Here is a 57,671-nt window from a genome sequence, read left to right on the forward strand (position 1 = left end):
TTTCCGCTATAGTAGTCATCGAGTAGGGTTCCTTTCTTGGTGACTTTGACCATCCCGAGAATACCCTACTTTTTTGTTGCCTGGCTAGGCTCCAAATCTTGGTTACACACACTATTGTACGTCATCCGTTGGTGCCCCCTTTCGGTGAAATAGCCAATAAAACATGGCTTATTTCGAAGCCTGACGAGCCTGGCGGCACTTCAGGCTCCTTACGGCCCTCGATGGCTATTAAATCGAGGGCTGTTTGGTGTAAACTGGAGGTATATCCTGGGAGTAATGGAGCGTTGCCGATGGGGCGTTATTTTGGCGCGGATGATACCGATCTGATGTTTGTGATGTTGTCGAACGCGCATATTGCCGCGTTGGTTGCGGCCGTTGTGCTGCTGAGTCTGCTCGTGCTGGGCAGGCGTCGTCTGCGGCGGACGGCGAGCGGCGAACGCGTGCGTCATGGGCTGGCTGCGGGGCTTGTGCTGAGCGAGGTCGTGCTGCAGATTTGGCATGTCGCCAATGGGGAGTGGGCCGTCGATTACGGCTTGCCCTTGCAGTTGTGCAGCGTGACGTTGCTGCTGTCCGCCGTTATGCTATGGACGCGCAGCTACCGGTTGTTCGAGTGCTTGTACTTCGCCGGCATTGGCGGCGCGCTGCAGGCGTTGCTGACGCCGAACCTGGCGTATACGTTTCCCCATCTGATTTACTTTCACTTTTTCCTCGCGCACATCGGCATTATCGCCGCTTCGCTATATATGGTGCTTGTCTGCGGGTTTCGCCCGACGCTCGGTTCGATCGGCCGAACCATGCTTTATTTGAACGTCTATGCCGTCGTCGTTATTATCGTGAACCGTTTGACCGGCAGCAACTACATGTTCCTCGCGCGCAAACCGTCGACGGCGTCGCTGATCGACTACCTGGGCCCGTGGCCATGGTACATCGGCACGATGGAGTTGGTGGCGCTTGTTATTTTCGCGCTGCTCTACGTGCCGTTCGCGCGGAAGCGATCGGAAACCATGAAAGGTTGAGCTTATGTCAAACTCCCGTGAAAGCAACCACCCCTTATTCCGAGTCGAATGCATTAATCCGATCCTTCGTGTGAAGGAGATGTCGGTCAGCAGGCATTTTTATGTGGAGGTACTTGGCTTCCGGGAGGCGGAGTGGGGAGACGATCAGTTTACATGCGTAACCCGCGACTCCAGTTGCATCTACCTGTGCCAAGGCGCTCAGGGCCAGCCGGGAACGTGGCTGTGGCTTGGGTTTGACGGGGACATCCATGCCGTGTACAACGAACTGATCGCAAAAGGAGTCACCATCAGCCGGCCGCCCACCAACTATCCCTGGGCCTTGGAAATGCACGTCGAGGATCCCGACGGACATGTGCTGCGATTCGCCACCGAACCGGACAACAACCAGCCGTTTGCAGGCAGGGGGTAGGAGTGGGCCGATTGATAATGAAGCAGTGATCGTACCGTTGAATCGAAAGTGCTGCGTGCACTTTTCGCAGATAGTCCGATTTCATGAGAGCATCGATTGGTATCCTATCAAGATAGCCTTCGGCAGGAAAACAACAGATCAAATCGAATTGTATGATTAAGTGAAATGTTGATTGGGTATAACTGGTAACAAATTGTATGGGAAGGTGGTGTTGAACATGGATATGGTTATAAATATTAGTAATTTTAAGTCTTTATCAAATATTTCTCTAGAGCCAGGGCTAATAAATGTTTTTATAGGAGCGAATGGCACTGGGAAAAGTGCGTTGTTAGAGGCATTAGGAGTACTGAGTGCAGCAATTGCTGAAAAGGTTGATGATGCTATATTAAGCAACAAAGGAGTAAGATTAGGGACCCCCTCCTTGTATAAATCATCATTTAAAGACCAAGACAGACTACCTGTGACAATAGAGTTTAATGTTCATTGGGAGTATAAGAATGATAAGTGTGATTATACGGTTCACTTGAGTAATCCAATTGAAAAGCCTAAACCTGCTTGGGAATATTATTCTGAGTTGCTCAATGTTAATGGAAAAAAAGTGTTTGGAAGGTCTAGAGCTTCCAGATATAAACTTGAAAATTTTCCTGAACTTGAGATTGATGCATACAAAGGACTGCTATCCTTTTTACAAGGATTAAAACATGATGAGGTTAGAGGATATGCGAACGATCTATATGAACTGTTTAGAGACTATGCAATCTATACACCGAATACAACTACATTAAGAGGTATTCAAGCCGACCCTTTTCAAAGAGAGCCAGTGGGTTTGTTGGGAGGAAGGTTGCCAGAAGCTATTGATGATCTTCTAAATGTTAATGAAGAAATATTCGGTACAATGGATTTGTATGATTTAATTGATTTGCTACAATGGACAAAAACAATTGATATTGGAAAGACATCCAAAGATATAGTATCACCAAGTGTACCTATGACGCCTAAAACAATACGTTTTACTGACCGATTTATGCGAGAGGGTAGAAATGAATTAACGCCATATGATGCAAGCGAGGGTTCGTTATATGTACTCTTTTTATTATCGTTGGCAATGCATAAAAAGGCTCCCAAAATGTTTTCAATAGATAATTTTGACCAAGCATTAAATCCACGGTTAGCACGTTCACTCACAAAAGTATTTTGCGATCAGATGATTAAAAATAACAAAACAGCATTTATTACGACACACAATCCACTAGTTTTAGATGGTTTAAACCTAAATGATGACAGGATAAGATTATTTACTGTAGATAGAAATATATACGGACATACTCAAGTAAATCGAGTTGTAGTTAATGAGAGACTGCTTCAAACGGGTAATAGCTTATCGAAATTATGGGTAATGGGCATGCTAGGTGGAGTTCCAAACTTATGAGGCCATACACTTTTGGTATTGTATCAGAAGGACCGACTGATTTTGACGTTATTACCCACATAATAATGGAAGTAGTACCAGATAATCATACTTTCCTTCCTATTCAGCCGGATCTTTCAGAAACTGAGGGGCTAGGGTCAGGATCCAACACCAGGCATAGCAATGGTTGGAGAGGTGTATTATCATGGTGTGAGGCTTCGTCGGCGGACATGACTATCAATGATTTTTTAAATGCCGCTAGTATTGATATTCTGATAATCCAAGTCGATGCAGATATTTCAAGAGAGTCAGAAATTAACTGTGCTAAGCCTTGCCCACAAGCTGAGGATACCGTAATAGAAATCGAAAAACTAATCAAACAAAAGCTTAAAATTAATGATTTTGATGATAAGATTATTTGCTGCGTACCGTCAGATAGTACTGAATCTTGGATATTAACAGGTCTGGATGATTTAATGCATTATCACGGTGGAACAAAGTTTATTGAATGTACACAAAAGCCAGATGATATCCTTTCTAAGCTGCCATTTAGAGCAATTAGGAGGAAGGATGGAAAAGCAAAAAAGAATCAAGTAGAGTATAGGGAAAAATGCGTTCCTGTTGTCATTGAGAAGTGGGATTATATAAGAACATTTTGCTCCCAAGCAGAAAAGTTGCACCAAAGGCTTTTGCACTTAAATTAGCAGAATCAATGTGAGAGAAAGCTCCCACTGGGGCTATTTGAAGACATTCAGGCTGAGGGCCATCCGCAAAGGGTGCCCTTCTTTCGTTTCGGCGGGGGGAGCGGCTCTGCAGCGCGATTTATTTTCAATGAAATATTCATGGTATGATGGTGGCAATTGGCATGTCCGGTCTGCCGGCTCGATGGCGGGACGGGACAGGGGCGAGGGAGTGCGGAACGGAATGGCCACCATTTTGATCGCCGAGGACGAAGCGCATATCCGCGAACTGATCGGCTTGTATTTGCGAAATGAAGGATTTGCTATCGAAGAAGCGGCGAACGGGGTCGAAGCTCTGGCTGTCGTGGAGCGTACGGAGATCGATCTTGTGATTCTGGATATTATGATGCCGCGGATGGACGGCTGGGATTTATGCCGGCAGCTTCGCGGCGGAGAACGGGATATTCCGATCCTGATGGTAACGGCCAAGGGCGAGTCAGGGGATAAGGTGAAGGGCTTTCAGCTCGGGACGGACGATTATCTCACCAAGCCGTTCGATCCCGTGGAGCTGGTCCTGCGAGTCAAGGCGGTGCTGAAACGATACCGCATCGCCTCTTCCCAGGTCATCCGGCTCGGCAGCATTGTGCTTAACAGGCGGACGTTCAAGGTCGTGCGGGGAGAAGAGGAACTGACGCTGCCGCTGAAGGAATTCGAGCTGCTGTTTAAGCTGGCGAGCCATCCCGGACAAATTTTCACCCGCGAGCAGCTGATCGTACAAATCTGGGGGATGGACTACGAGGGCGACGATCGGACGGTCGATGTGCACATTCGCCGCTTGCGCGTGCGGTTTGCCGCCGAAAAGCTGCATTTTCGGATCGAAACGGCCCGTAGCCTCGGGTACCGGCTTGTGGCGAGCCGATGATCAAGACGCTGTATGTTCGTGTCGTCTTGACGTTTCTGGTTACGATTGTTATCGCCCTGCTGGGAGCGACACTGCTGGGGTTTGTCGTGTTCGAACGGGAGTTGAACGACTTGCAGCATAACGAGATGCGAGTCGCCGGAGAGAATATTGTTCGCGCCTACGAAGCGGCGGAGGTCAACGATCTGGACCGGTTTATGGGCAGTGTCGGGCCGCTCACGTCCTATCCCATTCGGGTCTACGACGATGCCGGCAACATGAAATCGTACCTGGGTGCGAATCGTCCCGACCAAGCGGCGATCCCTCCGGAAGCCGTCCGGCAAGTGCTGAACGGCGAGGTTTACCAGGCCGATGCGAAGAACGACGAGGTATTCATCGGGTTGCCGTTTCGCCACCAGGCGAGGCCGTATGCCTTGTTTCTGCTGTCTTCGTCGAAGAATGAAGGAACGATTGTTTCTTTGTTCCTGACGGTGCTGCTCTTCGCCTTGCTGATCGGCAGCTTGTGCATTCTGTTTGCCGCAGGCTACTTGGTGAAACCGCTCAAAGCGCTGACAAAAGCGACCAAACGGCTCGCCAAGGGCGACTTCGACGTGGCGGTGCGAGTGAAGCGCAAAGACGAGATCGGGGCGCTCGCGCAAAGCTTCAACGAAATGGCGTTCGAGCTGAAACAGGTGGAGACGATGCGGCGGGACTTTGTTTCGAACGTTTCGCACGAGCTCCAGTCGCCGCTCACCTCGATATCCGGTTTCGCCAAGGCGATCAAAGACGACAAGCTGGTGACAGAACCCAACCGCAATCGTTATCTCGACATTATTGTGGCGGAAAGCGAAAGATTGTCCCGTTTGAGCGATAATCTGCTCAAGCTGGCTTCGCTCGAATCGGAGCATCATCCTTTCGAACTCAGTACGTTCCATCTCGACGAGCAGCTTCGCCAAGTTGTCGTCGCTTGCGAGCCTCAATGGTCCGCCAAACGCATTCGAATGGACTTGCGGCTCCCTGCCGCGGTCAACATTACAGCGGATGCGGATCAGCTCCGCCAAGTATGGATGAACCTGATCGGCAACAGCATGAAATTCACGCCCGAGGGCGGACGGATCGCCGTTCGTCTCACGGAGGAGCGCGGCGTGTTGACCGTCGCCGTCAGCGACACCGGGCCGGGCATTGCTGCGGAAGAGCGGGATCGCATATTCGAGCGCTTCTACAAGACGGATCGTTCGCGCAGCGGCGGCGGCAGCGGTCTTGGTCTTGCCATCGTGAAGAAAATCGTCGTCCTCCACCATGGCGACATCGAGGTGCGCAGCGAGGCCGGTCAGGGCACGACGATGACGGTCACGCTTCCGGTCATGCCGCCGTCGCCATGATCCGCAGCCGCTGTTCATGCTCCGTTCATATTTCTCCCCCACACTCTCGAATGAACGCGCGATGCGGAATTCGGGAACGAGGGGAAGATGACGATGATGGATTCGCTTAAATGGTTGACCGTGTACGAAATGTTGCTTTGTGCGCTGAATGCGGCTTTGCTGGTTTGGTATGCCTTGCCTGTCGCCAGGCGGTACAGGTGGATTGATTTTATGCCCGGCATGGGGGTCGTCATCGCCGCGGTCAGTGCGCTGACCGGCGATACGACCTTGCTGGCGATAGCCATTGATGCGGTTACGGCCGTGCTGTTCCTGTGTACGCTGAGGCGTCTGTTCAAGCCCGGTGACGGCGTTGCGGCGCCACGGCGCCTGATTGCCGGCACGATTCGGGCCGTTTTTTGCGTATGCGGCATTGGGGTGATCGGCGTCGCCATTCAGTCGTCGGGAGAACTGCGATACAATCCGACCAGCGATTGGAGCCATCTGGGCTATGCGGAAGCTTTTGTCCGATTGAACGATCGTTTTGCCGTCGAATATCCTTTCGGGGAATGGAAGAAGATCGACTGGGAGGCCAAACGCCGCGAATACGAGCCGATCTTCGCGCAGGCGGACCAGGTTAATGACCGAACGCTGTATTACAAGACGCTGCGCGAATACCTCTTCTCGCTGCGGGACGGCCACGTTCGGATCGCGAACGAGAAGCTGTATGCGGGCAATCCGATTTTCAAAGCGGAGGTCGGCGGCGGATTCGGGTTAAGCACGCTCCAGTTGGATGATGGCCGGGTGCAGGTCACGCTTGTGCTTGACGATAGTCCGGCCGGCCGGAGCGGCATTCGGCTTGGCGCGGAAATTTTGCAGTGGGACGGACAGGCGGCGAAGGATGCCTATCGGCAGACCACGTGGACCGACTCCCCCAACACGAATCAGAACGAAACGATCAATCGCGGCCGGTTTATGGTCCGAGCCGAGGTTGGCCGGAAAGTCGAGGTGGAGTACCGAAACCCGGGCGCCGGACAAGCCGTGAAGACGACACTGCAGGCGTATGACGATCAGTTCGCGACGCTGAAGCAAACGAAAGCGAGCATCGTGAGGGGAGCGCCTCCCGTTGAAGGCAAGATGCTGAGCAATGGATATGGGTATGTGAAAATATCGAGCTTTCTTGCAAATACGGCGGAGGTGCCGAAAGCCGGTCTGACCAGTCTGTTCGCCGGCTCCTCTGCCCCCGATCCTGTCGACTTGCTTGCCGATTGCTTGCAATCGTTCGAAGCGCAGCATGCCAAAGGAGTGGTCATCGACTTGCGGGACAACCCCGGCGGGGAAGACAGCATCGTCACAAGGATGGCGGGACATTTAAGCAAGGAGAAGAAGCTGTACGGCTATGCGAGTTACTACAACCGGAATGTAAAAAAATTCTCTATCAACTACGGTGAGAAGTATGTCGTTCAACCGTCGAAGCCCAATTATGGAGGAAATATTGCCCTTCTGGTCAACGGGCGGACGGCAAGCTCGGGGGAAGGATTGCCGCTTGTTCTGAAAGGGCAGCCGAACGTCACGATTGTCGGTTTTACCGGGACGAACGGTTCGTTTGGGGTGCAAACCAGTCCCATCCAGGTGGTCATGCCGGAAGGGTATATCGTGGAATCGGCCGACGGGAGAAGCTTGAACCGGGACCATGTCATTCAAGGAGACGGCGATTACACGGGCCGCGGCGGAGCGGTGCCGGACGTGGTCGTTCCGCTAAACGAACAGACCTTCCGCGAGAAGTACGTCGAAGGGCTGGATGTGGAACTGCGCTACGCGATTGAGGCGATGGAAGGGCGCGTTTCTTCGCCTGCTGCAGCGAAAAGCCAGAGTTGACGTCGAAGATGCGTCCGACAAGAAAGTTTTTTCTCACTCCCCAACCTTTTTCGTTCGGGCCGCAGTATTTAGACGAGTGCCGCCCGGAAAGAAGGAGCCATTGTCATGGATAAACAACAAGCCGACCGTGTCATCAAGGATTACATCAAGCCGCTGTATGGGTTTGCTTTGAACCGAACGGGCAAGATCGCCGAAGCCGAGGAACTTGCGGGAAGAATAACGCTGGAGGTTTACCAGGCGCTGCTCAAAAAGACGGAGGTTCTCGACCTGAACAGCTACGTCTTTAAAATCGCGCATTACGTGTGGGCGAAATACGTCGGTGAAAAAGTCAAAGCGATCAACCAATTGCGGATCGATGACCACGAGGCGGTGTCCCGGGACGAGGGCTTCGACGCGATCCTCCGGCAAGAAGCAGCCGGGGCGTTGCGCCGGGAAATCGCTTTTTTATCCCATCAGCAGCGGGAAATTGTAGTCAAGTATTACTACGACGGAATGAAAATCAGCGAAATCGCGGCGGTTATGGGGCTTTCCGGCGGTACGGTCAAGTGGCACTTATTCGAGGCGAAAAAGGAGCTGAAGATCAAGATGAACACCATCCGATCGATGGGCAATCTCGGCATCAATCCGATCCGCTTGTCAGGTTTGGGACATAGCGGGTCCGCGGGCAACAAAGGCGATACCTCAGACTTTCTGGCGACGGCCATCCGGCAAAACATTGCGTTCTCCGCTTATCACAAGCCGCGTACGGTCAAAGAAATGGCGGAAGAGTTGGGCGTTTCGCCCGTATTTATCGAGGATGAAGTCGAGGTGCTGGAGGAATACGGTTTTCTGGACCAACTGCCAGGCGGTAAATATCGTACAAATATGTTCATTAAAGATCCGTCCCCGGCGGAAAGTGAGGCGCTGCACCGATTGTTCGAATCGTATGCCGGGATTGCCGTAGAGCATTATTTCAAGGCGTTGTTCTCGATGGCTGAAGTATTTCGGGAAACCGGTGTCTATATTCCAGGCGATGACATCAATCTGCTGTTGTGGAGTCTCATTCCGTATGCCGGCAAGCGGCTGAGCTTCAAAGAACTTGTCAAGGTGAGTCACCAAGAGGTTTCGGTCAGCCGTAAAGACGGCGGCCATTACGTCGCGTATGCTACGATCGACAAGGCATTCGACGTCAGTTTCGACCGCAACCTCTATTATGTTTGCGGCGATATGAGTCGGGATTCCGACGAGCCCGCAATGACGGCATGGCAAATCGACACGTGCTGGTGCGGCAGGCAGAACGGTTGGAGGGACAATTTGAGTTCCGATTTTATTAGCCTGATGCACGTCATCCAGGGAGATTTGCCGCAAAATCATCCGAACCTCGACGCCTACCGCCGTCTGTTCGACAAACAATACTTGCTGCGAACGGAAGCGGGTTTGGAAGTCAATATTGTTTACTGCAAGGATAAACAAACGGGAGAGCGGCTGCATGCGGCGATTCCCCAACCGTCCGAACGAATCAGAGAAGCCGCAGCGGCATTGGACCAGGAGGTCTATCGCTTGCATCTGGACGGCCAGCCCGAACATGCGCACAAATATGTGCGTTATTGGTCCCAGAACAGCATGGCGTCGGGCTTCATGCGCGCCTACGTACTCAAGCATCTGGTCGACCGCGGGATGTTAACCGTACCGGAACCGCACCGGCAAAAAGGTATTTCGACGATTATGTTCATGAACCGTACGATGGGGAATCCTCTTACAAGCAGCTAGACAAATAAGCTCAATGAAATGGTAAAATTGGAGGAGGCAATCGCAGTAAGCCATGCGAGTCCCGATTGCGTCCGATTGAATGGAGGGGTCTTCCCAATTATGCCGGAAAACGTTCAGCTTGTTCTGCATGTGTCGCCGCAAGGCAAGGATGACAATCCCGGAACGCGCGAGCAGCCGTTCCGGACGCCCGGACGGGCGAAGCAAGCCGTCAGAGAAACGAATCGCAACCAGACCGGCGATATCGTGGTGTATTTGCACGAAGGCGTTTATGAGATGACGGAGACATTGAGCTTTGATCAGCGGGATTCGGGAAGCAACGGACATCAGGTGATCTATCGGGCATATCCGGGCGAGAAGCCGATCATGTCGGGCGGAAGAAAGCTTGGCGGCTGGCGCAAGGTGAACCATCCCGTACTTGCCAACCTGTGGATGGCCGAAGTGCCCGGCAATGCGCATACGCGCCATCTGTACGTAAACGGCAGAAGGGCCGAATGGGCCAAAGGGCCGGTTGTGCAATCGGTTGCATGGGATTTGATTGTCGATCCCCATATGGAATTTTACAACCTGCTGGAGACGGTGACCGATTTCCAGGGCGAGAAGAAGGTATACGAAGGCTATCGGGCGACAGGCGCATATACCGCCATGGCCAACTGGGGCAATGTCGGCGACATTGAGTTCGTTTACGATGTCGGTTGGACGCATTGCATCCTCCCGGTGGATCGGGTCACGCCGCTTGACGACGGCAGCAGTGTATGGATCCGGATGAAACAGCCCGCATTCCGCGACGCGCAGATCAAGGGCGGCGTTCAAATCGGAGCCCCTAACTACATCCGGAATGCGTTCGAGCTGCTGAGCGAACCCGGGGAGTGGTACCAGGACCGGTCGAAACAGACGATTTATTATATCCCGCGGGACGACGAAGACATGGAATCGGCGGAAACGATCGTACCTGTGCTCGAAAGATTGCTTGAATTGAAGGGTACGCTGGATGAACCCGTCAGCGGCATCCGCTTTGAAGGAATATCGTTCCGGCATTCGACCTTTTTGCGGCCGAGTGTGATCGGGCATGCGGAAATACAAGCGAATTTCGTTAAAAATCCGGCCATCGACCTGCACCATACGTACGATCTCAAAACGCCTTCGGCCCTTGTATTGGATGCGGCCCGATCGGTTGTTTTTGAAGGATGCGAGTTTGAATGTTTGGGAAGCGGCGCGATCGACATTCAAAATGGTTCTTGTCACAATACAGTGCGGGGCTGTTGTTTTGTCGACATTGCGGCAAGCGCGGTCCAGATCGGCGATGTGAACCACAAGGACGCTCACCCGGAGGATGAAAGGACAACCGTCCGCCATAACACGGTCGCGAACAATGTATTTCGATCGATCGGAGTCGAATACAAGGGCAGTGTTGCGGTGCTGGCCGGGTATACCGATGGAACTGTCATTGCGCATAATGACATCGCCCATGTGGCCTATTCCGGCATATCCGTCGGTTGGGGATGGGGAGTGTGGGATCAAGGAGGCCGCGAGGATGAATGGGCCGGCGATTTGCCAAGGTACGATAAACCGACGGTAGCGCGCAATAACCGGATCGAGTACAACCGCATCAGCCAGGTAATGGAACGATTGAATGACGGCGCCGGCATCTATACGCTGTCGATGATGCCCGGCAGCGTCATCAAGGGCAATTTGATCCACGATAACGGCGAAGGCGGCGCGGCGGGCGATGAAACCGGCGATATTCCGGACCGATCCGTCCTGCACAAAAAAGGGTTTCCCGGCGGCATTTATTTGGATGAAGGAAGCGGCGGCATCGAAATAACCGCAAATATCGTGTACAACGTGGTGCAGGCGTATTTTTACCATGTCCAGAAAGGAATTCCCGGCCGCAAGGATACCGTCCGCGTACACGGCAATTATTTGAACGTTTCTCCCGCGGATCGCCACTACCCTCACGATGCCGCGGCACTGGCGGGATTGGAGGAACCGTATCGGCATTTGCTGGCGTGTGCGGCAGCGGCGGAGCGCCCCATTTCGACAGCAAAATCGCTGCCGCGCTGAAATTTACCAGCTTTTAAATCACCTCCAACTAGCATATAATAGTTGATAGAACGAATCGTTTGACAAGATTCGCTACGGACGGATTGGTTATAGAGGTCCTGACAAGGGGTGTGACTCGGTCCCACCCTGGCTTGCCATGAAGCTGCAAGCAGGTGGACCTGCCATGTCCGCCACTATCATCAAGTAAGGAAGGTTATTATGAGCAACAAACAAACAAGATCCGACGTAATTTTAATTGGTGCCGGAGTCATGAGCGCGACGTTGGGAACGCTGTTGAAGGAATTGGTGCCGAACTGGAAGATTACCGTGTTCGAGAAGCTGGCGAGCGCGGGCGAGGAAAGCTCGAACGAGTGGAACAACGCGGGAACGGGCCACGCGGCGCTGTGCGAGCTGAACTACACCGAGGAGAAGGCGGACGGCTCCATCGACATCGGCAAAGCGATCAAAATCAATGAACAGTTCCAGGTATCCCGGCAGTTCTGGTCGTACCTGGTCAACAAGAAGCAAATTCGGAACCCGCAGGATTTCATCATGCCGCTGCCCCATATGAGCATGGTGCAAGGCGAGAAGAATGTGGCGTTCCTTCGCAAACGGTTCGAGGCAATGGCGGCGAATCCGCTGTTTCAGGGAATGGAATTTTCCGACGATCCGGACAAGCTGATGGAATGGATTCCGTTAATCATGCAAGGCAGAACCTCGCAAGAACCGATCGCCGCGACCAAAATCGACTCCGGTACGGATGTCAACTTTGGCGCTTTAACGCGTCTCTTGTTCGATCATCTAAAGAGCAAAAAGGTTGAAATGAAGTTCAAGCACAGCGTGGACAATCTGAAACGGACGGACGACGGCTCGTGGGAGCTGAAGGTGCGCAATCTCGACACCGGCACCGTCGAACGTCATACGGCCAAGTTCGTCTTTATCGGCGGGGGCGGCGGAAGCTTGCCATTGCTGCAGAAGTCCGGCATCCCGGAAGGGAAAAATATCGGCGGCTTCCCGGTAAGCGGCCTGTTCATGGTGTGCAGAAATCCGGAAGTGGTCGAACAGCATCACGCCAAGGTGTACGGCAAAGCGCCGGTCGGCGCGCCGCCGATGTCCGTGCCGCATCTGGACACCCGCTTCATCGACAACAAGAAGTCGCTGCTCTTCGGACCGTTCGCCGGCTTCTCGCCGAAGTTTCTGAAGACCGGCTCGATGTTCGATCTGATCGGCTCCGTGAAGGCGAATAACCTGGGGACGATGCTGGCCGCGGGCGCCAAGAACATGTCCCTGACCAAATATTTGATCCAGCAGGTCATGCTGTCGAAAGAGAAGCGCATGGAAGAATTGCGGCAATTCATCCCGAACGCGAAAAGCGAGGACTGGGACCTGCTCGTGGCCGGCCAACGCGTGCAGGTCATCAAGGACACCGACGCCGGCGGCAAAGGCACGCTGCAATTCGGCACGGAAGTGGTAAGCGACGCCGAGGGCACGATCGCCGCCTTGCTTGGCGCCTCCCCGGGCGCATCGACCGCCGTATCGGTCATGCTGGAATTGATCAAAAAATGCTTCCCGCAGCACATGAAGGCATGGGAACCGAAATTGAAGGAAATGATTCCTTCCTACGGCGTACCGCTGCTGAAACATCCGGATCTGATTCGCCAAATTCATACTTCCACGTCGCAATCGCTCGGCTTGAACCGCGAATTGCACCCGGCCATGTAGGCCGGCGCTTCCGCGAATGAACACAGAAGCCTTCGCCCCGGTCACAGGGGCGAAGGCTTTTTGGTTCGCCGCGGCTTATTTCAAGGCGAGGTCTTCGTTGACCTCGATCGATTCCACCGATCGCTCCTCGCCGTACAGCTCGTTCAAGTGCTGCACATGGGCCACGCCCCAATCGTTCAGCGCCTGGATCAGCGGCGTGATCCCTTTGCCGTACTCGGTGATCGAGTATTCGACTTTCGGCGGAATTTGCCGATAAATTTGCCGGTGCACAATATCGTGATACTCCAGCTCGCGCAGCTGGGAGGTCAGCATTTTTTTCGTAATGTCCGGAATCGCCTTCTGCAGTTGGCTGAACCGCAACGTCCCGCTCGAGAACAGGTGAAACAAAATGACCGGCTTCCACTTCCCGACCAAAATCTCCAGCGCCGTTTCCATTTTGCAATTGTCCGCCATTGTTGCGCTCCCCCTTATCATCCGTATGGTATCGAAATGGATACCAGGTATCTTTCATGTGCCTACTTCCGGCAATGGACCGTTGGGATTATTATAGCGCTATACTTAGCCCCGCGACAACAAACAAGGCCGGTAACACATTTCGGGCAGATTATAGGGGAGACGCTGCACGATGAGCCGCTAAGGAGCGGAGCAGCAGCATCCAAAGGGGGCAACCGTCATGCTTTCACCCGTCTTTTTGGCGCATGGCTCGCCATTTACGATTTTTGAGCAGTCCGAGTTTACGGCATTTCTGCGGCGGTTCGGGCAATCGAGCCGGCCGAAGGCCATCGTCATCTTTTCGGCGCATTTCGAAAGCGAAGTGACGACCATTGCCGCCACCGACGATGTTCACGAGATGGTGTACGATTATTATGGGTTTCCCGCGCCCTTTTATCAGGTGCGGTATCCGGCGAGAGGGTCGACGATTGTCGCTTCTCTCGTGGAGGAACGGCTGCGGCGGCACAACATCCCCGTCCGGCAGCATTACCGCGGCCTGGACCACGGCGTATTTCCGATCCTGATGCACGCCTATCCGGAAGCGGATATTCCGGTCGTGCCGGTATCCGTCAACCCGTACCTCCCCGCCAGACAGCAAATCGCCATCGGCGAAGCGCTGCAAGGGTTGGAGCAGGACGGCATTCTTGTCATCGGCAGCGGCTTCCTGACCCACAACCTCCGCGAGTTCGACCGCGACAAGGATGCGCCGCCGCGCCCTTGGGCGGTGCAGTTCAAGGAGTGGATCACCGGCAAGGTGCTGGCCCGGGATATCGAGGCGTTAAGCCGCTACGACGAGCTCGCCCCGCATGCGGCGTTGGCCGTTCCGCGCGCGGAGCACTTCGTGCCGCTGCTGATCGCGCTCGGAAGCGGCACGCCCGGCCGCGACATCCGCGTGCTGTTCGATTCGCTGGAGCACGGCTCCGGCACGTCGCTCAGTTTTCAGTTTTAAGCTACATCTACTTGTCCCAAAAATAAGGAGGAATGTATCGTGAAACTTCTCGTAACCGGAGCAACAGGAAAGCTTGGCACCTTGGTCGTCGAAGCGCTGCTGCGGCAAGTGCCGGCGTCCGACATCGCCGTCAGCGTGCGCGATCCGCAGAAAGCCGGGCATTGGCGCGAGCTTGGGGTCGACGTGCGGTACGGCAATTTCAACGACGAGGCGTCGCTCGTATCCGCTTTTGCCGGAATCGATCGGCTGCTGTTCATTTCGACCGACGATCTGTTCAACCGCGTCAGCCAGCACAAGGCGGCCATTCGTGCGGCCCGGGCGGCGAATGTCGGGTTTATCGCTTATACGAGCGCGCCGAACGCCGCGGCGAGCAAGCTTGCGCTGGCCAAGGACCATCGAGAGACGGAAGCGGCAATCCGGGAGTCGGGAATACCGTACGCGATTCTGCGCAACAACTGGTATTTGGAAAATGAAGCAGGCACTTTCCACGCGGTCATGAACGGAGCGCCGTGGGTTTCCGCTTCGGGAACGGGCAAAGTCGGCTGGGCCACTCGCCGCGATTTTGCCGATGCGGCAGTCAGCGTGTTAACCGGCCAGGGGCACGAGAACAAGATTTATGAATTGTCGGGCCAGCCGCGTACACAGGAGGAATTGGCGGCGATTTTCGCCGAGGCGATGCAGCGGGACGTTCAAGTCGTGCCGATCGACGACGAAGCTTACGCCGGCGTGCTGAAGCAAGCCGGGCTGCCGGAGGCGGCAATCCCGATGTTCGTTTCGATCCAGCAAAACATCCGCGAGGGCGAGCTTGACATCGCCAGCGACGACCTGGAGCGGCTGCTCGGCCGTCCGGCGACGCCGCTTGGCGAGGCGATCCGGCAGTTGCTGGGCTGATGAATGCGGCTCAGGGAAAAGGCAGTCCGTAACCCCGACGGGGATACGGACTGCCTTTTTTTAATAGATAAGAATGCTGGGCAACCAAAATAGCCCATGAAAAATGGCCTATTTTCCTTCTATTGCCCAGTTCGCCTGAAATAGCCAGTGATTTCACTGGTTATTTTGAAGAGGCTGCCCGTTTTTGGCGAAATAGGCAAGAAAATAGGGCCTATTTGGCAAGGGGTTAGTTGGCGATTGGGGGAATGGCGCTCATGAAACTTGCCCATATGGCCGCGGGGCTAAAAAGCAGCCTCTTCCGCATGCCGATTGCTCAGGCGAAATACAGGAACGATCCCTCTCCGGCGATGTGCGTCATCAGCGCGTTGCGAATGGTCTCGAGGTCCCCCGCCTTCATGACGTCCAGCAGCTCCTGGTGATCTTGCTGGAACTTGCCGGCCTCGTAATGCGGCAGATTGAAATAGAAGTGCAGCGCCAGCTGATTGGAAATGCTTTTCCACGTCAAGGCTACGGTTCGTTCGGCTGCGAGGCTGACGATCTTTTCATGGAAGGCCATGTCCAGCTCCACCAGCCGGTCGGCATGCTCTTCCTTGGACGGCAAGCCGAATTGATCGACGATCAACTGCAGCTCGGCAAAATACGGCGAATCCGCGGGCATGGGCACAATATATTTTTTGATCACGTTCCATTCGAGATGGAAGCGGATCGGCAGCAGAATATCGCGCACTTCCTCGTAATTCATACTCGCGACCAGCGTTTCCTTGTACGGCTGCGACACCAGCAGTCCCTCGCGCTCGAGCTGCCGGATCGATTCGCGGACCGGGCCGCGGCTGACGCCCATCTGCTCGGCGATGTCGGCTTCCTTGATCCGGCTGCCGGGGCGCAGCTTGCCGGTCAGAATGGCCCGCCGAATTTCGTTGGTGACCCGTTCCCGCAGCGACACGTTGACTTGTTTGTCGAACAGCGGCTGTTGTTCCATGGCGATCTCCGTCCTTGTTTCCGACAATGGTATATAAATGACTGTATCCGATTCGCCGCGCCAATGTCAATTGACACAAAAATATTGTTGACAATATTCAAACTTCCTTTCTATACTCAATACAAAAGGCTATCCCCATACAATCAGGAGGTATAGACATGAAAATCACTGAAGTGGAAACGGTCTACTTGCGTCTGCCCGATCTGGATGCCGAGAAGTGCGACGGCACGCAGGACACGCTGCTGATCCGCATTCATACGGACGAGGGCATCACCGGCGTTGGCGAAATCGACTCCGCCCCGCTCGTCGTCAAGGCGGTTGTCGACGCTCCGGCGTCCCATTCCATCGCCACCGGCCTGCGCAGCCTGCTGATCGGCGAGAATCCGATGGAAATCGAACGGCTGTGGGATAAGATGTACAAGGGCACGATTTATTTTGGCCGCAGCGGTCCGGCGATCCATGCGATCAGCGGCGTCGACATCGCGCTGTGGGACATCGTCGGCCAAGTAACGAAGCGGCCTGTCTGTGAGATGATGGGCGGCATTTTCAACCGCCGGATCAAGGCGTACGCCAGCCTGCTGATGCCCGACACCCCGCGGGAAGCCGCGGCGGCGGCGGAGCGCTTCGCGCAGCAAGGGTATAAGGCGATCAAGTTCGGCTGGGGGCCGATCGGCAAAGATCCGAAGCTCGACGAACAGCTAATCAAGGAAATTCGCGGCGCCATCGGCTACGACATCGACGTGATGATCGACGCCGGTTTGGCGTGGGATCTGAAGGGCGCGCTGCGCATGGCCGCCGTCTATGAGCAGTACAAGGTGTACTGGCTCGAGGAGCCGCTCCATTCGAACGATATTGCCGGGTACCGCGAGCTGTCCGACCGGACGTCGCTGCTGATTGCGGGAGGCGAGCAGGAGAGCGGCCGGATGGCGTTTCAGCGCTTGCTGGACGAAGGGCATCTCGACATCATCCAGCCCGACCTGGCGCGTTGCGGCGGCTTGACCGAAGGGAAACGGATCGCGTACATGGCCTACGACCGCCACAAAAAAGTCGTGCCCCACGCCTTCAAAACCGGCGTTCTGGTGGCGGCGAGCACGCATTTTGCGGCGGCGATTCCGAACGGTTTCCTGATGGAGCATACGGTGTCCGATTCGCCGCTTGCGCGCGACCTGGTCGAGTATCCGATCGTGTTCAAGGACGGTTATGTGCATGTGCCCGAAACAAAAGCAGGACTTGGTGTCGCCATCGACGAAAAAGTGCTGGAGAAATACCGCGTCAATTAGGGCGTGTCTGAATACTCCGAGGGGAACAGATTGTGCCGAATTTTCGTTCCATGCAAGGAAGTTTTGTGCAGGCTTACCGGGGGTAAGTCAAGCAAAAGTGACGCAGCAGGGGGCGAAAAGGCGGTGCAAGATGACCTCGAGCGGGTTTTCAGACACGCACTAAGTGGACATGGACAGATTCCGGCACGAACCGGACCTGGAAGGAGCGGGATCAATGGAATTCGCAGGCAAAGTTGCGCTTGTTACCGGCGGCGCCACCGGCATCGGTTATGCGATCGCCGGGCGGTTCGCGCGTGCGGGAGCGAAGGTTGTGCTGGTCGGGCGACGCGAGGAGGTAGGCAAGCAGGCGGAAGCGAAGCTGCGCGAGGAAGGGCTGGAAGCCGCGTTCGTCCGCGGTGACGTTGCCGACGAGGCGAGCGTGCAGGCGTTCATCGGCGAAACGGTGCGGCGGTACGGCCGGCTCGACATTCTTGTCAACAACGCGGCGGTAGCGGATACGCGCCCGTTCCTGTCGCCGGACACGGCCAAATGGCGTCAGGTGTTCAACGTAACGGCAGACGGCACGTACCTGTGCTCGCGGATCGCCGCGCAGCAGATGATCGATGCCGGAATTAAGGGCAGCATCATCAACATTTCCTCGATCAACTCCTCCCGGGCGCTGCGCGATTCCAGCCACTACAACGCGGCCAAGGGCGCGATGGATCAGCTGACCCGCTGCATGGCGCTGGAGCTGGCGGATCACGGCATCCGCGTCAACGGGATCAATCCGGGCTTCATCGAAACCGAGCTGTCGATGGTCGACGGCGTCAACGAGCTGGAGACGGACTGGTTTACGTCTATCTACGTCGGCCATCAGAAAATCGCCCAACGCCGCGCCGGACAGCCGGACGAAATCGCCGGAGTTGCGGTATTCCTGGCTTCGGAGGCGGCAAGCTACATTTGCGGGGCGTCGATTCCGGTTGACGGCGGGTTGTCGATTACGTTCTGATCCTGTTTGCGGGAAAAAGAGGGGCTTGCGATGGCGCAGGCCTTTTTTTCTGCTTTTGGGGGCCCGGAAGGTGGATGAATTTTGCTATTGACATGAAACCAAAAGGTTTCCTATAATAAAAAGCGAAACCAATTGGTTTCGTATTGGACGATGAATGCAGCGGGATTAACCGCTCCGATTCGGCGCAAAATAACGCCGCTGGAAAAAGGACGGCCATCGCGGTTTTCAGCTATCTTTTCAGCCACTTGAAGGAGGACTCATTCATGGACAACTCATCTGCTCAAACGCTTCCGGCCATCCGCCGGACAGTGTCGCTTAACGCGCCGATCGACAAAGTATGGAAGGCGGTAGCTACCGCCGACGGCATCGCCGCCTGGTTCATGCCGAACGATTTTCAGCCGGTGCTGGGCTACGAATTTCATCTGAACGCCGGGCCGTTCGGCATGTCCCCGTGCAAGGTGACCGAGCTGGATCCGCCGAACCGGCTGACCTTCAACTGGGGCAAAGATTGGTCGCTCACATTTGAGCTGGTAGCCGAAGGGGACGCGACGACGACGTTTACGCTTATTCACGACGGCTGGGATCCGAACAAGGTCACCGAATTCGGCCAAACGCACGCCGAAGTCCGCGAACGCATGGCGGGCGGCTGGGCCGGCATCGGGACGAAGCTGGCCGAATATGTGGCCCAAAGCTGAATGACGGAGCCGGCGAAGAAGCATGACGTTTTTCAGGCGATCGCCGATCCGACGCGCCGCAGCTTGCTGCAATTGCTCGATCGCGGCGAAATGCCGGTGACGGAGTTGTCGAGCCATTTTGCCATGAGCCGGACGGCGGTGTCCAAGCATTTGCATATTTTGGCCGATGCGGGGCTCGTGAAGGAGCGCAAGGTCGGCCGCGAAACCCGGTACCGGCTTGAGCCGGAGCCGCTGCTCGAGCTGAAGCGCTGGCTGGCGTATTACGAGCGGTACTGGGACAACAAGATGGCCGCCCTCAAGCGGCTGGTCGAAGAAGCGGACGAAGCAACGGAGCGGCCGCTGCGGGATGACGAGCGGTGAGCGGGAATGTTCGGCGTGCTTTTATTCGCCGGGCGAGGTAAACTTTCCTTGTAGGCTGCCAAAAAGGAAACAGGCGAAGCAAGGGAGGAACATCGACCATGAAACTGGCTTTTACGACATTGGGATGTCCGCAGTGGGACATGGAGACGATTGTGGCCAAGGCGGCCGAATACGGCTATGACGGCATCGATATGCGCGGGTTGCAGGAGCAGATGAACGTATACGAGGCGCATCCGTTCGCCGCGGGCCTGAAGGAGACGAGAGACCGGCTGCAGGCGGGGGGATTGGCGCTATCCTGCTTCTCCAGCTCGATCAAGCTGGCCGCCCAAGTCAAGGACGAGGATTTGCGCGAGGAGCTGGAGCGTTACGCGGAGCTGTGCGGGACATTCGACACCCGGTACATCCGGGTGTTCGGCGGCGGCTTGTTCGGCCGCGAGCGGGCCGAAGCGCTGGCCGTCGCTCGCGAGCGGCTGGCGTGGATGGAGCCGATCGCCCGGCAGGCGAACGTGCGCCTGATGGTCGAAACGCACGACGACTGGATCCGGTGCGAGGATATGCTGGCGCTGGTCGACGGCACTTCGCCGGACGCGGTCGGCGTGCTGTGGGACGTTCATCATCCGAACCGGATGCTCGGCGAGCTGCCGGAGCATACGTGGGCGACGCTGGGCGACCGGATCGGCTACACGCACTGGAAGGATTCGCTTCCGACGGGGGAAGGCAAAGAGACGCACCGGTACACGCTGATGGGCGAAGGCGACATTCCGTTGGCGCAGATCGCCGCGGTGCTCCGCCAGGGCGGCTACGACGGCTGGTGCACGCTCGAGTGGGAGAAACGCTGGTTCCCCGACATCGCGGAGCCGGAAGTGGCGTTTCCGCAGTATGTACAGTATATGCGCCAGTTGCTGGCCGAAAGGTAAGCTGAGCCGGGAGGGATTATGGAATGAGCCTGCAGATGAATGACGGCAGTCAAAATCCGCCACGGATCGAAATTCACCAAGCGATGTGGGGAATGAGCGGATTGGGGGAGAACGGCCGCTTTTGGACGCTGGAGGAGCAGCTGGATAAAATCGCCGAAGCGGGCTTTACCGGCATCACCGGCGCTCCGCCCACGGAGGAAGCGCGCAAGCGCGTAGAGCGGTACGGCCTCAAATACGGCGGCGGCGGCTTCCCCTGGACGGCCGGCGATCTGGAGCCGATGCTTCGCCGGGCGAAAGACAATGGCTCGATGTATTTTAACTCGCAGGTGCTCGACAATTTCGTCATCGGCGAGGAAGCGATCCGCCGGCTTGCGGAGATGACGGAGCTGGCGGCGCGCATCGGCATGCCGCACTTTGTCGAGACGCACCGCGGCCGCATTACGCAGGATATCATCCGCACCGCGGATTATGTGCAAGCAATTGCCGATCTGCGTCTGACGATCGATTTTTCGCACTATGTGGTGAACACCGAGCTGGACGGGTTCGTGCCGCAAACCGCGGAAACCGCCGAGGGCTACTTTCAGCTGCTGCTGCAGCGTACGTCCAGCATTCATGCGCGGGTGTCGAACGGCCATCAGGTGCAGGCGGATATCGGTCCGGAAGGGACGGAATCGCAGGCCGAACGGTTCTACAAATGGTGGGAGACGGGAATGCGCAATTGGCTGCAGCAAGCGGGTCCGGGCGATATTTTGCCGTTTATTGTCGAGCTCGGTCCCCCGCCGTATGCCCTCACGCGTACGGTCAACGCCTATAACGATACGGAAATTACCGACCGCTGGCAGCAGGCGCTGGCGATCAAGAAGCGCGTGGAAACCATCGTCGATCGCCTTATGGCGGAGCGGCAGACGAATGGGGAATAAGCGCGCAAGAGGGGAGCCCGGCCACGACGGTCGGGCTTTTCCCGTGACAAGCACTACGCACGATTCCATCAGGAGACGGAACGAAAATCATGCTGGAGGCGGAGTTATCGAGTGAGGCGGCAAGGGTACAATAAGCAATAAGCGACAGGAAAATGCGCCCGAATCTTTTCTTTACAACGTAACAATGTTATGTTACGCTGTTTCGGCGAGGCAGTGAAGCGCGGCGCCGGCATCGGAAATTTGAAGGAGTGAAAACGAATGGCAGGGAAAAAGAACAGTCTGGGCATGATTTTGGCCGGATTGCTGCTCGGCATTTTGATGGCCTCCATGGACAACACCATCGTGGCCACGGCGATGGGGACGATCGTCGGCGAGCTCGGCGGTTTGGACAAATTCGTCTGGGTGACGTCGGCCTACATGGTGGCGGAAATGGCGGGCATGCCGATTTTTGGCAAGCTGTCGGATATGTACGGTAGGAAACGGTTTTTCATTTTCGGCTTGATCGTGTTTATGATCGGTTCGATCTTGTGCGGTACGGCGCAGGACATTGTCCAGTTGAGCATTTACCGCGCGATTCAGGGGATCGGCGGCGGCGCCTTGGTGCCGATCGCGTTCACGATCATGTTCGACACCGTACCGGCGGATCAGCGGGGCAAGCTGGGCGGCTTGTTCGGCGCGGTGTTCGGGATGTCGAGCATTTTTGGCCCGCTGCTGGGCGCGTATATTACCGACTATATCAATTGGCATTGGGTCTTCTATATTAATCTTCCGCTTGGTCTGCTGGCGTTTGTGTTTATCGCGTTCTTCTATCACGAGTCGCCAGTGCATACCAAGGAGAAAATCGACTGGGCCGGCGCGGTTTCGCTGGTCGGCGGGATCGTTTGCCTGATGTTTGCGCTGGAGCTCGGCGGCAAGGAGTTCGCCTGGGATTCCGGCGTTATTCTCGGCTTGTTCGCCGGGTTTGCCGTGCTGGCGATTTTCTTCATCGTCGTGGAGCGGCGGGTGGCGGAGCCGATTATTTCGTTCCCGATGTTCCGCAAACGGCTGTATGCGACGAGCAACGGGCTGGCGATTTTTGGCGGCGCGGCGTTTATTACCGCATCGGTCTATATCCCGATTTTCGTCCAGGGGGTGCTGGGCGGTTCGGCGACCAACTCCGGCCTCGTCCTGCTGCCGATGATGCTTGGTTCTGTCGTTACGGCGTCGACCGGCGGTTTCCTCATGGGCAAGCTGAGCTACCGCGCGCTCATGATCCCGGCCTCGATCGTGCTGCTCGGCGGCGTGGCGCTGCTGACGACGCTGACGCCGGATTCGAGCCGGTTCCTCGTCACCGTCTATATGATCGTCGTCGGCCTCGGGATCGGCGCTTCGTTCTCCGTGCTCAGCAACGCCGCCATCCACGGCGTCGAGATGCGGCAGCGCGGCTCGGCCAGCTCGACGCTCAACTTCCTGCGGTCGCTCGGGATGACGATCGGCATCACCGTGTTTGGCATCATCCAGAGCCACTCGCTGACGAGGAAGCTGGCGGACGCCTTTGCGGGCCAGTCGCTTCCGTCCGGCGTCGACACAAGCGATCCGCACGCGTTGCTGTCGCCGGAAAGCCGTTCGCAAATTCCGCCGGAAGCGCTTGGGTCTATTACGAACAGCTTGTCGGATTCCATCGTGTACACGTTCGCGTGGACGATTATCCCGGCGGTGCTGGCGCTCGTCATTTCGCTGGCGATGAGCCGCGAGAAGCTCGACCGCACGTCGGATACCGGCGCGGCGATGCATTGATTTGGCGGGCATTGGGTACCAAAACAACCTCCGGGCCGGAAGGCGGCCTTGAGGTTGTTTTGCTTGTTGGGAGGGGAGCGGGTGCGGCGCGTCTTTGTTTATTTCGTATACAAAGGGAATTGTTCTTATTCGGCGAAATCGTTACAATAAGGTGAGCAATGAGGCGTCATTAGGACGGCCATACACCAACGGGGAAAAAGGGGATTCTACTATGCTGCTGCTAGGCATTGATATAGGCACGACGAACAGCAAGGCGGGACTGTTTACGGAGAACGGCCAGGCGAGGGCGATCGCCAGCCGGCCGACGGTGACGCACAAGAACGAGAACGGCGTCTCCTATTACGATCCGGAGCAAATGTGGCGCACCATCGCGGACGCCATCCGCGAAGCGACGGCGAAAGTCGATCCCGCCGAACGCATTGCGGCGATCGGCATCGCCAGCATGGCCGAAAGCGGGCTGCTGGTCGATCGGGCCAGCGGCAAACCGCAGTCGCTGTTCATGCCGTGGTTCGACACCTGCTCGAAGCCGCAAGCGCAGCGGATCGCGGCGGAAAGCGATCCGTTCGAGCGCTTCCGCGCATCGGGTCTGCACGGCAGCTTCAAGCTGGGGCTGGCCAAGCTGCTCTGGATTCAAGAGCACCAGGCCGAGGCATTGGAAGGCGATCCGGTGTGGCTGTCGGCGTCCGGATATATCGCCTACCGGCTGACGGGCGAGATGGCGTTCGACTACTCGCTGGCGGCCCGGACGTATGCGTTCCGGATCGATCGCAAGGAATGGGATGCGCCGTGGATTCGCCAATTCGGCTTCCGCGAGTCGATCTTCCCGGTTGCCGTGCCGGGCGGGGCGACCGTAGGCCGCGTCGGCGGAACGCTGGCGGCGTCGCTCGGTTTGCCGGCGGAAACGCCGGTCGGCATCGCCGGCCACGACCATGTTGCGGCTGCGCTGTCCGTTGGCTCGATCGTGCCCGGCCTCGTATACGATTCGATGGGCACGGCGGAGACGCTGGTCGGCACGCTGCCGGAGCGGGAGCTTGGCCGGGAGGAGTTCGCCACCGGACTGTCGTTCGGCTGCCATATCGCGCCGAACCGCCATTTCTGGATGGGCGGCAACTCGATGTCCGGCGGCTCGGTGGAGTGGCTGCGCGGCTTGCTGGCCGACGAAGCGTTATCCTATGTCGAACTGCTTGCTTTGCTGGAGGAGGCGAAGCCGGGGCCGACGGGTATTTTGTATTATCCGTATTTGGCCGGCAGCGGGGCGCCGCTGCCGGATGCGTCGGCGCGCGGAGCGTTCATCGGGCTGACCAAGGATCACGGCAAAACGGAGCTGATCCAGGCCGTGCTCGAAGGAGCCGCGTATCAGCTGGAAGCGATCCGCCGCGGCGCGCAGCGGATTGCCGGGCAGCCGATCGACCGGCTGCTGGTCGTCGGCGGCGGCACGCGTGTCGCGAAGTGGCTGCAGATCAAGGCGGACGTTTCCGCCGTGACGCTGGAGCTGCCGCCGATCGCCGAAGCGACTCTGCTGGGCGCCGCGATGGCCGCGGGCGTCGGCAGCGGCGTGTACGCGTCGGCGGAGGAAGCCGCGGCGGCGGTGGCGCAGCGCGAGGCGAGGCTCGTGCTGCCGGATGCGCAGCGCCATGCGGCCTATCTTGATCTGTACGAGCGCGGTTATGCGGCGCTGCAGGAGCCGTTGCGCGCGTTTTATCGCGGCTAGCCGGCGGTGCGGTGGCGGAAGCGAAAGGGCAGGAACGCCCAAGCGGGGAGGCGGCATGAGGTGAAGCGAAACGGCAGAATTGCCGCTGCAAGCGGAATGCTTGTTATTGCCGTCGTCGCCGGGACGATGGCGGCTGCGCGGCTATGGCCGCCGGCCGGAGCGGCGAGCGGTCGCGCGAGGGCGGCGCAGCAGCCGGCCGCACCGGCTCCAAGCGCGCCGGCTCCCTCTACGGCCGCGCTCGCTACGCCTTCGCCCGTCGCCGCACTGGCTCCAAGCGCGCCGCCTCCAACTGCGGCCGTGCTCGCCGCATCGCCTTCGCCCGTCGCCACGCTGGCTCCATCCGCTGCGACTCCGGCCGCGACTGCGAACGCTCGGCGATTGAGCGCGCCGATCTTGTCCCAGCTGCCGGAGTTCTACAACGGCTGCGAAGTGACGAGCCTGGCGATGCTGACCGCCTATCTCGGGCTTGCGGCAACCAAGCTCGAACTGGAGCGGCTGCTGCCGAAGGACGAGTCGCCGCTTGTCCGCGATGCGGACGGGGCGATCGTGTCCTGGGGCGACCCGGCGGCCGGCTTCGTCGGCGACATTCGCGGCGACGACTTCGGCTACGCGGTGTACCACCAGCCGCTGGCCCGGGTGCTGGACGCCGTGTACAAGCCCGGCAGTCTGGATTTGACCGGCGCGGCTGATTTTGCCGTGCTGGAACAAACGATTGCGCAAGGGAAACCCGTCATCGTCTGGACGACGGAAACGCTGGCGCCGACGGACGAATGGGTGGCATGGCGGACGTCGTCCGGGGAGGAAGTGGCGGCTACGTTCCGCATCCATACGGTGCTGCTGACGGGCTACGACGAGCGCTACGTGTATGTCAACAACCCGCTGACGGGGCAGCAAGACCAGCAAGCGGACAAGTCGGCCTTCATAGCGGCATGGGAGCAGCTAGGCCGCCAGGCGCTGACCTACAAGTCGTAAATATACGACGCATTGGATCTGTTCCGCCATAATAAGCCATGTTTTATTGGCTATTCTGCAAAAAATCGGCCTGGTCACCGAAATAGCCAGTGATTTCACTGGCTATTTCGTAGAAACGGGCCATTTTGCCGCGACTTGGCGGAAATAACCAGCGTTTTCGCTGGCTATTTCCGGCGAACCGCGCGAATCGCGGCCAATAGGCCATTTTTTATAGGCTATTTCCGAGAACGCAGCCTGTTTTATCGTATGGCAGCTATGCCCCTGAAAAGCACCTTGCGTGTTCGATGTTTCGAGCATGCGAGTGTGCTTTTTTGCTATGAAATAGCACACAACGGTTCTTATAACGGTATAACAGAATTTATATAGACATATCGTAACACAATGAGATACAATGTGTTCGAAAGATGTTCGAAAGCGAAAGCTGCCTTTGTTTTCATATGCAGATGTCTGGAAAGTCAGGCGGCTGCATTTTACATAGATCCGAATTACCAGCCATGAAAAGGGAGGGGAAGGCAGTTGGGGATCAGGGGAAAACGTGCTTTCGGTCGGTTCCTTCAGACTAGTTTGATTTGTGCCCTATTTCTTCTCACAGTAAGCAACACGAGTTATGCCGATTGGCAAAGCGGAGGACAGATTACCCATTTCGGAAGCGGATTCAGCCAGAATCCGAAAGCAAGTCCGGATGGCAACTGGATCTATTATCAGTCGGACAAGTCGGGGGTTTCAGCGGTATATCGCATGCATCCCGATGGCAGCGGGGATACGAATTTGACGGCCGGCTATAGCGTGAACAGCGGAAATTCCTGCTACGGCCTTTCCTTGTCCGTCGATGGAAGCAAGTTGATTTATTCCTCGCACAATGGCACGTATGCGAAAGTAGTCATGGCCAATGCCGACGGCACGAGCCCGGTCGTTGTGAGCACGTCGGGTCAGTACACCTATATGGCGTCCGCCAACTCGGACGGCACGGAAATCGTATTTTCGAACAATTCGCTGGGCTACAAAATTCAATTGGAGAATGTGGCCACGCAAACGATTACTACGCTAGCCCCCGCTTTAACGGATACGTACGTGCCTCAGTTTACGAAAGACGATCAGAAGATCGTGTTCACCCAGAAATACGGCTCCTCCGATATTTACGGCAATATCTATATCGTCAATAAGGACGGAACCGGTTTAACCAATTTGACGAACAACAACCTGTTCGCCTACGAGTATTTTTTATCGAGCTTGGATACGCACGGCGCCAGCGAAGAACTCAGCTTATCGCCCGACGGAACGAAAATTTTATATTCGCAGTATGTGGGCAGCGTTCCGCAGCTTTACACCATGAATATGGACGGCAGCGGCAAAACGCAGCTGACGAACGGAGAAACATGGGCGGCCAAAGGAAAATACAGTCCGGACGGTACCCGAATCGGTTTTATCAGGAAGGTCGGAGCCAATTACTGGCAGCTGTTTGTGATGAATGCGGACGGTTCGAATGTGAGGCAGCTGACGAATATCACCGGTGCGGTAAGAAATTTTGATTGGGCGCCCACCGGGGAAGAAATCTACTATACCGATATGGAATGGGGCGGAGGAGCGTATGACCCCGCAAATTCCGTAAGCGGGGAATTGCATCGTGTATCCGTGAAGCCGGATTCTTCCTTATTCTTGGACGACTTTGAAGCTTATTCGACAGGGGCGTATCCGCCGTCCAATTGGTCCAATCCGAACGGCAACGGGCCCTGGACGGTAGAGAACGGTTACAGCCATGTGCTGCAGCAGAGCGGGACGGGGTTGTCGCAATATTTTTTCGTGACGGCCGGATCAAGTTCGTGGACTGACTATGAGGTGTCGGCAAGAGTGAAACCCACCGGCAACAGTGCAGGGGTTTTCGGCAGGTATCAGAGTACCAATACGTACTACATGGCACGAATCGATACGTCGCAGGTTGCGCTCTACAAGATTATCGGCGGAACCGTCACGCTGCTGGCATCGGCTTCTTACCCTTTCAGTACGAGCTCCTGGTACAACATCAAGCTGTCCATGCACGGCTCGAGTCTCAAAGTCTATCTCAATGGCGCTTTGAAGCTGACTGCGACGGACGCCGCGCTCTCCACCGGGAGAATAGCCTTGTACACCATCCCGGAAGCGGCGTTCGATTATGTATCCGTTGCCAACGAGATGGCGTTTTATGACGGCTTCGAAGGCTCGCCAAGTCCATGGATCGCCAGAAAAGGAACGGCTTCCGCAAGCACCGCGCACGCTTATAGCGGACTGAACAGTTACGTGACGAATGAGGATATGGATGTCGTCTCGCATCCGCTCGGGGCAAGCTTGAACAAGATCGTTACGTTGCAGTTCTACGATAATGCCGGCCAAACGACGCAGGACAGCGTGGCCCGGGCCGATGACAGCGGATGGGACGGCAGCTTCTGGCGAGGGCTCGGCGTCATTACGGCGGCATCGAGCACGCATTACGCTGTCAGAATCGATGGAACGGAAACGGCGACAAGCGTACCTCGCGTTACCGGCTGGCACCAGTTCAAATGGGATTACACTTCCGGCACGAAGGTGGATATGTATATTGACGGCGTGCTGGTGGCATCTCCGACGGGGGTAACCGCCGTAAGCGAGATTGCGATGGGAGATTGGTGGGCAGACAGTGCCGTCGGCACTTACTACTATGACGATGTGAAAGTGGCTGATTAAAGAAACTCGAAACGGATATGATGCAACCCCTAACTCATACGGAAAGAGGCGGTTTACCATGTCATTCTTAATGAGCTATCCAAAGAAACGGTTTTCGTTCCTGACGCTTGCCGTCATGATCGCCATACTTGTCGTTTCCGCAGGCTGCAGCTCGAAATCCTCCAAAGATCCCGTTGCATCGCCTGCCGCTTCCGGCGCTTCTCCGACAGCCGCATCCGTAGCATCGGCGACGCCCAAGGAAGACCCGAAATTGACCTTGACGTTATGGACGACGCAAACAGGGACGCTGTCGGGCCAAAAAGCGGGGGAATGGGTGGAGCAAGACCTGGCCAAAGAATGGAATGAGATCCATCCGAACGTAAAAATCAAGGTGGAAATCATCCCGTTCGACGGCATTAACGAGAAGATTACGACGGCGATCGCTTCCAAATCCGCACCCGATCTCTTATTCGACGTGCCTTCCCGAACGCTGGCTTACGGGCAGATGGGCGCGTTGGCCACACTCGACGATATTATTCCGAAGGAGGATCTCGACAAAATCCATAACAATCCCGGGATCATGAAAATGGTTACGGTGAACGGCAAAGTGGTCACGATGCCTTATTCCTCCAATCCGCTGGCGCTCATCGTCGACAAATCGATTTGGAAAGACGCGAACGCGGAGAAGCTGCTGCCGAGCAACGAGTTCCGCACCTGGACGCCGGAGCAATTCAAAGCCGCGCTCAAAGCGGTAGTAAATAAAGACAAAGGCATCTACGGCGCCAGCATGTTCGCGCTGAACGAACAGGGCGACAGCCTGTACAATTCGTTGTTCACTTCTTATGGCGCCACCTTGTTCAACGACGATTATTCGAAATATGTCGCGGCGGATTCTCCGCAGGCGGAGCAAGCGTTAAGCATGATCAAGTCGCTGGTTGACGAAGGTCTTGTCAACCCGCACCCGGAAAGCATTTCTGCGGTTAATATCGTCGACTTCTGGAAGCAGCGCAAGACGGGGATGATTCTGGGCGGCCCTACACATGCCGACATTATCAAGAGCGGGTTAAAGGACGGGAGCGTAGTCGGACCGCATGAATATATGTACGTAAGCTTCCCGTCGCCGACGGAAGGGAAATCGGCGCTGAATATGCAGATCGGATACGGCACGGTATTCAAAAACGGCGATGCGAACAAAGAAAAGTGGGCGAAAGATTTCTTATACTGGTCGCAGACCAAAAGCAAAACTTATGCAAATGCGATGAAAGTGTTCAACCCTTTCTCGAATGAAGCGCCGGAGTGGACCAAGGACGATCCGGAAATGCAGTTTCTCGCCAAGCTGGCGACCAAAGCGAAGGACTGGCCGGTTCTGGATCCGGGTTATGGCATCAAGGGATATCCCGAAATGCGGGCAGCCATGTTTCCCGAAATGCAAAAAATGTTTATCAACCAATCGACGCCGAAACAGACGATCGACACGATTTCCAAGAAGTTCAACGATATCATAACGAAATATAAAAAATAACGGCGCTCAAGGCGGGTTTCGGTTTGCCCGTGCCCGCCTTGCCAATCTTTTCGAGGAGGGTCTGCCAGGTTGAGGACGCTCAGTTGGACTGGTTTCAAGAAGGAGGCCATCGGGTGGCTGTTCGTTTTGCCGATGCTTGTTTTTTTTGGTCTCTTCGTGTTGTATCCGATTCTCGATTCGATCCGGACGAGCTTTTACGGATTCGACTTCAGCCATTATTATTGGGCCGGGCTTGATAATTACCGCTCGCTGTTCGCCGACGAACTCTTCTGGAAATCGATGAAGAACACGCTTGTTTTCGTCGCTTATCTGGTTCCTTCGATAACCGTGATATCGCTGCTGCTTTCGTTGTTCATCAACAATCGTTCCATGAGAGCGCAAGCTTTTTTTAAAGCCGTCTTTTATATTCCGGCCGTCACTTCGATTGTCAGTATTACGCTGGTTTGGGGCTATATGCTCAACAACCAGTTCGGGCTCGCGAACTATTTGCTGCGGCTGCTGGGGCACGAGGGGATGATCAACTGGCTTGGCGTCAACTGGGTATACGGCTCCTTGTCGCTTATTCTGATTACGATCAATATCGGCAATCCGATTGTCGTCTTTACAGCATCCTTGAACGGGATCCCGGGAGATCTGTACGAATCCGCATCGCTTGACGGCGCGAAGCCGATGGAGAAGTTTTTTTACATCACGCTGCCTTTGCTCCGCCCGAGCTTGCTGTACGTCATCGTGACGACTACCATTGCATCGTTTCAAGTATTCGCGATTATTTTATTGATGACTGCGGGCGGCCCGGCATTCAAAACGACGACGATTTTGATGCTGATTTACCAGCAAGCCTTCGTCAATATGAATTTCGGCATGGCGAATGCGATGGGGATCATCCTGTGCCTGATCATTTGCTGTATCGCTTTTCTGCAATTCAAGCTGTTCAAGAGCGATATCGAATATTAATGCGAAGGGGTCGCCATGCATACTAATCGGGCTTTACTAACGGTTCAGAGAGCGATTCTTTACTTGTGCTCGTTGTTCTTTCTTTGGCCGTTCTATTGGATGGTCATCGGCTCTTTCAAAAACCTGCAGGTTTCGTTGCAAATACCGCCGGAGTGGTTTCCGCTGCATCCGACGTTCGATAATTTTCGCATCCTGCTGACTGATTTCCCGACGCTGCGTTGGCTCGGCAACAGCTTGTTTATTTCGACTGTGTGTACCGTCATGGTTCTGACAGTCAGCTTGCTGGCGGCTTATTCGATCGCCAAGCTGCGGTTTAAAGGCGCCAGCATCGTGTTCGGTACCATGGTTGCAGCGATGACGATTCCGCATACGGTCCTGTTCATTCCGCTGTTCAAATTGATGAACCAGTTGAGCCTGACCAATACGTTATGGGGGGCGCTTCTGCCGCTGGTCGGTTGGCCGTTCGGCGTCTTCCTGCTCAAGCAATTTATTCAGACGCTGCCGGGCGAGCTGATGGAAGCGGGCCGAATCGACGGATGCGGCGAATTCCAGCTGTTCACCAGCATCATCGTTCCGTTGGCCAAACCGGGACTTGGCGTTCTGGCGATATTCACTTTCGTAAATTCTTGGAATGACTACGTATGGCAGCTGATCATTTTAACGAAACGAAGCCAATACACACTGCCGGTCGGCGTCAAAATTGCGCAGCAGGTCACCGAGTTCGGGATTAATTACGGCGTTGCGATGGCCGGCGCGGTTTTTGCCACGGGGCCGATTCTGATCATTTTTTTATATTTCCAAAAGTATTTTACGAAAGGGATTACGCTGGGCGCTCTGAAGGGGTAACGGCTGCTGCTTATCATAAGACGAGGTGAAAGCGATGGGAAAAGAGAAATTATCGGAGCATGCGGTCATCAGTCGCGGCGAAAAAATCAAATATTACGTACGGACGCCGGAGCATCTGGCTCCGATCGGGGAACGGCTGCTGCTGATTTCGGTAGGGATGGAGTGGATCCGTTCCTTGTATACGGAGCCTTATCGGATTACGGCGGATACCTTCCTCCTTCACGGCCACTGTGTGCTCAGCTTCGATACCCCTTGTCACGGGGAGCGGACCAAGCCGTACGGGGAACATATCGAAGGGCTTTGCGCCGCCTTGCTGAAGGGGGACGATCCCTTCGAGCGCTTCATCGAGGATGCCGGCACGGTTATCGACGACTGCATTCGCCGAGGGGTGGTGAAGGACGACCAGATCGTCGTTTGCGGCGCATCCCGCGGCGGTTATTTGGCGCTGCGGCTGCTGGCTGCGGATGCGAGGGTCGGCAGAGCCGCCGCTTTCGCTCCGGTAACGGATTGGCAATATTTGCGGGAATTTGCGGCCGTGAAGGATACGGAAACGGTCGGGGCGCAAAATTTGCTCCGCTACATGGACGAACTGGCGGGAAAGCCGATATTTATGGCGATCGGCAATCACGATTTGCGTGTGAGCACGTTCAGCTGCTGCAAGCTTCATGTCGAACTGGCGGCGCACAACGCTTCCCGCGGACATGAGGAGTCGTTGATCGAGTTTTTCGTAACCGACGATGCGGGACATACGATGGGCGATCTTTGGTATCATAAGGGAACGCAATTTTTATTATATGGACCCGACGAAGAGCCCAAGCAAGAAGAGGAATGATTCGTAGAGCTTCCTGGCTGGCCGCTGCGCGGAAGGGCTGAGGCGCAGCGGGACTTCGCTTCGAACCACGGCCAAAAAACGGGGGCATTTACTGAAAATTTTCTTGCGCATGCGATTTTTAACGGACCGGGCGGGGTGTCTGATTTTGCCAAAGTAGTATGGTATAATTAAAACAACGAAAATCACAATAATTCCGAATTATGGATGGTTTTATAGTGGAAATGGAGTGAACGCATCGCATGGAAACGGAAGAAAAGAACGAAACAACGAAAGACACCCCTTATTTTGTGATTCAATCGCTTGATAAAACACTGCATATTTTGCAATGCTTCATTGACGACCGTTCCCCGCTTGGCGTGAGCGAAATTGCCCGCAAATTGAAATTGAACAAAAGCGTCGTGCATCGCCTGATGCTGACCTTGCAAATTCACGGCTATTTGCAGCAAGTCAAAAAGACGGATAAATATACGGTAGGTCCCAAGGCGTTCGAGCTTGGTTCGGTTTACACCAATTCGACCGATCTGGTCGACTCCGGCAAAAAAACGCTGATCGAGCTGGTCGAGCGCACCAGTCTCACCGCGCACCTTGCCATTCTCGACAAAGATTCCGTTCTTCACCTGGTGAATGTGGAGCCCGATCATTTGAAGTATTTGTTTGGCGCGGCGGGACAGAGAAGACCGATCCATAATACGGCGCTCGGGAAATGTTTGACTGCCTGGATGCCGAGAGAGCATGTGTTGAAAGTATTGGAGAAGTGTACGTTCGAGAAGACGACTGCCAATACGATCGATTCTCTGGATGCGTTTCTCTCCGAGCTGAGCCGCGTTCGGAAGATGGGCTACGCGACGGAGAACGAGGAGGCGAATCCCGCCGTCCGCAGCTGCGCGGCTCCGATTCACGGGAAGGACGGCGATGTCATTGCGGCGATCAGCGTGAGCGGGTATGGCATTTCGGATGAAAAAATGAATGAGCTGCTGATTATGGTGAAAAGTATGGCCTCCCAACTGTCGCGGAGAATCGGGCATTTTTAACGCGGCGGCACATCTTTGTAAGGCGCAAAGCCAAAACGGCCTCCCTGGGGAGACCGCCGTTGGCTTTTATTTTTTTCATTACACTTCCCGGCCGCTGATCAGCGCCGCGTCATCGGCCGGATCGGCCCACGGCGTCGCATACGTCGGCTGGTTCACGTACCGCTGCATCGCGATCCGCAGCTGAATGCCCGCGCCCGGGGCGAGCTGCACGGCAAACCATTTGCCGCCGACGGCGATTTCCGCCTGTACAGCCGCGTCCGCGCTCGGTCCACTGTTGCCCGCCGCCGCGCCCGCCGTCGTGCCTTGCTCCGAAGCCAGCACGTACGCCGTCTCGAATCGGTGCTCGCCGAACGTGCCGGCCTGGATGATGACTTCTTTCTCCGCGAACAGGTCGAGGTTGACCAGGCTCAGCGTCACCGAATCGTCCGCCAGCTCCGATACCAGCGCGGCGACCGATTCCGGCAAGCCCGGCCGCTGCCCCTGCGCGTCGAAATAGCGCACGCGCCCGTGCTGCAAGCCGCCATGCGAAATGTGCATCGGCGCGCCCAGCATCAGCTGCAGCAACCCTTCAAAATAAACCGGGCACATCTCCTGCCACTTGTGAATGCTTGACAGCGCGCCTTCGCTGAAGCCGTCCTCCGTCCAGCCGGCCGGGTCTCCCTCGGGAGAGCGCAGCTTCTCCAGCTGAAGCGAAACGAGCTGGCAGTTCGCTTCGAGAATCCGCTCCGGATAATCCGGCCGCTGGCCGCGCATGTATTGGAACCAAGGCACCGTGTTGGCGATGTAGTGCTTCGTTTCTTTGCCCGTCCGCGGGTTGCCGCCGGAATAGTTGGGCACGTCGACGTACAGGTGGTAGTCCTGGATCGCGATCCGCTCCAGCCGCTGCGCGTCTTCTTCGGCCATCGACACTGTCCACAGGTACACCGGATATACCGGGTTCGGCACCTTGTAAGCTGCCCAGCCCGTATCGAAATGCTTGTGCGGCGTCACCCACTTGCCGTTCTCCTCGCGGCCGAGCGCCCAGTTGCGGTCGATCTGCTCGCGCGCCAGACGCAGCCGGTCGCGGTCGCCGGTCAGCAGCACCGCGTTCATCGAGGCGTTGACGAGCGGCTCGATGATCGTCATGAAGCCGTGCGGCCAACGCCAGCCGTAGTAGCCGCCCCACCATTTGCCGTCGTTGAACTGGCCGATCTCGCCGTTCAGGCCGACGTTGTCCGGCATGATGCCGCCATTGCGCTCCGCGCGTTCGCTCCAGGCGTCGATGTAGCCCAGCACCCATTGACGCAGCGATTCCTCGCCCGAGTACAGGAACGCGTGCGTAATCAGCCCGGTCGCGTTCAGGTTGAGCGGCACGTCGCCGCGCGTCATCCGTTCGTTCATCAGCCGCACAATATGGCCGTAAATTTCGTCGTTCGACCATTGGCACTTGCCCGACGCGAAGTCGACGCCCGGAATATCTTCGTACGGGGCCAAATAATTGTCGAGAATGCCGCGGTGCGTGCACCAGTCCTCTTCGGTCAGCACGTGGCGCGGGCCGCGGCTGCCGGTGATCGGCGAACGAATCAGCTTGCGTTCCTTGTCGTAGTTGTCGGCTTCGGCATCGTCGCCCGTGTACATGGCGGCAAAACGTTGGGCCCGCTGCCGGTCCTTCAGCACGAGCGGATCGGTCAGCCCGAGGAAGTAGAAGTACAAGTACCCTTCGCCATGGTGCATCCAATCGTAGTAAGCGTCGAAATCGCGGTAAATTTGCCCGTATTGCGTCCATTGCCAGGTGATTCCTTCCCACGCCAGCCTTCCGAGCTGGTGCGCCTTTTCGCTGCCGCCGAGCACGTACAGCAGCGACAAGTACATGAAGCCTTCGTACGGATCGTCGGAGCCGTCCATGCCGGGCCAGTCCTTCCGCCACGTCAGCGTGCCGTCGGGCCGGATATAACGTTCGGCGAATTCTTCCGCCGCCTTGTTCAGCGTTTGCATCAGATGGTGCTCCAGCAGCGCCCAGCGCGGCGGAATCCAGGTGTCCGTCGAGCGGACCGACGGAATGGCGGCTGCGGCAGCCCGGTTCGGTTGATAATGCGACGACATCGGTCATAACCTCCATCATTTGTTGGCAAAATAAGATTGGCTTGCGACGGCTTAAATCTCGCCGCCGTTCTGCTCGATCGCCAGCCGGATGTTGCGGCTGGAGTAATCCAGGTGCTCGCGCAGCACGCGTTTGGTAGCTTCGCTGTCGCCGGTCAGCATGCTGTCCAGGATGGCACGGTGCTGTTCGACCGCGCGGGCCATCATCTCGCGGGTGACTAACGCGCCGCCGAAATTCAGGAAACGGTAATGCATCAGATTGCGGTACATTTCGACGTTCTTGCGGTTGCCGGCCGCCCCGACGAAAGCGAGATGAAAGTCGAGATCGAAATTCGCCTGCCCCTTGTTGTCGTCATCGGCGCGGAGTATCGCTTGCTCGGCGATCTCTACGATAGCGGCGGCTTCCGCCAACACCGACCGCAGCCGGTCCTGCGGCAGCAGCGCCAGCCGGTCGATCGTCCAGCTGTCGATCATGTCGCGGCATGCCATGATGTCGATCACGTTGTCTTCCTGTACCGGATTGACGAACGTGCCAACCTTCGACACGGTGCGCACGAGCCCTTCCATCTCGAGCCGGATGAGCGCGTCGCGGATCGGCGTGCGGCTGATGCCGAGCTGCTCGGCCAGCTCGGGAATGAGCAGCTTCTCATTGGCCCCGAACTGGCGCGCCAGAATCCGCTCCTTCAGCAGCTGATATGCCTGGTCCCAAATATTCGCGACCTGCAGCTTCGGCAGCCGCTGCGCGGACGGTTGATCCGCAGGGGCCATCGGGTCATCTCCTTTCATGTTTTATGTTGTATACAACATACCAAGACTAGCCGGGCACTGTCAATTGTCAAAAAAAAATCGGCGCCTTCGCGGGCGCCGATAGAAACTGATTTATCCTTTCACCGCACCTGCCGTTACGCCTTCGATAAACCGTTCCCTGGCGAACAGGAAAACGACGAACAGGGGAATGAACGAGAGGAAGGTAGCCGCCATCATTTCGCCGGAAGTGACTTGTCCGAACGACCGCATGCCGGCGATGCCGACGGGCAGCGTTTTCATTTTCTCCTCGGTCGTAATAATGAGCGGCCACAACAAATTGCCCCAGTTCAGGATAAAATAGAAAATCGTCAGCACGGCGAGCGAAGACTGGATCACCGGCAGCACGATGCGAAAGAACAGGCCGTATTCGCCGCAGCCGTCCAGCTTGGCCGATTCCAGCAGCTCGCCCGGGAGGACGCGGATGAATTGCATCATCAGGAATACCCCGAACGCGCTGGGAATCGTCGGCACGATCAAGCCCCAATACGAGTTGGTCCAGCCGAGCCGATCGACGATGAGGAAGCTCGGGATGATCGTCACGATGCCCGGGATCATCGTTGTGGCCAGCATGACGGCGATCATCGGGCGTTTGCCGGCAAATTCCCGTTTGGCGAACGCATAACCCGACATGGAACTGACCAGCAGCATAAAAACAGCGCCTACCCCGCAAACGATCACGCTGTTCGCGAACCATCGGCCGAAGCGGGACGACCCTTCGAACAAGGCGAGATAGTTCGCCCAACTGCCGTCGTCCGGCCAAAACTTGGGCGGATAAGCGAGCAGATTCGTCGTCTGGCGAAACGACGAAACGAGCAACAGCCAGACGGGCAATACGATGCCCAAGGCTGTCGCCGCCAACAAGACATGTTTGACGACGGTCCGCGTCCGACTCGTTTTCAACGCCTGTCTCCTCCTTTCTCCCGCGGGTTCAATATTCCGTATCCGATTTCAACACCCTCATTTGCACCAAGGCGATCGCCAGCATGAACGCGAGGAAGATCATCGACATGGCGGCGCCGGTGCCGATCCGGTCGTCCAGCAGCGTCACCCGGTAGATGAAGAACACGACGCTTTCGCTCCCCCGTACAGGGCCGCCGTTGGTCAGAATGAAGATGGAATCAAAAATTTGGCCGATAAAAATCGACGTCATGACGACATTGAGCAGAATCGCGTTTTTGATCAGCGGCAAGGTGATGCGAGTCAACTCCTGCCACGGCGTACATCCGTCGATTTGGGCCGCGTCGCCGTATTCGCCCGGGATGTTGCGCAGCGCCGCTACATAGATGAACGTGTAGAACGTGGCGCCTTTCCAGATTTCCAGCATGCATACGGCAAGCTTGGCCATGAGCGGGCTGCCGAACCAGTCCACTGCCGGCATGCCGAGCGAAGTGAGCACGTAGTTGAGCGGCCCGGCCTGGGAGAGGACATAGGCGAATATAATGCCGCCGGCAACCATCGAGATGATGAGCGGCATAAAAAAGACCGTCTCGTACACCGCAGCGGCACGGCTCTTGCGGCGGATCAGCAAGGCGAGCGCGAGGGCAATCGCCTGGCCGCACGGAATGATGACGACGATATAGAACAGCGTGTTCAGAAATCCCCCGAGATACAGCCGGGCATTGGACAACACTTTGGCAAAATTGGCCCATCCGACCCATTCCATGGCGTCCAGATTCAGCAAACTGCCTTGCGTAAAGCTGAGAATGACGATGAACAGGATGGGAAGGATGGAAAAGACGCCGGCCAGCAGCAAATAAGGCAATACGAACGTATACGAAATGAGCGTCTGTTTCCATTTTGCATGCACCGTCGACATGACCCTCCTTTCGCTCGGGCGGCAAGCGAGGCTGTTATGGCAGCCCCGCTCGCCCGGTCTTATTTTCCCGCGTTCCAACGGGTTGGTTTAATTGGCGTATTCGTTTACGGCGTCCTTCAGCGCTTGCGCCGGCGACTTCGCCTCCAGCAGCGCGGCATCGCGCATGTTGCGCACGATGTCGAACGCTTTGCTGAACCGGTCGTTCGGCGGGTACAACTGCAAGGTTTGGATCGATTTTTTGACGACGTCCATCACTTCGTCCCCCACGTACATGCTGTCGTTCGCTTCCGGCAGCGGGGAGAGGAAGTTGGCTTTCTCCAGATACAGCTTCGCGTTCTCTTTGGAAGTAACGAACGAGATGAATTTCCAGGCTTCGTCCTTGTGCTTCGATTTTTCGGCGATCGCCAGCATGCCGAGTCCGCCGTACGCTTCCCGTTGTTTGGCCGGATCGGTTGCCGGGCCCGCCGGATTGAGAAACGCGCCGAGCGGGAAGTTGGGGGCGTTCGTCCGCACGGTCGAGATGAAGCCCGCCTGCGCCATAATCATGGCGATTTTGTTGTCCTTATAGAACGCCTGGCCGAGCTGATCGTCGTTCGGGAATACGGTCGGCTTGGGCGCCACTTTGTATTTGACCACCAGATCGGTCAAGTACTGCAGCCCTTTCTGCCCTTCCGGGGTGTTGAAGCCGAGCTTCGTAATGTCCTTGTTCTGATCGGCGTACAGATAAGCGCCGGCCTGGCCCATCCAGGCGATCACGTTCTGCTCGGAGATGCCGCCGATGGCGTAGCGGCCGTCCTTGGTCAGCTTCTGGGAGACGTCGATCATTTCCTGCCACGTTTGCGGCGGCTGTACGTTCGCTTCCTTGAACAAATCTTTATTGTACAGGATGATCGAGCTGGCCGCTACGAAAGGCATGGTGTATATTTTGCCGTTGATGCGCATGTAGTCGATGACGCTTTTGGAATATTTGGCTTGCTCCGCACTCGTAAAGTAAGAGGCAAGATCGGCAAGCTGCCCGCTCTTTGCGAATTTGACGAAATACTCCGGCATGTAGGAGACGTCCGGCGGACTGCCGCCCGCGAAGGCTGCCGTATACTTCTGATCCCAGCTGTCCCACGGCGTCTCCAGAAATTCGACATGAATGTTCGGGTTGGCGGCTTCGAACTTCTGGATGATCGTGGCCCAGACATCTTTTTCGTTGGCAAAATGGGGAGCTTTCCAGAAGGTGAGCGTCACTTTTTCGCCTGGCTTGGCGGTACTGCCGGTGCTGGCGCCAGGGCTTGGGCTTCCGGACGCGGTGCCCGATTTCCCGGCATTGCCGCCGCTGCAGGCGGCGAGGACGACAGTGAGAAGCAGGCAGATCAGGGCGAGCGCGGACCACTTTTTGCTATTCATCGAAACAACGACCCCCTCATAATTGTTGTCGTACGTTTGGTTCGTCTAGGCAAGCGCAAGCAGCCGCTTGGCATTGCGCCCCAGGATGTCCAGCTTGATCGATTCGGGTATAGCGGCGAACGCCACGTTGCCGATCTCCCAGCAGATATTGTTGTAAATGGTATCGCTGGAGAAGAGCAGCTTGCTCGTATCCGCCTCGCGGACGAAGCGTTCGGCCGTCGTGCGGGAATAAATGAACGCGCCGTTCAAGTCGAGGTAAACGTTGTCGAACCGGTTGGCCAGTTCGATGGCAATCGATAATTCGGGCTCCCTGCCGCCGCAATGGCCGAGCAGGATTCTGGCATTCGGGTAGCGGGCGGCCAAGTCGCGGAACATGGAAGGCTCCGAATGGGCGCCCCAGGCGTGCGAAAGCACGATCAGCCCGGCTTGGTCGGCGTATTCCCACATCGGGGCGTAGCCGGGCCCGGAGATCGGATACCGGTTGATTTCCGGATGAACCTTGAAGCCGATAAACTGTTTCGTCAGCGCCAGGCAGCGGGCCGCCGCGTCCAGACTCGCTTCGGGCAAGTAAGGGATATACGTGATCCATCCGAGCAGCTTCGGGTCCTGCAGCATGTAGGCGCCCAGATCGAGATTGGCCTGCAGGTCGGCGCTCGCAAGCCCTCTCAGCATCGAGATGACGGAGTAATCGACTCCCACGCGCGCCATCGTGCGGGTATAATGAACGAGTTGTTCGTCTTCATCGGCATAGGCCAGGTAAAGATTGGGGTAGGCGCCGAGATGGCAATGCATGTCGATCAAGGTTATGTCGTGCAGCGGCAGTCCGCTTCGGGCAAGCTCCGCAACGGTTGTCATTCGGTTCACCTCTCCATCAGACGCTCCAGGTTTTTGTAAGCGATGTTTGCCTTGTCCGTCTCCGGCAGTTCGGCGTAAGCCAGCATCGTCACGGAAGGGCCGGGCGAATTGAACGGCCGGTTGCTTCCCCACAGCAGCCGCTCGGAGCCGAACAGCGCGACGGTGCGCTCGTAGGTCAGCCAGTTGTCGTTGACGGACATTTCCACGTAGACGTTCGGATGCTGCTCCAGGAAGCTGTACCACATCATATTCCGGCGGTGCGGGGCTTCGGTCAGCACGAAAGCGACGTCCCGGTATTGCCGGCACAGCTGCTCGAACAATGGGTTTTCCCCGATGATATCGCCTTCCTGGTAGATTTCGCCGTAGGACAGCATGACCGTCAAGCCGAGCCGCTGGGCGATGGCCAGCATCTCCGTCACGTGGGCGGAGCCGAGCGTATAGCCGTGTTCGCGGGGAAACATCCGCACGAAGCGAACGCGATGGGCGGTCAATTCCTGTTCCAGGTACGCCCAGCCCTGCTCGTACTTATAGTGCGGCGATACGACGAAACAGGGGACAATAGACGGCTCGTTCCGGCATAGAGCGGCCAATTTGGCATTGCCGGCTGCTGGATGCAGCGAGCGGGCGTCGGCATGGTAGGCGACCGTCTTTTCGATGCCGAATGGGGTCGAGATGCGGATGCATTCCGCTTCGTCGCGGATCGACACCTGTTCCCTGACATAAGCCCCGATCATGGTGTTGGCGTCATACAATTTCACGGGCCCCGTCTCCTTTCTCTTTCAAAAATGAGGCAGCGTTCAAACGGTAGCGGCGTCGAACAGCCGTTTGATGGTGCGGTAGGCCGCTTTCTCCTTGCGGTCGATCGTCACGACGCCGTAAGGACCGTAGGGCGACTTCCACATCGTATCGCTCGTGCCGACAAAATCCCGGCGATGGTAGTAATCCGCCCAGCTCCAGACGACTCCTCCCTGAATGCCGGCGTCGAGGATCGCCTGCCATACTTTCTCCAGATAGGCCGCCTGGTACGTCTCCGAAAACCGGTCCTCGCTTTGCAGCCCCAGGATGCCATGCGTTCCGAATTCCGTCATCACGACGGGTTTGCCGGCATATTCGTCCGCGGTTGCCCGCAAATGCTTCTCCGTCGGCACACGCACCAGCTCGTCAAGCGACGGAATGTCGAGCGCCACGTTCTGATGGAACAAGCCGTAGTACAAATTGACGCAGACCAGATCGGCATCTTCAAAAGCGAGGTGGCCCGGGGAACCGGTTGTCACGAACGTCACCAGCCGGTCCGGATCGAGCTGCCGGGCGCGGCCGAGCAGCCTGCGCATGGCGGCGATTCCTTCTTCCGAGTTGGTGCCGGATTCGTTGCACATGCTCCAGGCGATGACGCACGGATGGTTGCCGTCGCGACGGATCATCTCTTCCAGCGCGATCTCCGCCCGATCGACCACTTCCGGGATATAGGGGCGGTCGCGGCCTTCGGACAGCCACCAGTTCAGCGGAATTTCCTCCATGAACAGCAGGCCGATTTCGTCCATCAGCTCGAGGTGCACCGGATCCTGGGGATAATGCACCCGGATCAGATTGGCCCCCGTCCGCTTGATCTTCATCAGATCCTCGCGGATGACGTTTGCCGGCGCAGACGGTCCGTACTGCAAATATTCATCGTACCGGTTGAAGCCTTTGATGACAATCGGCTTGCCATTGAGCACGATTTGGTTGCCGATCGTGGCGATTGTGCGGATGCCGCATTTTTGCTCGATGCTGTCGATCGGCGACTCGCTGTCGAACAGCTGCATTGCAATCGTATACAAATGCGGGTTGTCCAGCTCCCATAATACGGGATCGGGGACGGTCAGCGAGACGGTGACGGCGGTCGTTTCGGCCGCGCCGCACGAGAGGGGCGTTTCCGCAACGATCGTTCCCGCGCCGGCGGCGATTTCCATGCGGAGCATGCCGCGGAACGGTGCCGAGGCCGTGTGGGCCACCTTGATCTCGCACTGGACGACGGCGGTGCGGTCGTCCCCGATTCGCGTCCGAATGCGGCGCTCGTTTATGTAGGTGCGGGGGACGGTTTCCAGCGTGACGGGCTGCAGAAGGCCGCCGTATTGAATCCATTCCACGACCGGACCGCCCGGCAGCCAATGCTCCTGATGGCGGTTGTCGACGCGCAAGACGATTTCATTGACACCGTCCGCTTGCAGATAGGGGGTGAGCGCAAAGTCGAAAGGCAAGTAGGCGCCAAAATGCTCCCCCAAATAGCTGCCGTTCACCCATATTTGCGAATGGCCGCTTACGCTGTGAAAGACGATGCGTTGCAAGCTCAGCGGATCGACACTGTGCGCCGGCAGCACGGCGGCGAACCAGCCGATGCCTTCATAGCCCCAGAAAGCAGGCTCGTAAAGGTCCCACGGTTTGGCTGCCTGTACCGTCATCCAGCCGGATTTGTCAAAGTCGGGGCGATGCCAGCCGCGCTGTACGCCAAGATCGTTCTGGTCTACCTGAAAGCGCCACTCCTGAAGCCGGGTCTGGTTTCTCAACATATCCGTTCCTTTCATGCGCAGGTCTGTCTGCTGTCTGTTTAGGCGATGATTCTGATCGTTCTTCCGGTTGCGGCCGATTCATCGATCGCGTAGCATACCTCCATCGAGCGGGCGGCGTCGGCAAAATCGCACCTCGTCCCGGAGCGATGGATGACGGCATGGATGAATTCGTCGATTTCCGCTTGAAACGGGTGATGGGCGACTTCGCCGCTGTCGGGAAGCACGGTCGGTATTTCCGCATAATCGGTTTGGCCGGGAAAAATCGACGAGAACAGCCGGTTGTTCAGCAGCGTGCCGTTCGTCCCGTGCAGTTGGATATTGAACTTATAGGGCGTGGCGCATTCCAGCAGCGACGAAATTTTGCCCATGCCCCCGTTTCGCAGCTTGGCGACTGCCAGCACGTTCGGATCGTACTCGTATCCGGAATGCGGGCCTCTGTGGCTGTAAGCCGTCACTTCCTCCACTTCCCCGGCCAAATACCGCAAAGCATCCACCGCATGGCAGCCGGCCGAAAGCAAGCTGCTTCCCCCTTGGCGGCGGGAGGCGCTCCAGCTGTCCGACGGGATCGCATGCCAATAATCGACGCCGGCCATGATGACGTCTCCGATGGCGCCGCTGCCGGTCAACGACTTGGCGATTTCAAGCAACGGATTCCAGCGCAGGACGAAGCTGACCGTCGTTACGATCCCTTGTTTGCCGATCGTTTCGCCCATGCGCGCCAGATTCGCCCTGTCCATTGCGACAGGCTTCTCGATAATCAGATGTTTGCCGAGCTCCGCCGCCAGTATGGCCTGCTCATGCCGGGAGTCCGGCCGGGAGCAGAGTACGATGGCATCGACATCCGGGTCGTCCGCCATGTCGCGGAAGGAAGCGTATACTTTCCCGTCCAGCTGCAGACCGTGCAGCCTCGCTCTTGCTCTGTCGGGATCGCCGCCGAAGATGCCGGCTATCTTGCCTTGCGGGTGATGGGCGATCCATTTCAGGTATTGCTCCGATACCCATCCTGTTCCGGCGATTCCGAACGAAACGCTCATCGTTCCCCCCCCCTTTCTTCCATTCCCCGCCATTACATCATTTGGAAAATCAATGGCACGGAATTGACCCTATAATTATTCATTCACTTACTTAATCAATTATACAATCGGGTTTGCGAAAATGTAAATATGCAATTTTTTAGCGATTGAATTGGCAATAACAGCAGTTTAATAGTATAATTTATTTAGTTAATCAAATGTCGAAAGGATCTCCCCATGCAGCTGTCCGAAACGCAATTATCCATCTTGAAATTGATTGATCTCCACCAGGAGATCTCCCGCAAGGAGTTGGCCGCACGCACCGGGTTGTCGCAAGCGGCCGTGACCAACATTACGAAAGAGCTGATCGAGCAGAAATACATTCTGGCGAAAGGGGAGCGCAGCAGCAGCGGACCCGGGCGCAAGGAAGTGCTGCTGCAATCCAATCCGGAGCGGTTTCAATATTTGGGCATCGATATTGGCGGTTACCGGGTGCGCTTTGCCATATCCGACAACAATTTGAACGTGCTGCATTATTTGGACACGCCGATGGCCGAGTACAAGGATGAGCCCGACAAGCTGGCGGCGTTGGTCCGGCGCATTCACGCTTTTCTGCAGGAGCGCGAGGTAACGCCCGGTTCCCTGGATGCCATCGGCATCGGCGTGACCGGCATTGTCAATGCCGATCTGACGCACATTCTGAACATCCCGAACGTGAACAAGTGGGACGATCTGCCGATCGTTGCCGAGCTGCAAGCGGCATTCGGCTGCCCGGTTTTCCTCGAAGAAGGGGGGCGGACGATGGCGCTCGCGGAGAAACTCGTGGGCAAAGCCAAGGAAGTCGACAATTTCATCGTCGTTCATTTTGGCAAAGGCATTGTGGCCGGCTTGATGATTAACGACCAGATTCTCCGCGGGGCCAGCAATGTTGGAGGGCTGCTCGGCCACATTACGGTCGACGAGAAGGGGCCGCGGTGCATGTGCGGCAACTACGGCTGCCTGGAAATGTACGGACCGTTCCAAATTATCGATGAGCGGTACGAGGACAAGGGCGGCGCTTATGCCAACTTGTTGGAAGCGTACGAGAAGCAGGACAAGACCGCGCTCGATTATTGCATTGAAGCCGGCAACGCGATCGGCATCGCGCTGAGCAATGTCGTCAATTTGTTCAATCCCCGTTATATTTATGTGGGCGGGCATTTGTTCGAGAGCCTGCCGCTTGTGCTCGACGAGATGAAACGGACGATCCGCATGCGCGCCAACCGCTTCGCCAACATCATTCTCAATGTGGAGAAGAACTCGTTTGGCGACAGAGAGGGCATTTACGGAGCGCTCATTTTGGCCAAATCGAAACTTATTTTTTAGGAGATAACGAATGGATGAACGGGAGTTTCTATCGAACTATGCCGTCAACCTGACGGCGGCTCATTTCCCGGCGGTGACGAATCGGCGCCGGTCGCATCATGCTGCGGATCTGGAAATATTGCTGCTCGGCGACAGCCACGGATGGGGGCAAGGGTCGCCGGGCTACGACTGTGTCGCGCCGTATACGCCGCATATGCCGGCCCCGTACAATCAAGGCTTCTACGCCAGATTGCGGCGGCACCTCATCGCCAAATACGATTGGTATCCTGACGATGTTGCGAACCGGGAATGCGGTTATTTTGCCGACGGGATCGAAACGGTGCGCGGCGTCTATCATCGGACGACGGTCGATATCAACGGTCGGCCGCCGGCGACCGGCTTTTACGCTCCGTACGGTGCGGATGCTGCGGACGCGGACACGTTCGGCTATCTGGTGCAGGACAACAAGTTCGGCCGGGATGTGTGGGTCATCGGTCCGGACAATCGCGGGCAAGCGCTTTGCCATATCGACATGAAGGCACATGCCCGCAAGGTTTATATTGGTGTAATAGCCGGAATATCCGGAGGGAGACTTGAGGTGTTCTTCCAGCGGCGGGACGGGAGCGGGAGCAATGCCGCCGGCCGCTTGTATCGCGAGCGGGCGGGCTATCCGACGGTGACGAGGGTGGAAAGGGGCATGCATGTGCCGGACCGCAGCGGAGGGTCGTGCGTCTTGCAGGACCGGGTGGTCCTCGACACGTATCGTCCGGATGCGGACGAAGAAGTCGTTTATTGCATCGACTACGGGCAGAAGCAGCAAGGGCGGTTGTGTTTGGCGATAGGCGATGCCTCGGATGGCGTGCGGATGGGGAGCGTTCGTTTGCGCGGAATCGTGTTCGATGCGTGTGCGGTCCGCAACTTTTCGATGGGCGGGCATACAGTTGGGCAATGGCTCGGGGACGGCACCGCCAGCTATCATGACGCGTCGGCTCCGCATCTGGAGCAGCTGCTGGCGTACGTGCCGTTCACGCCGACATTGACGCTGATCCAGGCGCCGATTGTGAACGAATACCTCGGGCAAACGCCAACGGAAGCGTTTCAGGAGCATCTTGGCCAAGTGGTTCGGATGCTGAAGCGGCATTTGAACGAAGCGGACGGTGCCGGAGGCGGAGGGGATATTCTGCTGTTCACCACCCTTGGCGACAAGCGCATCTGTTATGGAAATGAGCCGTCGGCCACGATCCGATATGAGGATTATTGGCGGGCTGCGCGGCAATTCGCTGTCCGCAGCGGCATCGGGTTCGTCGATTTCGCGGCGTATTTTCGCGATCTGGCGGGGCAGGGAGGGCTGGATCCCGAATTTCTGTATGACGATGCGACCCATCCGAGCCCCTTCGTCAACGAATGCATCGGCAACCGATTGGCCGAGCTTGTCGATTTGGTGATGTGAAGGTTTTGTGAAAGCAACCACTTGGGGACCGTTTGGACAAGTTGAACAGGGAATTACCATTGGGGATAAAGATTTATAATTTTGAAATAGCCTCCTGTGTCGTCCAGGCAGCACTGGCAAATGCTTTATAATTGGTAACGGCAGCTTGAAAATCCTCTTCGCTAATTGTTGCGGTGGCATCGTATACAACAGCTGTTTCAAAACCAGTTTCGATCAGATGCCTCATATGGGACTCTACACAAACGTTGGAAAGCACCCCTGCAATAATTATCTTCTCTTTTTTATGTTGTCGCAACTGATATTCCAAGTCATTTGTTTGTGGGCTGGCAACCTTGTGGGGAGTTGCAATGACGGTTCTTCTGTCAAAAATATAAGGTTTGAATGAATGAATGAATGAACAAAATCAGCTCCAAATGACGGTGGAGTAAACGCATTTGCCACTTGATACAATCTAAGACCTAATAGCATCTTTTGTTCATTTCCTGTAAATTGCCAGCCATAATCATGAGGGTATAAATAGTGGGGCGATATGAAAAGCTGGTATCCCTTATTCATGGCAGTTCTCATTAATAGTTCAAGGTTTTGTATTGTATTGTTTCGTTCAATAATTTCTTTAGTCAGATGGTAGCATAGGCCGCATGAGGTGTCTTCGGCTAAAATCAAAAACGCGCCTGAACCATAGTGGTTTTGCGCGTTTTATCGGGATGAACTACGGTGTCAGGACGGAATGTTCATAGCGGTCTGAATATTTTTCAGATCGAGCTGAATTTGCTCCGAAATATGGTACGGATGGTATAGGCCCCGCTGCATCATGTATATAGACCGCAAATAAGATCATAACCGAACAAGCAGACGATCGATGGTTTGCATCGGATGCGTATTAACCTGCTTCATAAATTGGCTCACATGAAGCTTGATCGTATAGAATTTTTCAAAGAAGACGTTATTGACTACGTCAGCTTTGAGCCATAACCATAAGCCTTCCACCGGATTAAGATTTGGGCTGTAAGGCGGCAGAAAGACCAACTGTAAACGAGGATGTTCTGTGAGAAACGGCTGTAAAGCTTTGGCGTGATGAATGCGACTATTGTCCAAAATCAAGGCTATTTTTCCAGACGGGTACGCAGAGAGGAGATCTTCCAAGAAGCGAACGAAGGCAGCTACATCCGCTTTCTCCTCTTCCCGATGATGCACTTGTCCCGTTTCGTAGTTGATCGCCCCAAACAACTTGGCTCCTTCATGCTTGCCGTAGGTCGGCACTTTCCGTTGCCTGCCGCGCGGGAACCAATTGTATTGCAGTGCTTGATAGGAACGGATCATCGATTCATCTTCAAACAGCAGATGATCGATTTCTTCGGCTTCCACCTGTTTCTTGAGATGAGTAAAGGTTTGTTTACGGAAAAATGCTTGGGCATCCGCATCGGCTTTGGCCAGCGAATAGGTCGCTTTGGTAAAGCTGAAGCTCATCCGTTTGAGCATCGCGCTGATGCCGCGCACGCTCATGGTAACGCCAAACGTCATCTTGATCCACTCGGCTACCAGCGGAAGCGTCCAGGTGTAGCGCGCTTCAAAACCTACATCGGCTGGGGTTTGCTGTTCCAGCATGGCACCTAGCTGACTGCGTTGCTCGTCCGTTAGTTTTGTCGGTTGTCCGGGGGAATGATCCATTTCCAGTCCCGCTAGACCGTGTTCCTGATACGCTTGCCAATAGAGACTGATCGTTTGGCGCGTACGATGGAGTAATTGGCCGATCTCATCAAACGAGTGACCTTCAAAGCGAAGGCGGACCGCCAGGTACCTCTCGTAAAGTCGTTTATCTGCTGTTTCTCTCATGGACACATTTAGTTGCTCGATTTTTGCGGTACTCATTTTCATCACCACCGAATTTTTGTTACTATTTATTACCCCGTTTGGTGGTTGGCGTCGCAGGTTCGTTTGTTACTTGCGTTCTATATAGTTTGTTATCTTTTCATGGGAGTCGATAGCTTCGTCGAGCTGTTTCATCAAAAAATCCATTGCGATTACGTCGTCGGTCAGCGTATGAAGACCTGTCAAGTGTTCCAATAGGGTGTTCATGTTTCTATCTCCTTTAGGTTAGGGTCACTTTAGACAGCACTCCGCCGAGCTCCTGAAGCTGCTGCTGTGATAATTGCACGTCTTGCTGCAAAATTTGCCTGAGCTCCGGGTCGGTTACCAGAGCTTGCATCGTTTTGGATTTGGTCATGCAAACGGTCTTGAACGCGGCCATTTCATGAACCTCCAGCATCTCATGCAAAGCGTAATTGGAGTTCATTCGGATTGTCCTCCCCTGTATTTACCCATATTCAGGGCTTTAAGATTACTTTGATGCAATTGTCCGTTTTCGTATCAAACATTTCATAGTCGTGCTTGGCCTCGCCAAGCGGAATGACGTGCGTAACAATATCTCCAGGGTCTACTTTGCCCGACGCAACCAGCTCGTACATATGCGGCATGTAGTGAATGACCGGAGCTTGTCCGGAACGGATATTCACGTTGCGTTGCATGATGTCGCCGAGCGGGAATCCGTTTTAGCGTCCGCCGTATACCCCGGTGACTTGGATAGTCCCACCTTTGCGAACTGCCTGGCGACAATCTGGCACTGGACAAGAAGTCATTTGTTCCAAGAACGGACGCAGCGGACCAGGGGTTCGCAGAAGGAATATGGCCGAAACTTACTAAAGTAAGGGCGCTGATCTCGCCTGCGATCAAAGATCAATTCATTGAAAGGTACGGCAGCAAGTGCATCGAGCCTCATAGTGCCGAGTGGCTGTCGGCAACGATCCATATCCCGCAAAGTCAAATCAGCTTTCGACATTTAGCCGGCTTCGGAACGGAGCTTAAAATCGTAGCGCCCCTCTCATATGTGGAAGAGTTCCAGCGATATGTAGCGGAAATACTCAACCATTATCGATAAGAACCCACGTAGAAGAAATGCTTATAGCATAAAAAGATATCCTCTCTTTTCTTAATATGACATAAGGTGACGTATTTGAAGGTCATAATGGTTGGTAGATCAACGAAAGGAGTATCAGATCATGAAACGAAGAATAATATTGGATTTAGCGGTTACTTTAGATGGTTTTATTGAAGGGAAAAATGGTGAAGTTGATTGGTGCATTATGGACTCCGAGATGGGGTTTAATCATTTTTTAAATCAAATTGATACCATTCTATATGGAAGAAAAAGCTATGATTTATGGGGACAATTTACTCCTGAAATCGAACATACGGATGCTGAAAAAGAATTTTGGGAATTGGTTCATAGTAAAAAGAAATATGTGTTTTCCAAGTCGCAGAAGGGGACTGATGATAAAGCAATCTTCATAAATGATTCTATTCTCGAAGAAGTAAATAAATTAAAGAATAGACCTGGTAAAGACATCTGGTTATATGGTGGAGCAAGTCTTATTACAACTTTTATCAATTTAGGACTTGTCGATGAATTTAGATTATCTGTTCACCCTGTTGTTTTGGGAGAAGGGAAACCGCTGTTTGTGGATATAAAACAGAGGTTGAATTTAAAAATGGTTCATACCAGAACGTTCTCCTCGGGTGTTGTTCAACTCATTTATCATGTTGACGGGAACTGATGATATTGCACATTCCCATGATAAAATCGTTGCGCGCCGAGGAGACGAAGCGGCAGATCGAACGCGAAGGAGGCACGGCCTTGGCCGCGACAGCCAACGTGGCCGATCCGGCGCAGTCGAGGGTCTGGCAATATTGATTATTTAAGGGCCAGATAATCCATCCCCAGTTTGGCTGCACCGAGAAGGCCCGCCCGATTTTGGAATGCGGCCTTCAAGAGAACGGGCTCGTTCACGGCCCGGTTGGCATAGCGACGGATGTTTTCCCGCAACGCGTCCCACCATAACCCGCTCGTTTCGATCAAACCGCCGCCGATGATGAATGCCTCCGGATCGTAGACGTTGCACAAGCTGGTAAGACCGATCGCGAGGTCGCCGACGAATTTATCGAGCACTTGCGCCGCAACGGGATCGCCGGCATGCAGGCGATCGAAAAACTGTTTGCCGGAAACGAGCCTATCGCTTCCGGTCCGGTCATTGTAGCTGCGGCACAGCGCCGTGCCGGAGCAGTATTGCTCGAAGCACCCGCATTGTCCGCAATTGCACGGCTTGCCGTGCGGGTATAGAATCATGTGGCCGATTTCTCCCGTGCTCCAATGCGCGCCCCGAATCAACTCGCCATTGACGAATACGGCTGCGGCGAGCCCGGTTCCGAGCGTCAGGCATACGGATGACGAATAAGAGCGGCCGGCCCCGAGCCACATTTCGCCAATTCCCGCCACGTTGACATCATTGTCGACGACGGAGGGCAGCCCGAATTTGCTTTCCATGAATTGCTTCACATTTACCCCGGTCCAGTCGGGCAAGTTCGGTGTGGCAAAATAAACGGTACCGTTGTCGCAATTGACTCTTCCCGCGCTGCCGATGCCGATGACCGAAGCAGCGGAACCATTCAGCAAGCTTGCCGCAATGTCGGCAATTACCCCAAGGACATGATCTTTTCCCTTCGCAATATCCGTTTCGCGTTCTTCCGTTCGCACAATCGTGCCAACCGCGTCGACCAATCCGCCGATTGCTTTTGTTCCGCCCAAATCGATGCCGATGGATAACATAATCAGCGGTCCTTTCCATTTTTCAGGAAACGATTGATATCGTTTACATGTTTGGCGGTGATGATCTGCGGTCGTGTAATTCCGGCTCCGATGACGACGGCGTACGCCCCCAGCGACATGGCTTTGACGGCGTTGGCGCCATCCCAGAACCGTCCTTCCGCAATGACGGGAATATCGATTTTATCCACGAGCGCGGATACCAGGTCGAAGTCGGGCTGCTGCAATTCGATGGGCACATTCGTTAAACGATTGCGGGTTTGTTCGGTATATCCGGACAAGGTCGTGGCTACCAGGTCCGCACCCGCACGGGCAGCGGCGATCCCTTCTTCCACGGTAGACACATCGGCCATCAGCAAAATATTGAACCGGTTCTTGCTATCGTAGATGAATTGTTCGGTCGTTTTGCCGTCCGGTTTGGCGGCTTGCGTGCCGTCCACTGCGACGATTTCGGCTCCCGCTTCTACGACCTTGGCTACTTCTGCGAGCGTGGGCGTAATATAGCAAGGGCAATTCGGATACACTTGTTTGATAATGCCGATCACAGGTACCGTTACCGTTTGTTTGACCGCGCGAATATCTGCCTCAGTATTGATTCTGACGCCAACGGCGCCGCCCGTTTGGGCTGCCAGCGCCAATCTGGCCATAATCGGCGAACCGTACATCGGTTCGTCGGGCTGCGCCTGACAGGATACGATCAAGCCTCGCTGCAACAGTTCCATTTTCAATGCGGACTCCTCCATTTCTCTTGTCACCTTTAAACGTAATCTTCTATTTTTTCGAAGAAATGGTGCCGTCAACTAAAGACGGCGCGGCCGTATCTTCTCACGCTATCACTGTAATGCATCGCCGACAGGGAAATAAGTTTGAAAAAAAACCAAACTATATGAAAAAGTGAATGCCCGTTACAATGGGGGTGTGTAGAACGGGTTCTACCAAAAATCGATGCATACAGGGGGAATATGAGCATGAAAGCAAAAGTCAGATTGCGATTTACAGCAGGCTTTCTCGTCTTGTGTCTGACGGCGGCACTTGCCGCGTGCGGCGGCAAGCCGTCCGGAGAAGCGGCGAACAGCACGGGAACGAATTCGCCGTCACCCGCGACAACGGCGGATAACAAGACGAAGCCGCCAATCGCCAAAATCAATGTCGCCTACATGCCCGACGTGAACGGCGTACCGCCGATCGTTCTGGGGGAAGAGAAAGGATATTTCAAAGAATACGGGCTGGAAGTGAACGCCGTTAAATTTTTGAGCGGCCCGCCGGAGTTTCAGGCGATGGCGGCACGGGACATCGACATTGCGGTTATTGGGCCCGGCGCAACGTTTCTCGCCGCTCAGGGACAAGGGAAAATAATCGCTTTGACCAGTCTCGGATTCGGGGACAGAGTGCTTGCCACGAAAAAATCCGGCATTAAAGCGTTCAAGGACTTGAAAGGAAAAACAGTCGGAACGCCCAAAGGCACCTCAGGGGAAATGATCTTGAATCTCGGCCTGGAGAAAGCCGGGTTGTCGCCGTCCGACGTGAATGTCGTCAATATGGACGTGGCCGGGGCGGTATCCGCTTTTGTCGCCAATAAAGTCGATGCTGTCGCGATTTGGTCGCCATACACAGATGAAATCGAAAAGCAGGTCGGCAAAGACAATTTCGTGGAAGTGGGAGGCAGCAAGTCGTTCTATCCCGACTATGTATTCCCGGGAGCCTGGGTCGTGCAGCCGAAATTTCTGGAGGAGAAGCGCGATGTAGTGGAACGTTTCTTCAAAGCATGGGTGAAAGCGAACGATTATCACATCAAAAACCTTGACGAATCGGTCAAGCTGGTGGCCAAATATACGCAAGTTCCGGAAGACTCGCTGCGCAGTCAGCTTGCCAATATGGAATGGATCGACTCCGCCAAACAAGCGGCCCAGTTCCAGGACGGAACGATCATCAAATGGTACGACCATTTGGTGGAGCTGTTCGTGAAGAATGAAAAGATGACAAAAGCCGTACCCGCGAGCGAGTTTATCGACACGGAGCTGTTCCCTAAAATCGTCAAGGAGCTAGAGGCGGAGGCCAAATGAGAATCATTTATTTCGACATCGATTCGTTGAGACCGGATCATATGGGCTGTTACGGGTATCCGCGCAACACGACGCCGAACATTGACAATATCGCCTCCCAGGGGGTAAGGTTTAACCGTCAATACTGTGCCGCCTCGCCTTGCGTGCCGTCGCGTGCCAGCTTCATGACCGGGCGGTTTGCGATCAATCATGGAGCGCTCACCCATTGGGGACCGGGCAGCGAATTGTACTACCCTGACGGCGATCCTCATTCCGGGGAGTATCCGTTCTTCACTCGCTACTTGCGCGAAGCGGGCTACAAGGCAATCACGTTCTCGAGCTTTGGCGACCGTCATAAAGCGTGGTGGTATTTTGCCGGATGGAACGAGATCCATACGCATACGCTCAAATGCGGCAATGAAGACGCGAACGAAGTGGCGGAGCACGTTATTCCTTGGCTAAAGCAGCATGGCACAGAGGACAACTATTTTCTGCATATCCAATTTTGGGATCCGCACGGCTTCTATACGTGTCCCGACGAATATGCGAATCAGTTTCAAGGCCAGCCGACCAGCGAATTCCCCGATGAGGCGACGATCGCACAGCACAGAAGCATGTCGCATCCGCGATCGGCAACGTTCCTGCAATGGTCGCGGGACATCCCAATTCCGCAGAAAATGCCCTACGAGCTGAACAATCGCGACGATTTTGTCCGTTTAATCAACGGATATGACGGCGGCATCCGTTATGCCGACCATCATATCGGGCAGATCATGCAAACGTTCCGCGAGCTGGGAATCGAAGAGGAAGTGTGCATCATCGTCAGCGCCGACCACGGCGAATCGTTCGGCGAACAAGGTATTTACATGGAGCATGGCATGGCGACCGAGTCGGTGCACCATTTGCCGCTGATCATCAAAATTCCCGGCGTTACGTCGCCCGGCCAAATCGTGGACGATTTCGTTTATAACGTCGATTTGATCGGTACGTTGACGGAGTTGGTCGGACTCGACATCCCGCAAGGGTGGGACGGCCAGTCTTTTTTGCCGGTGCTGCGCGGACAAACGTGGCAAGGCAGAGATTACCTCGTGCTGGAACACGGCCTGTTCGCTTGCCAGCGGGCGGTATGCGATCGACGTTGGTACTTTATCCGTACGTATCACGAAGGCCTCTACGAATTCGACCCTGTGGTGCTGTATGATATGGAAAACGATCCGCATCAGACGGCCAACGTGGCGGCCGAGCATCCGGATATCGTGCAGCTGATGGATCACCGCCTCTCGGCTTGGCTGCAGGATAATGCCAGAAAGCACGGTCACATTGTGGATCCGATGCAGGAAGTAATCCGAACCGGACCTTTCCGTTACATGCAGCCGCATACGTGGGTCGGGCGATTGCGCCAAGAAGGCTGGGATAAACAGGCCGATGACTTGCAAAAATATATAACGATATGATCATAACGACGGCAATAGGCGGGAGAAGAGTTTCTCCGCCTATTGTCGTTCCTTGCATGAATGCGGGTGAAGCGGATGACGGTGCTGTTGATATTCGTGATGGCTGCGGCCATCACCTTGTTTATTATGAAAGCGCGCAATCCTTCCGCTTATTGGATGGCGCTTGTGCTGCTGGGCTGGTTTTTGAGCATGGCGGGGCTTGTCTTATTCCTCGCCAAATACGGCGGGTTTTATTATAAAGTCAATCAGGTGCTGTTCTTCACCGACGATATCCGTAACTGGCTGCTCCATTCTCCGCTGTCGATCGGAGGAGTGAGCCGGATGATTTCTATCGGCCGCTCCCTGTTTATTTTCAGCCTGCTCGGGCTGTCCATTTCCTTGTATTATTACAAGCCGTTCAGAGAAGGGTGGAAATGGTATGTGCTGAGCGCCATTTTTCCGCTTGGCAATGTGTTCTTCTATGAGCCGGTTGTGTATAAACGCGCACTGGGCATGCTCGACCGCGAATTCACTTATACGATCGGCTGGCTTACCCGCGGCTGGTTGATCGCATCGGCGGCGGTGGCGATCGCCCTGCTGCTGATGCGGTATAAACGGACGACGGTCCATTGGATCAAAAAACAGCTTCAATCCATCCTGCTCGGCGTTTTTTCGCTTGTGCTGTTTTATTTTTACCTCGGGTTTATGGGACCGTTGCAAGTTTTCGATGTTCGTACGTATTACGTGCTATATTCCGACTTTTCCAATTTCAATCCGCCGCTGAAGCTGTTCGAATGGTATTTGAGCATCGGGCTGACCGGTATCTCATCCTTGACCGGGATTATTGCCATCTGGAAATATACCAAAATCGAGAAGCAGCTTGGCAATGCCGATCTGCAGCTGGACAGAAAGCTGAAGACGGCCAACATGGGCGCCAAAGTGTTTACTCATGCGATTAAAAATCAGCTGCTCATGATCCAGCTCCTGATTCGGCAGGTACAGGAGCCGAAGGACTCCTCATCGGAAGAAGGGCGGAGAAAGGAACAGCTGGACAAGGTATCGGAAATTGTCAATCAAACGCTGTACAGGCTGGATCAGCTGTACAATTCGTTTAAAACGTCGCAGCTCCAGCTGCGGACGGTATCCATCCAGCACGTTATCGGCAAATCCTTGAACCGGCTCGGCATCATCCCCGGGCATGTGACGCTGCAATGCACGTTGCCGGAAGAAGAAATTACGATTCTTGCGGACGAAGCCCATTTAACGGAAGCGCTTTACAATTTGATCGTCAACGCGCTCGAGGCGATGCCGGAGGATCGTCCTGGAGAGCTGCGGATCGTTTCCCACGTGGAGAGGAATTGGCTCATCGTCAACGTCGCCGACAACGGCTCGGGTATCCCGCATGACCAGTTGGAAGCGATCTTCGACCCCTTTTTTACAAGCAAAAACACGACGAGAAACTGGGGGGTAGGACTGTCCTACGCCAGGCAGGTCGTACAAGGTCATTTCGGCCGCATTCAGGCAGAAAGCAAGTTGGGGGTCGGCAGCGAGTTCCATATGCTGCTTCCCGTCTATTACGTGGAAAAAGGAGGAGATTCGGATGAATAAACCTGTGCGCGTCTTCGTTGCCGAAGATTTGGATGTGCTGCGGAATTATTATAGTCAATTGATCGTCAAGCAACCGGATATGGTGCTGGCCGGCCAAGCTTCCAGCGGCAAACGGACGCTGGAAATGGCGGAGGCAAACGAGGTCGACGTTGTATTGATGGACATCGAGATGGATTACAAGCATGACGGCATCATGACGGCGCTTGCCTTGTTCCGTATGCATCCCGGAATAAAAATTATTTTCCTGACGGTTCACGAGGATGATGAAACGGTATTTCGCGCTTTCGAGACGGATGCGGTCGACTATATAACGAAAACGGCTTCCGACGAGGAAATCGTGCGCAGCATTCGCCGCGCTCATGAAGGCATCTCGCAAATCCGGCCGGCGATCGCCGGCAAGGTGAAGGGCGAATTTACCCGCATCCGCCGGAACGAAGAAATCTTGTTTCAGGCGATGCTTCTTTTGACGCAGTTGACGCGTACGGAAATGGATATTCTCGATTTGCTGCTGAAGGAACATAAGGTGGCGGAAATTGCGCAGATCCGGCAAGTCGAAATGTCGACGCTGAAGTCGCAAATCAACATTATTTTGAAAAAATTCGACCGGAGAAGAACGAAGGAGGTTGTCGCTCTGCTCCGGGATCTGAACCTTGAGCCATTGATTCAAAAAGTGCGGG

At 55.5% G+C, this 57,671-nt stretch carries 51 protein-coding genes and 1 pseudogene (1 of these 52 running past the window's edge); 35 read left to right on the forward strand and 17 right to left on the reverse strand.

The genetic code is table 11. The features are described from left to right. The first annotated feature begins 290 nt into the window (after positions 1-290). The 10 genes from EXY20_RS34390 (at position 291) to EXY20_RS34435 (ending at position 13,158) form a co-directional block, all read left to right on the forward strand. Positions 291-1,016 (forward strand): YwaF family protein, encoded by a 726-nt coding sequence (locus EXY20_RS34390; protein WP_135556964.1) that lies wholly within the window; start codon positions 291-293, stop codon positions 1,014-1,016. A 4-nt stretch (positions 1,017-1,020) separates the two neighbouring features. Continuing rightward, positions 1,021-1,425, forward strand: coding sequence for a glyoxalase superfamily protein (locus EXY20_RS34395; RefSeq protein ID WP_135556965.1), 405 nt, complete (start codon positions 1,021-1,023; stop codon positions 1,423-1,425). 217 nt (positions 1,426-1,642) lie between these two features. Then, on the forward strand, positions 1,643-2,854 hold the full coding sequence (locus EXY20_RS34400; protein WP_135556966.1) for an AAA family ATPase: 1,212 nt from the start codon (positions 1,643-1,645) through the stop codon (positions 2,852-2,854). Beyond that, positions 2,851-3,537, forward strand: coding sequence for a hypothetical protein (locus EXY20_RS34405; protein WP_135556967.1), 687 nt, complete (start codon positions 2,851-2,853; stop codon positions 3,535-3,537). The genes EXY20_RS34400 and EXY20_RS34405 overlap by 4 nt, the downstream gene beginning before the upstream one ends. Before the next feature lie 220 nt (positions 3,538-3,757). Continuing rightward, the gene (locus tag EXY20_RS34410) at positions 3,758-4,435 is read left to right on the forward strand and encodes a response regulator transcription factor (protein ID WP_135556968.1); all 678 of its coding nucleotides are present in this window, start codon (positions 3,758-3,760) and stop codon (positions 4,433-4,435) included. Then, positions 4,432-5,793: a HAMP domain-containing sensor histidine kinase gene (locus EXY20_RS34415; RefSeq protein ID WP_135556969.1), complete on the forward strand. Its 1,362-nt coding sequence runs from the start codon at positions 4,432-4,434 to the stop codon at positions 5,791-5,793. Before EXY20_RS34410 ends, EXY20_RS34415 begins: the two co-directional genes overlap by 4 nt. Positions 5,794-5,886: 93 nt before the next feature. Then, positions 5,887-7,647: a S41 family peptidase gene (locus tag EXY20_RS34420; RefSeq protein ID WP_167859724.1), complete on the forward strand. Its 1,761-nt coding sequence runs from the start codon at positions 5,887-5,889 to the stop codon at positions 7,645-7,647. 105 nt (positions 7,648-7,752) lie between these two features. Beyond that, positions 7,753-9,396, forward strand: coding sequence for a sigma-70 family RNA polymerase sigma factor (locus EXY20_RS34425; protein ID WP_135556971.1), 1,644 nt, complete (start codon positions 7,753-7,755; stop codon positions 9,394-9,396). A gap of 99 nt (positions 9,397-9,495) precedes the next feature. After that, positions 9,496-11,457, forward strand: coding sequence for a right-handed parallel beta-helix repeat-containing protein (locus tag EXY20_RS34430; RefSeq protein ID WP_167859725.1), 1,962 nt, complete (start codon positions 9,496-9,498; stop codon positions 11,455-11,457). Positions 11,458-11,583: 126 nt separating this feature from the next. Further along, positions 11,584-13,158: a malate:quinone oxidoreductase gene (locus EXY20_RS34435; protein ID WP_268966452.1), complete on the forward strand. Its 1,575-nt coding sequence runs from the start codon at positions 11,584-11,586 to the stop codon at positions 13,156-13,158. 75 nt (positions 13,159-13,233) lie between these two features. Here the strand turns inward: EXY20_RS34435 and EXY20_RS34440 are convergent, their stop codons facing one another. Beyond that, positions 13,234-13,611: a winged helix-turn-helix transcriptional regulator gene (locus EXY20_RS34440; RefSeq protein ID WP_135556974.1), complete on the reverse strand. Its 378-nt coding sequence runs from the start codon at positions 13,609-13,611 to the stop codon at positions 13,234-13,236. 220 nt (positions 13,612-13,831) lie between these two features. Here EXY20_RS34440 and EXY20_RS34445 point away from each other — a divergent pair, with 220 nt between their 5' ends. Both EXY20_RS34445 and EXY20_RS34450 read left to right on the forward strand, forming a co-directional pair. Then, positions 13,832-14,599 carry a DODA-type extradiol aromatic ring-opening family dioxygenase gene (locus EXY20_RS34445; protein ID WP_135556975.1) on the forward strand — a complete coding sequence of 256 codons (768 nt, stop codon included), beginning with the start codon at positions 13,832-13,834 and terminating at the stop codon, positions 14,597-14,599. Between the two features lie 39 nt (positions 14,600-14,638). Then, positions 14,639-15,490, forward strand: coding sequence for an SDR family oxidoreductase (locus EXY20_RS34450; protein WP_135556976.1), 852 nt, complete (start codon positions 14,639-14,641; stop codon positions 15,488-15,490). A gap of 313 nt (positions 15,491-15,803) precedes the next feature. Here EXY20_RS34450 and EXY20_RS34455 read toward each other — a convergent pair whose 3' ends face one another. Beyond that, positions 15,804-16,469 carry a GntR family transcriptional regulator gene (locus EXY20_RS34455; protein WP_135556977.1) on the reverse strand — a complete coding sequence of 222 codons (666 nt, stop codon included), beginning with the start codon at positions 16,467-16,469 and terminating at the stop codon, positions 15,804-15,806. Between the two features lie 158 nt (positions 16,470-16,627). On the opposite strand from EXY20_RS34455, the gene EXY20_RS34460 reads away from it, so the two are divergent. The 15 genes from EXY20_RS34460 to EXY20_RS34530 all read left to right on the forward strand — a co-directional run bounded on the left by EXY20_RS34460 (position 16,628) and on the right by EXY20_RS34530 (position 33,949). Beyond that, positions 16,628-17,749 (forward strand): mandelate racemase/muconate lactonizing enzyme family protein, encoded by a 1,122-nt coding sequence (locus tag EXY20_RS34460; RefSeq protein ID WP_135556978.1) that lies wholly within the window; start codon positions 16,628-16,630, stop codon positions 17,747-17,749. Positions 17,750-17,963: 214 nt separating this feature from the next. Then, positions 17,964-18,737 carry an SDR family NAD(P)-dependent oxidoreductase gene (locus EXY20_RS34465; RefSeq protein ID WP_135556979.1) on the forward strand — a complete coding sequence of 258 codons (774 nt, stop codon included), beginning with the start codon at positions 17,964-17,966 and terminating at the stop codon, positions 18,735-18,737. A gap of 263 nt (positions 18,738-19,000) precedes the next feature. Next, on the forward strand, positions 19,001-19,432 hold the full coding sequence (locus tag EXY20_RS34470; RefSeq protein WP_135556980.1) for an SRPBCC family protein: 432 nt from the start codon (positions 19,001-19,003) through the stop codon (positions 19,430-19,432). Continuing rightward, complete coding sequence (locus tag EXY20_RS34475) at positions 19,433-19,792, forward strand: ArsR/SmtB family transcription factor (protein ID WP_135556981.1); 360 nt, start codon at positions 19,433-19,435, stop codon at positions 19,790-19,792. It begins immediately after the preceding gene. A 98-nt stretch (positions 19,793-19,890) separates the two neighbouring features. Beyond that, the gene (locus EXY20_RS34480) at positions 19,891-20,709 is read left to right on the forward strand and encodes a sugar phosphate isomerase/epimerase family protein (protein WP_135556982.1); all 819 of its coding nucleotides are present in this window, start codon (positions 19,891-19,893) and stop codon (positions 20,707-20,709) included. A 23-nt stretch (positions 20,710-20,732) separates the two neighbouring features. After that, positions 20,733-21,629: a sugar phosphate isomerase/epimerase family protein gene (locus EXY20_RS34485; protein WP_135556983.1), complete on the forward strand. Its 897-nt coding sequence runs from the start codon at positions 20,733-20,735 to the stop codon at positions 21,627-21,629. A 258-nt stretch (positions 21,630-21,887) separates the two neighbouring features. Beyond that, the gene (locus tag EXY20_RS34490; protein WP_135556984.1) at positions 21,888-23,405 is read left to right on the forward strand and encodes an MDR family MFS transporter; all 1,518 of its coding nucleotides are present in this window, start codon (positions 21,888-21,890) and stop codon (positions 23,403-23,405) included. A 211-nt stretch (positions 23,406-23,616) separates the two neighbouring features. After that, on the forward strand, positions 23,617-25,116 hold the full coding sequence (locus tag EXY20_RS34495) for an FGGY-family carbohydrate kinase (RefSeq protein ID WP_135556985.1): 1,500 nt from the start codon (positions 23,617-23,619) through the stop codon (positions 25,114-25,116). 60 nt (positions 25,117-25,176) lie between these two features. After that, entirely contained in the window at positions 25,177-26,088 is a 912-nt protein-coding gene (locus EXY20_RS34500; protein WP_135556986.1) for a C39 family peptidase, read from the forward strand. Between the two features lie 738 nt (positions 26,089-26,826). Beyond that, the gene (locus EXY20_RS34505) at positions 26,827-28,785 is read left to right on the forward strand and encodes a family 16 glycoside hydrolase (protein WP_235886338.1); all 1,959 of its coding nucleotides are present in this window, start codon (positions 26,827-26,829) and stop codon (positions 28,783-28,785) included. Between the two features lie 58 nt (positions 28,786-28,843). After that, positions 28,844-30,286, forward strand: a complete 1,443-nt coding sequence (locus tag EXY20_RS34510; protein ID WP_135556988.1) for an extracellular solute-binding protein — start codon at positions 28,844-28,846, stop codon at positions 30,284-30,286. 69 nt (positions 30,287-30,355) lie between these two features. Continuing rightward, positions 30,356-31,240: a carbohydrate ABC transporter permease gene (locus EXY20_RS34515; protein WP_135556989.1), complete on the forward strand. Its 885-nt coding sequence runs from the start codon at positions 30,356-30,358 to the stop codon at positions 31,238-31,240. 15 nt (positions 31,241-31,255) lie between these two features. Further along, positions 31,256-32,086, forward strand: coding sequence for a carbohydrate ABC transporter permease (locus EXY20_RS34520; protein WP_135556990.1), 831 nt, complete (start codon positions 31,256-31,258; stop codon positions 32,084-32,086). A gap of 34 nt (positions 32,087-32,120) precedes the next feature. Beyond that, entirely contained in the window at positions 32,121-32,918 is a 798-nt protein-coding gene (locus EXY20_RS34525; RefSeq protein WP_135556991.1) for an alpha/beta hydrolase family protein, read from the forward strand. A 239-nt stretch (positions 32,919-33,157) separates the two neighbouring features. Beyond that, positions 33,158-33,949 carry an IclR family transcriptional regulator gene (locus tag EXY20_RS34530; RefSeq protein WP_135556992.1) on the forward strand — a complete coding sequence of 264 codons (792 nt, stop codon included), beginning with the start codon at positions 33,158-33,160 and terminating at the stop codon, positions 33,947-33,949. A 78-nt stretch (positions 33,950-34,027) separates the two neighbouring features. On the opposite strand, the gene EXY20_RS34535 is transcribed toward EXY20_RS34530, so the two are convergent. The 9 genes from EXY20_RS34535 to EXY20_RS34575 form a co-directional block, all read right to left on the reverse strand. Beyond that, positions 34,028-36,031 carry a hypothetical protein gene (locus tag EXY20_RS34535; RefSeq protein ID WP_135556993.1) on the reverse strand — a complete coding sequence of 668 codons (2,004 nt, stop codon included), beginning with the start codon at positions 36,029-36,031 and terminating at the stop codon, positions 34,028-34,030. Positions 36,032-36,082: 51 nt separating this feature from the next. After that, positions 36,083-36,796, reverse strand: a complete 714-nt coding sequence (locus EXY20_RS34540; RefSeq protein WP_167859726.1) for a GntR family transcriptional regulator — start codon at positions 36,794-36,796, stop codon at positions 36,083-36,085. A 111-nt stretch (positions 36,797-36,907) separates the two neighbouring features. Further along, entirely contained in the window at positions 36,908-37,735 is an 828-nt protein-coding gene (locus EXY20_RS34545; protein ID WP_135556995.1) for a carbohydrate ABC transporter permease, read from the reverse strand. Positions 37,736-37,763: 28 nt separating this feature from the next. Then, positions 37,764-38,642: a carbohydrate ABC transporter permease gene (locus EXY20_RS34550; RefSeq protein ID WP_167859727.1), complete on the reverse strand. Its 879-nt coding sequence runs from the start codon at positions 38,640-38,642 to the stop codon at positions 37,764-37,766. A 96-nt stretch (positions 38,643-38,738) separates the two neighbouring features. Further along, positions 38,739-40,046 (reverse strand): ABC transporter substrate-binding protein, encoded by a 1,308-nt coding sequence (locus tag EXY20_RS34555; RefSeq protein WP_135556997.1) that lies wholly within the window; start codon positions 40,044-40,046, stop codon positions 38,739-38,741. Between the two features lie 45 nt (positions 40,047-40,091). Continuing rightward, positions 40,092-40,901, reverse strand: coding sequence for an amidohydrolase family protein (locus EXY20_RS34560; RefSeq protein ID WP_135556998.1), 810 nt, complete (start codon positions 40,899-40,901; stop codon positions 40,092-40,094). Between the two features lie 5 nt (positions 40,902-40,906). Then, positions 40,907-41,659 carry an amidohydrolase family protein gene (locus tag EXY20_RS34565; RefSeq protein ID WP_135556999.1) on the reverse strand — a complete coding sequence of 251 codons (753 nt, stop codon included), beginning with the start codon at positions 41,657-41,659 and terminating at the stop codon, positions 40,907-40,909. A gap of 39 nt (positions 41,660-41,698) precedes the next feature. Continuing rightward, the gene (locus EXY20_RS34570; RefSeq protein WP_167859728.1) at positions 41,699-43,444 is read right to left on the reverse strand and encodes a glycoside hydrolase family 2 protein; all 1,746 of its coding nucleotides are present in this window, start codon (positions 43,442-43,444) and stop codon (positions 41,699-41,701) included. Positions 43,445-43,485: 41 nt separating this feature from the next. Continuing rightward, a complete protein-coding gene (locus EXY20_RS34575; protein ID WP_135557001.1) occupies positions 43,486-44,481 on the reverse strand; it encodes a Gfo/Idh/MocA family protein in 996 nt (331 codons plus the stop codon). 216 nt (positions 44,482-44,697) lie between these two features. On the opposite strand from EXY20_RS34575, the gene EXY20_RS34580 reads away from it, so the two are divergent. Continuing rightward, a complete protein-coding gene (locus EXY20_RS34580; protein WP_135557002.1) occupies positions 44,698-45,825 on the forward strand; it encodes an ROK family transcriptional regulator in 1,128 nt (375 codons plus the stop codon). A gap of 10 nt (positions 45,826-45,835) precedes the next feature. Beyond that, positions 45,836-47,254, forward strand: a complete 1,419-nt coding sequence (locus EXY20_RS34585; RefSeq protein ID WP_135557003.1) for an SGNH/GDSL hydrolase family protein — start codon at positions 45,836-45,838, stop codon at positions 47,252-47,254. A 73-nt stretch (positions 47,255-47,327) separates the two neighbouring features. On the opposite strand, the gene EXY20_RS40170 is transcribed toward EXY20_RS34585, so the two are convergent. The 4 genes and pseudogenes from EXY20_RS40170 to EXY20_RS34615 all read right to left on the reverse strand — a co-directional run. After that, on the reverse strand, positions 47,328-47,561 hold the full coding sequence (locus tag EXY20_RS40170; RefSeq protein ID WP_235886339.1) for a cysteine hydrolase family protein: 234 nt from the start codon (positions 47,559-47,561) through the stop codon (positions 47,328-47,330). A gap of 527 nt (positions 47,562-48,088) precedes the next feature. Beyond that, on the reverse strand, positions 48,089-49,132 hold the full coding sequence (locus EXY20_RS34600; RefSeq protein ID WP_407944952.1) for an IS630 family transposase: 1,044 nt from the start codon (positions 49,130-49,132) through the stop codon (positions 48,089-48,091). Between the two features lie 211 nt (positions 49,133-49,343). After that, complete coding sequence (locus EXY20_RS34610) at positions 49,344-49,547, reverse strand: hypothetical protein (RefSeq protein WP_120749738.1); 204 nt, start codon at positions 49,545-49,547, stop codon at positions 49,344-49,346. Positions 49,548-49,578: 31 nt separating this feature from the next. Next, positions 49,579-49,860 (reverse strand): annotated as a pseudogene (locus tag EXY20_RS34615) (glutathione-dependent formaldehyde dehydrogenase); the annotation flags it as partial. A gap of 74 nt (positions 49,861-49,934) precedes the next feature. On the opposite strand from EXY20_RS34615, the gene EXY20_RS40765 reads away from it, so the two are divergent. Together EXY20_RS40765 and EXY20_RS34625 are read left to right on the forward strand one after the other, a co-directional pair. Beyond that, positions 49,935-50,189, forward strand: coding sequence for a WCX domain-containing protein (locus tag EXY20_RS40765; protein ID WP_456238575.1), 255 nt, complete (start codon positions 49,935-49,937; stop codon positions 50,187-50,189). Between the two features lie 121 nt (positions 50,190-50,310). After that, positions 50,311-50,865 carry a dihydrofolate reductase family protein gene (locus EXY20_RS34625; protein ID WP_135557005.1) on the forward strand — a complete coding sequence of 185 codons (555 nt, stop codon included), beginning with the start codon at positions 50,311-50,313 and terminating at the stop codon, positions 50,863-50,865. Positions 50,866-51,002: 137 nt separating this feature from the next. On the opposite strand, the gene EXY20_RS34630 is transcribed toward EXY20_RS34625, so the two are convergent. Continuing rightward, positions 51,003-51,914: an ROK family protein gene (locus EXY20_RS34630; RefSeq protein ID WP_135557006.1), complete on the reverse strand. Its 912-nt coding sequence runs from the start codon at positions 51,912-51,914 to the stop codon at positions 51,003-51,005. A gap of 2 nt (positions 51,915-51,916) precedes the next feature. After that, a complete protein-coding gene (locus tag EXY20_RS34635) occupies positions 51,917-52,633 on the reverse strand; it encodes an N-acetylmannosamine-6-phosphate 2-epimerase (protein WP_135557020.1) in 717 nt (238 codons plus the stop codon). A 246-nt stretch (positions 52,634-52,879) separates the two neighbouring features. On the opposite strand from EXY20_RS34635, the gene EXY20_RS34640 reads away from it, so the two are divergent. From EXY20_RS34640 to EXY20_RS34655, 4 genes are all read left to right on the forward strand, one after another. Next, positions 52,880-53,974, forward strand: a complete 1,095-nt coding sequence (locus EXY20_RS34640; RefSeq protein ID WP_167859729.1) for an aliphatic sulfonate ABC transporter substrate-binding protein — start codon at positions 52,880-52,882, stop codon at positions 53,972-53,974. Further along, on the forward strand, positions 53,971-55,407 hold the full coding sequence (locus tag EXY20_RS34645) for a sulfatase family protein (RefSeq protein WP_135557008.1): 1,437 nt from the start codon (positions 53,971-53,973) through the stop codon (positions 55,405-55,407). Before EXY20_RS34640 ends, EXY20_RS34645 begins: the two co-directional genes overlap by 4 nt. A 75-nt stretch (positions 55,408-55,482) precedes the next feature. Continuing rightward, positions 55,483-56,994 carry an ATP-binding protein gene (locus EXY20_RS34650; RefSeq protein WP_167859730.1) on the forward strand — a complete coding sequence of 504 codons (1,512 nt, stop codon included), beginning with the start codon at positions 55,483-55,485 and terminating at the stop codon, positions 56,992-56,994. Then, on the forward strand, positions 56,987-57,671 hold the 5' portion of the coding sequence (locus tag EXY20_RS34655) for a response regulator transcription factor (protein WP_135557010.1). It continues 8 nt past the right edge of the window; the window shows 685 of its 693 coding nt (coding positions 1-685); the start codon lies at positions 56,987-56,989; the stop codon falls past the right edge of the window. The genes EXY20_RS34650 and EXY20_RS34655 overlap by 8 nt, the downstream gene beginning before the upstream one ends.

It is taken from the genome of Paenibacillus cymbidii, from assembly GCF_004764705.1.
Classification (GTDB): Bacteria; Bacillota; Bacilli; order Paenibacillales; family NBRC-103111; genus Paenibacillus_AN; species Paenibacillus_AN cymbidii.

Coding starts and splice junctions, on each gene's coding strand:
- EXY20_RS34390 (WP_135556964.1), top strand. CDS start 291: ATGGGGCGTTATTTTGGCGCGGATGATACCGATCTGATGTTTGTGATG.
- EXY20_RS34395 (WP_135556965.1), top strand. CDS start 1,021: ATGTCAAACTCCCGTGAAAGCAACCACCCCTTATTCCGAGTCGAATGC.
- EXY20_RS34400 (WP_135556966.1), top strand. CDS start 1,643: ATGGATATGGTTATAAATATTAGTAATTTTAAGTCTTTATCAAATATT.
- EXY20_RS34405 (WP_135556967.1), top strand. CDS start 2,851: ATGAGGCCATACACTTTTGGTATTGTATCAGAAGGACCGACTGATTTT.
- EXY20_RS34410 (WP_135556968.1), top strand. CDS start 3,758: ATGGCCACCATTTTGATCGCCGAGGACGAAGCGCATATCCGCGAACTG.
- EXY20_RS34415 (WP_135556969.1), top strand. CDS start 4,432: ATGATCAAGACGCTGTATGTTCGTGTCGTCTTGACGTTTCTGGTTACG.
- EXY20_RS34420 (WP_167859724.1), top strand. CDS start 5,887: ATGATGGATTCGCTTAAATGGTTGACCGTGTACGAAATGTTGCTTTGT.
- EXY20_RS34425 (WP_135556971.1), top strand. CDS start 7,753: ATGGATAAACAACAAGCCGACCGTGTCATCAAGGATTACATCAAGCCG.
- EXY20_RS34430 (WP_167859725.1), top strand. CDS start 9,496: ATGCCGGAAAACGTTCAGCTTGTTCTGCATGTGTCGCCGCAAGGCAAG.
- EXY20_RS34440 (WP_135556974.1), bottom strand. CDS start 13,611: ATGGCGGACAATTGCAAAATGGAAACGGCGCTGGAGATTTTGGTCGGG.
- EXY20_RS34445 (WP_135556975.1), top strand. CDS start 13,832: ATGCTTTCACCCGTCTTTTTGGCGCATGGCTCGCCATTTACGATTTTT.
- EXY20_RS34455 (WP_135556977.1), bottom strand. CDS start 16,469: ATGGAACAACAGCCGCTGTTCGACAAACAAGTCAACGTGTCGCTGCGG.
- EXY20_RS34460 (WP_135556978.1), top strand. CDS start 16,628: ATGAAAATCACTGAAGTGGAAACGGTCTACTTGCGTCTGCCCGATCTG.
- EXY20_RS34465 (WP_135556979.1), top strand. CDS start 17,964: ATGGAATTCGCAGGCAAAGTTGCGCTTGTTACCGGCGGCGCCACCGGC.
- EXY20_RS34470 (WP_135556980.1), top strand. CDS start 19,001: ATGGACAACTCATCTGCTCAAACGCTTCCGGCCATCCGCCGGACAGTG.
- EXY20_RS34475 (WP_135556981.1), top strand. CDS start 19,433: ATGACGGAGCCGGCGAAGAAGCATGACGTTTTTCAGGCGATCGCCGAT.
- EXY20_RS34480 (WP_135556982.1), top strand. CDS start 19,891: ATGAAACTGGCTTTTACGACATTGGGATGTCCGCAGTGGGACATGGAG.
- EXY20_RS34485 (WP_135556983.1), top strand. CDS start 20,733: ATGAGCCTGCAGATGAATGACGGCAGTCAAAATCCGCCACGGATCGAA.
- EXY20_RS34490 (WP_135556984.1), top strand. CDS start 21,888: ATGGCAGGGAAAAAGAACAGTCTGGGCATGATTTTGGCCGGATTGCTG.
- EXY20_RS34495 (WP_135556985.1), top strand. CDS start 23,617: ATGCTGCTGCTAGGCATTGATATAGGCACGACGAACAGCAAGGCGGGA.
- EXY20_RS34505 (WP_235886338.1), top strand. CDS start 26,827: ATGCATCCCGATGGCAGCGGGGATACGAATTTGACGGCCGGCTATAGC.
- EXY20_RS34510 (WP_135556988.1), top strand. CDS start 28,844: ATGTCATTCTTAATGAGCTATCCAAAGAAACGGTTTTCGTTCCTGACG.
- EXY20_RS34520 (WP_135556990.1), top strand. CDS start 31,256: ATGCATACTAATCGGGCTTTACTAACGGTTCAGAGAGCGATTCTTTAC.
- EXY20_RS34525 (WP_135556991.1), top strand. CDS start 32,121: ATGGGAAAAGAGAAATTATCGGAGCATGCGGTCATCAGTCGCGGCGAA.
- EXY20_RS34530 (WP_135556992.1), top strand. CDS start 33,158: ATGGAAACGGAAGAAAAGAACGAAACAACGAAAGACACCCCTTATTTT.
- EXY20_RS34535 (WP_135556993.1), bottom strand. CDS start 36,031: ATGTCGTCGCATTATCAACCGAACCGGGCTGCCGCAGCCGCCATTCCG.
- EXY20_RS34540 (WP_167859726.1), bottom strand. CDS start 36,796: ATGGCCCCTGCGGATCAACCGTCCGCGCAGCGGCTGCCGAAGCTGCAG.
- EXY20_RS34555 (WP_135556997.1), bottom strand. CDS start 40,046: ATGAATAGCAAAAAGTGGTCCGCGCTCGCCCTGATCTGCCTGCTTCTC.
- EXY20_RS34560 (WP_135556998.1), bottom strand. CDS start 40,901: ATGACAACCGTTGCGGAGCTTGCCCGAAGCGGACTGCCGCTGCACGAC.
- EXY20_RS34575 (WP_135557001.1), bottom strand. CDS start 44,481: ATGAGCGTTTCGTTCGGAATCGCCGGAACAGGATGGGTATCGGAGCAA.
- EXY20_RS34580 (WP_135557002.1), top strand. CDS start 44,698: ATGCAGCTGTCCGAAACGCAATTATCCATCTTGAAATTGATTGATCTC.
- EXY20_RS34585 (WP_135557003.1), top strand. CDS start 45,836: ATGGATGAACGGGAGTTTCTATCGAACTATGCCGTCAACCTGACGGCG.
- EXY20_RS34610 (WP_120749738.1), bottom strand. CDS start 49,547: ATGAACTCCAATTACGCTTTGCATGAGATGCTGGAGGTTCATGAAATG.
- EXY20_RS34625 (WP_135557005.1), top strand. CDS start 50,311: ATGAAACGAAGAATAATATTGGATTTAGCGGTTACTTTAGATGGTTTT.
- EXY20_RS34630 (WP_135557006.1), bottom strand. CDS start 51,914: ATGTTATCCATCGGCATCGATTTGGGCGGAACAAAAGCAATCGGCGGA.
- EXY20_RS34635 (WP_135557020.1), bottom strand. CDS start 52,633: ATGGAACTGTTGCAGCGAGGCTTGATCGTATCCTGTCAGGCGCAGCCC.
- EXY20_RS34640 (WP_167859729.1), top strand. CDS start 52,880: ATGAAAGCAAAAGTCAGATTGCGATTTACAGCAGGCTTTCTCGTCTTG.
- EXY20_RS34645 (WP_135557008.1), top strand. CDS start 53,971: ATGAGAATCATTTATTTCGACATCGATTCGTTGAGACCGGATCATATG.
- EXY20_RS34650 (WP_167859730.1), top strand. CDS start 55,483: ATGACGGTGCTGTTGATATTCGTGATGGCTGCGGCCATCACCTTGTTT.